The 56990-nt window shown below is 73.8% G+C and carries 50 protein-coding genes (1 of these 50 running past the window's edge); 25 read left to right on the top strand and 25 right to left on the bottom strand.

Annotated elements, in window-relative coordinates:
- Positions 1–55 precede the first annotated feature (55 nt).
- From MQV74_RS36995 to MQV74_RS36975, 5 genes are all read right to left on the bottom strand, one after another.
- Positions 56–2299 carry a glycosyl hydrolase family 95 catalytic domain-containing protein gene (locus MQV74_RS36995; RefSeq protein ID WP_242727854.1) on the bottom strand — a complete coding sequence of 748 codons (2244 nt, stop codon included), beginning with the start codon at positions 2297–2299 and terminating at the stop codon, positions 56–58.
- Between the two features lie 181 nt (positions 2300–2480).
- Positions 2481–3089 (bottom strand): transglutaminase-like domain-containing protein, encoded by a 609-nt coding sequence (locus tag MQV74_RS36990; RefSeq protein WP_242727853.1) that lies wholly within the window; start codon positions 3087–3089, stop codon positions 2481–2483.
- 148 nt (positions 3090–3237) lie between these two features.
- Positions 3238–4308 (bottom strand): threonine aldolase family protein, encoded by a 1071-nt coding sequence (locus tag MQV74_RS36985; RefSeq protein ID WP_242727851.1) that lies wholly within the window; start codon positions 4306–4308, stop codon positions 3238–3240.
- On the bottom strand, positions 4305–5045 hold the full coding sequence (locus MQV74_RS36980) for an SDR family NAD(P)-dependent oxidoreductase (RefSeq protein WP_242727849.1): 741 nt from the start codon (positions 5043–5045) through the stop codon (positions 4305–4307). Before MQV74_RS36980 ends, MQV74_RS36985 begins: the two co-directional genes overlap by 4 nt.
- Positions 5046–5071: 26 nt before the next feature.
- Positions 5072–6475, bottom strand: a complete 1404-nt coding sequence (locus tag MQV74_RS36975) for a DUF6421 family protein (RefSeq protein WP_242727847.1) — start codon at positions 6473–6475, stop codon at positions 5072–5074.
- A 624-nt stretch (positions 6476–7099) separates the two neighbouring features.
- On the opposite strand from MQV74_RS36975, the gene MQV74_RS36970 reads away from it, so the two are divergent.
- Positions 7100–7846, top strand: a complete 747-nt coding sequence (locus MQV74_RS36970; protein ID WP_242727845.1) for a lysophospholipid acyltransferase family protein — start codon at positions 7100–7102, stop codon at positions 7844–7846.
- Positions 7847–8124: 278 nt separating this feature from the next.
- On the top strand, positions 8125–8808 hold the full coding sequence (locus tag MQV74_RS36965; protein ID WP_242729354.1) for a glycerophosphodiester phosphodiesterase: 684 nt from the start codon (positions 8125–8127) through the stop codon (positions 8806–8808).
- 62 nt (positions 8809–8870) lie between these two features.
- On the opposite strand, the gene MQV74_RS36960 is transcribed toward MQV74_RS36965, so the two are convergent.
- Positions 8871–9425 carry a GNAT family N-acetyltransferase gene (locus MQV74_RS36960; protein ID WP_242727842.1) on the bottom strand — a complete coding sequence of 185 codons (555 nt, stop codon included), beginning with the start codon at positions 9423–9425 and terminating at the stop codon, positions 8871–8873.
- A gap of 104 nt (positions 9426–9529) precedes the next feature.
- Between MQV74_RS36960 and MQV74_RS36955 the strand changes: the two genes are divergently transcribed.
- Positions 9530–9916 (top strand): VOC family protein, encoded by a 387-nt coding sequence (locus tag MQV74_RS36955; RefSeq protein ID WP_242727840.1) that lies wholly within the window; start codon positions 9530–9532, stop codon positions 9914–9916.
- A gap of 26 nt (positions 9917–9942) precedes the next feature.
- On the opposite strand, the gene MQV74_RS36950 is transcribed toward MQV74_RS36955, so the two are convergent.
- The gene (locus tag MQV74_RS36950) at positions 9943–10473 is read right to left on the bottom strand and encodes a MarR family winged helix-turn-helix transcriptional regulator (RefSeq protein WP_242727838.1); all 531 of its coding nucleotides are present in this window, start codon (positions 10471–10473) and stop codon (positions 9943–9945) included.
- A 36-nt stretch (positions 10474–10509) separates the two neighbouring features.
- Positions 10510–12189, bottom strand: coding sequence for an FUSC family protein (locus MQV74_RS36945; RefSeq protein WP_242727836.1), 1680 nt, complete (start codon positions 12187–12189; stop codon positions 10510–10512).
- A 319-nt stretch (positions 12190–12508) separates the two neighbouring features.
- Here MQV74_RS36945 and MQV74_RS36940 point away from each other — a divergent pair, with 319 nt between their 5' ends.
- The 4 genes from MQV74_RS36940 (at position 12509) to MQV74_RS36925 (ending at position 15626) form a co-directional block, all read left to right on the top strand.
- Positions 12509–13054, top strand: a complete 546-nt coding sequence (locus tag MQV74_RS36940) for a DUF5134 domain-containing protein (protein WP_242727834.1) — start codon at positions 12509–12511, stop codon at positions 13052–13054.
- A gap of 129 nt (positions 13055–13183) precedes the next feature.
- The gene (locus MQV74_RS36935) at positions 13184–14116 is read left to right on the top strand and encodes a M56 family metallopeptidase (RefSeq protein WP_242727832.1); all 933 of its coding nucleotides are present in this window, start codon (positions 13184–13186) and stop codon (positions 14114–14116) included.
- Positions 14117–14149: 33 nt separating this feature from the next.
- On the top strand, positions 14150–14854 hold the full coding sequence (locus MQV74_RS36930) for a phosphatase PAP2 family protein (protein ID WP_242727830.1): 705 nt from the start codon (positions 14150–14152) through the stop codon (positions 14852–14854).
- 67 nt (positions 14855–14921) lie between these two features.
- Positions 14922–15626: an HAD family hydrolase gene (locus MQV74_RS36925; RefSeq protein WP_242727828.1), complete on the top strand. Its 705-nt coding sequence runs from the start codon at positions 14922–14924 to the stop codon at positions 15624–15626.
- A gap of 22 nt (positions 15627–15648) precedes the next feature.
- Here MQV74_RS36925 and MQV74_RS36920 read toward each other — a convergent pair whose 3' ends face one another.
- Positions 15649–15894 (bottom strand): DUF2630 family protein, encoded by a 246-nt coding sequence (locus MQV74_RS36920; RefSeq protein WP_242727826.1) that lies wholly within the window; start codon positions 15892–15894, stop codon positions 15649–15651.
- 296 nt (positions 15895–16190) lie between these two features.
- On the opposite strand from MQV74_RS36920, the gene MQV74_RS36915 reads away from it, so the two are divergent.
- Positions 16191–16808 carry a TetR/AcrR family transcriptional regulator gene (locus MQV74_RS36915; protein ID WP_242727824.1) on the top strand — a complete coding sequence of 206 codons (618 nt, stop codon included), beginning with the start codon at positions 16191–16193 and terminating at the stop codon, positions 16806–16808.
- A 19-nt stretch (positions 16809–16827) separates the two neighbouring features.
- Here the strand turns inward: MQV74_RS36915 and MQV74_RS36910 are convergent, their stop codons facing one another.
- The gene (locus MQV74_RS36910; RefSeq protein ID WP_242727822.1) at positions 16828–18336 is read right to left on the bottom strand and encodes an LVIVD repeat-containing protein; all 1509 of its coding nucleotides are present in this window, start codon (positions 18334–18336) and stop codon (positions 16828–16830) included.
- Positions 18337–18511: 175 nt separating this feature from the next.
- On the opposite strand from MQV74_RS36910, the gene MQV74_RS36905 reads away from it, so the two are divergent.
- Positions 18512–19207, top strand: coding sequence for a DUF305 domain-containing protein (locus MQV74_RS36905; protein ID WP_242727820.1), 696 nt, complete (start codon positions 18512–18514; stop codon positions 19205–19207).
- Between the two features lie 146 nt (positions 19208–19353).
- Here MQV74_RS36905 and MQV74_RS36900 read toward each other — a convergent pair whose 3' ends face one another.
- Positions 19354–20031: a DUF6214 family protein gene (locus MQV74_RS36900; protein WP_308402353.1), complete on the bottom strand. Its 678-nt coding sequence runs from the start codon at positions 20029–20031 to the stop codon at positions 19354–19356.
- Positions 20032–20203: 172 nt separating this feature from the next.
- Between MQV74_RS36900 and MQV74_RS36895 the strand changes: the two genes are divergently transcribed.
- Positions 20204–21649: an FAD-dependent oxidoreductase gene (locus MQV74_RS36895; protein WP_242727818.1), complete on the top strand. Its 1446-nt coding sequence runs from the start codon at positions 20204–20206 to the stop codon at positions 21647–21649.
- 46 nt (positions 21650–21695) lie between these two features.
- Here MQV74_RS36895 and MQV74_RS36890 read toward each other — a convergent pair whose 3' ends face one another.
- Positions 21696–22052, bottom strand: coding sequence for an ArsR/SmtB family transcription factor (locus MQV74_RS36890; protein WP_242727816.1), 357 nt, complete (start codon positions 22050–22052; stop codon positions 21696–21698).
- Positions 22053–22241: 189 nt separating this feature from the next.
- Here MQV74_RS36890 and MQV74_RS36885 point away from each other — a divergent pair, with 189 nt between their 5' ends.
- Positions 22242–23327, top strand: coding sequence for an NADH:flavin oxidoreductase/NADH oxidase (locus tag MQV74_RS36885; RefSeq protein WP_242727814.1), 1086 nt, complete (start codon positions 22242–22244; stop codon positions 23325–23327).
- Positions 23328–23385: 58 nt separating this feature from the next.
- On the opposite strand, the gene MQV74_RS36880 is transcribed toward MQV74_RS36885, so the two are convergent.
- Positions 23386–24081: a L,D-transpeptidase family protein gene (locus MQV74_RS36880; RefSeq protein WP_242727812.1), complete on the bottom strand. Its 696-nt coding sequence runs from the start codon at positions 24079–24081 to the stop codon at positions 23386–23388.
- Between the two features lie 139 nt (positions 24082–24220).
- Positions 24221–27448 (bottom strand): amidohydrolase family protein, encoded by a 3228-nt coding sequence (locus tag MQV74_RS36875; protein ID WP_374120749.1) that lies wholly within the window; start codon positions 27446–27448, stop codon positions 24221–24223.
- A 246-nt stretch (positions 27449–27694) separates the two neighbouring features.
- Here MQV74_RS36875 and MQV74_RS36870 point away from each other — a divergent pair, with 246 nt between their 5' ends.
- From MQV74_RS36870 to MQV74_RS36855, 4 genes are all read left to right on the top strand, one after another.
- Positions 27695–28552, top strand: a complete 858-nt coding sequence (locus tag MQV74_RS36870) for an aminoglycoside phosphotransferase family protein (protein WP_242727808.1) — start codon at positions 27695–27697, stop codon at positions 28550–28552.
- Positions 28553–28774: 222 nt separating this feature from the next.
- Positions 28775–28972 carry a hypothetical protein gene (locus MQV74_RS36865; protein WP_242727806.1) on the top strand — a complete coding sequence of 66 codons (198 nt, stop codon included), beginning with the start codon at positions 28775–28777 and terminating at the stop codon, positions 28970–28972.
- A 161-nt stretch (positions 28973–29133) separates the two neighbouring features.
- The gene (locus MQV74_RS36860; RefSeq protein WP_242727804.1) at positions 29134–31986 is read left to right on the top strand and encodes a helix-turn-helix transcriptional regulator; all 2853 of its coding nucleotides are present in this window, start codon (positions 29134–29136) and stop codon (positions 31984–31986) included.
- A 131-nt stretch (positions 31987–32117) separates the two neighbouring features.
- Positions 32118–32912: an AfsR/SARP family transcriptional regulator gene (locus MQV74_RS36855; RefSeq protein ID WP_242727802.1), complete on the top strand. Its 795-nt coding sequence runs from the start codon at positions 32118–32120 to the stop codon at positions 32910–32912.
- 392 nt (positions 32913–33304) lie between these two features.
- Here the strand turns inward: MQV74_RS36855 and MQV74_RS36850 are convergent, their stop codons facing one another.
- From MQV74_RS36850 to MQV74_RS36820, 7 genes are all read right to left on the bottom strand, one after another.
- Positions 33305–34657, bottom strand: a complete 1353-nt coding sequence (locus tag MQV74_RS36850; RefSeq protein WP_242727800.1) for a hypothetical protein — start codon at positions 34655–34657, stop codon at positions 33305–33307.
- Positions 34644–35711: a caspase family protein gene (locus MQV74_RS36845; protein WP_242727798.1), complete on the bottom strand. Its 1068-nt coding sequence runs from the start codon at positions 35709–35711 to the stop codon at positions 34644–34646. Before MQV74_RS36845 ends, MQV74_RS36850 begins: the two co-directional genes overlap by 14 nt.
- A gap of 59 nt (positions 35712–35770) precedes the next feature.
- Positions 35771–37279, bottom strand: coding sequence for a hypothetical protein (locus MQV74_RS36840; protein ID WP_242727795.1), 1509 nt, complete (start codon positions 37277–37279; stop codon positions 35771–35773).
- 157 nt (positions 37280–37436) lie between these two features.
- Positions 37437–38453, bottom strand: a complete 1017-nt coding sequence (locus MQV74_RS36835; RefSeq protein WP_242727793.1) for a hypothetical protein — start codon at positions 38451–38453, stop codon at positions 37437–37439.
- Between the two features lie 64 nt (positions 38454–38517).
- Complete coding sequence (locus tag MQV74_RS36830) at positions 38518–39354, bottom strand: transporter substrate-binding domain-containing protein (RefSeq protein WP_242727791.1); 837 nt, start codon at positions 39352–39354, stop codon at positions 38518–38520.
- A gap of 118 nt (positions 39355–39472) precedes the next feature.
- Complete coding sequence (locus tag MQV74_RS36825) at positions 39473–41065, bottom strand: M81 family metallopeptidase (protein ID WP_242727789.1); 1593 nt, start codon at positions 41063–41065, stop codon at positions 39473–39475.
- Entirely contained in the window at positions 41062–42282 is a 1221-nt protein-coding gene (locus MQV74_RS36820) for an ROK family transcriptional regulator (RefSeq protein WP_242727787.1), read from the bottom strand. Before MQV74_RS36820 ends, MQV74_RS36825 begins: the two co-directional genes overlap by 4 nt.
- A 225-nt stretch (positions 42283–42507) precedes the next feature.
- Here MQV74_RS36820 and MQV74_RS36815 point away from each other — a divergent pair, with 225 nt between their 5' ends.
- The 7 genes from MQV74_RS36815 to MQV74_RS36785 all read left to right on the top strand — a co-directional run bounded on the left by MQV74_RS36815 (position 42508) and on the right by MQV74_RS36785 (position 51007).
- A complete protein-coding gene (locus MQV74_RS36815; protein ID WP_242727785.1) occupies positions 42508–44346 on the top strand; it encodes a peptide ABC transporter substrate-binding protein in 1839 nt (612 codons plus the stop codon).
- Positions 44343–45293: an ABC transporter permease gene (locus MQV74_RS36810; protein WP_242727782.1), complete on the top strand. Its 951-nt coding sequence runs from the start codon at positions 44343–44345 to the stop codon at positions 45291–45293. The genes MQV74_RS36815 and MQV74_RS36810 overlap by 4 nt, the downstream gene beginning before the upstream one ends.
- Complete coding sequence (locus MQV74_RS36805) at positions 45290–46207, top strand: ABC transporter permease (protein WP_242727780.1); 918 nt, start codon at positions 45290–45292, stop codon at positions 46205–46207. The genes MQV74_RS36810 and MQV74_RS36805 overlap by 4 nt, the downstream gene beginning before the upstream one ends.
- 12 nt (positions 46208–46219) lie before the next feature.
- Positions 46220–48292: an ABC transporter ATP-binding protein gene (locus MQV74_RS36800; protein WP_242727779.1), complete on the top strand. Its 2073-nt coding sequence runs from the start codon at positions 46220–46222 to the stop codon at positions 48290–48292.
- Positions 48289–49251: a homocysteine S-methyltransferase gene (gene mmuM / locus MQV74_RS36795; protein ID WP_242727777.1), complete on the top strand. Its 963-nt coding sequence runs from the start codon at positions 48289–48291 to the stop codon at positions 49249–49251. The genes MQV74_RS36800 and mmuM overlap by 4 nt, the downstream gene beginning before the upstream one ends.
- Before the next feature lie 137 nt (positions 49252–49388).
- A complete protein-coding gene (locus MQV74_RS36790; RefSeq protein ID WP_242727768.1) occupies positions 49389–50474 on the top strand; it encodes a WD40/YVTN/BNR-like repeat-containing protein in 1086 nt (361 codons plus the stop codon).
- 41 nt (positions 50475–50515) lie between these two features.
- Positions 50516–51007: a methyltransferase family protein gene (locus tag MQV74_RS36785; protein ID WP_242727766.1), complete on the top strand. Its 492-nt coding sequence runs from the start codon at positions 50516–50518 to the stop codon at positions 51005–51007.
- Positions 51008–51069: 62 nt separating this feature from the next.
- Here MQV74_RS36785 and MQV74_RS36780 read toward each other — a convergent pair whose 3' ends face one another.
- From MQV74_RS36780 to MQV74_RS36770, 3 genes are all read right to left on the bottom strand, one after another.
- Positions 51070–51990: a DUF4184 family protein gene (locus tag MQV74_RS36780; RefSeq protein WP_242727764.1), complete on the bottom strand. Its 921-nt coding sequence runs from the start codon at positions 51988–51990 to the stop codon at positions 51070–51072.
- A gap of 248 nt (positions 51991–52238) precedes the next feature.
- The gene (locus MQV74_RS36775; RefSeq protein WP_242727762.1) at positions 52239–53114 is read right to left on the bottom strand and encodes a hypothetical protein; all 876 of its coding nucleotides are present in this window, start codon (positions 53112–53114) and stop codon (positions 52239–52241) included.
- Complete coding sequence (locus MQV74_RS36770) at positions 53111–53449, bottom strand: PadR family transcriptional regulator (RefSeq protein ID WP_242727760.1); 339 nt, start codon at positions 53447–53449, stop codon at positions 53111–53113. Before MQV74_RS36770 ends, MQV74_RS36775 begins: the two co-directional genes overlap by 4 nt.
- Positions 53450–53892: 443 nt before the next feature.
- Here MQV74_RS36770 and MQV74_RS36765 point away from each other — a divergent pair, with 443 nt between their 5' ends.
- The 3 genes from MQV74_RS36765 (at position 53893) to MQV74_RS36755 (ending at position 56753) form a co-directional block, all read left to right on the top strand.
- Positions 53893–54570: a uracil-DNA glycosylase gene (locus MQV74_RS36765; RefSeq protein ID WP_138964004.1), complete on the top strand. Its 678-nt coding sequence runs from the start codon at positions 53893–53895 to the stop codon at positions 54568–54570.
- Complete coding sequence (locus tag MQV74_RS36760; protein ID WP_242727757.1) at positions 54567–55541, top strand: N-acetylglucosamine kinase; 975 nt, start codon at positions 54567–54569, stop codon at positions 55539–55541. Before MQV74_RS36765 ends, MQV74_RS36760 begins: the two co-directional genes overlap by 4 nt.
- A gap of 282 nt (positions 55542–55823) precedes the next feature.
- On the top strand, positions 55824–56753 hold the full coding sequence (locus MQV74_RS36755; protein ID WP_242727755.1) for a sirohydrochlorin chelatase: 930 nt from the start codon (positions 55824–55826) through the stop codon (positions 56751–56753).
- Between the two features lie 89 nt (positions 56754–56842).
- On the opposite strand, the gene MQV74_RS36750 is transcribed toward MQV74_RS36755, so the two are convergent.
- On the bottom strand, positions 56843–56990 hold the end of the coding sequence (locus tag MQV74_RS36750) for a lactonase family protein (protein WP_242727754.1). The gene runs 920 nt beyond the window's last position; the window shows 148 of its 1068 coding nt (coding positions 921–1068); its start codon lies off the right edge, out of view; it ends in the stop codon at positions 56843–56845.

The following is a 56990-nucleotide window of genomic DNA, read 5'->3' as shown; positions in this document are numbered from 1 at the left end:
ACGGCCGGCGCTACGGCGGTGCGCACCGGACGACGGCCGCAGGCCCGCGGCATGTCTACGGCAGCCCCCAGGCCGGTTCCGTCGCGTTGCCCGGCACGTCGCGCGGGCCCGGGGTCGGGCGGGCGCCCTTCGGGGTGACCAGTGCCGTCTGCCCGCGCCGCAGCGGGACACTGATCACGTCGCTCCCCCGGTACGGCAGGCGGCGGTCCCGCTCGTCACGTACGTCGACCTCCCCGGCGATGCCGTGCCGCAGCCGCAGCGGCTCCCCGGCCTCGCTGTGCACCCGGATCCACTCCGTGCGCCCGGCGCGCCGCGAGGCGTCGACGAGGAACGCGCCCTGCGCGCGGATCCGCTGGAGGCTCGCGTCCCGCCAGGTGCCGGAGACGGCGGGGAAGACCTTGACCACTCCCCCGTGGCTCTGCGTCAGCATGTCGAGCAGGGAACGGCCCGCGGCGATGGGGCTCTCCAGGGCGAAGTTGGAGCCTTCGCGGTACATGGTGTTGGGCGTGAGCGCGCAGTTGTCGGTGACGTTGCCGTCCACGAAGAACCGCAGGTGGCGCAGGGCCCGCTCCGCCTCCCCGAACAGCGTCTCCATGGAGGCCGCCGCCGCGTAGCTGTACCCGTGCCAGCGGTCCTGCCGCCCGGCCCAGTGGTCGAAGCTGCGCCGGTCGAGGCCTTCCTGGAGCGGGTGGAGCCACAGCAGGTGGGAGAAGTGGCGGTGGGACTCGGTGAGCGGGACCCCGGCGCCGATCATGACGCCGTTCCGGTCGCGGTGGTACGGGACGAGGCGGTCACGGATGTCGCGCCACCGCTTCTCGTCCGGGTCCCGCAGGCGCAGCCGCCGCACGGAGTCGAGCAGGGCCGTGACGCCCCACCGCAGCAGCGACAGGTCGTAGGTGCAGTCGGCGGCGTTGGCGTACTCGGGCGAGCGGGTCTCGGGCAGGTGCAGACGGCCGTCGGAGCCCTCGGTGAGGTGGCGCGCGTAGTAGCGGACCGCCTTGGCGAGGACCGGGCGGATGACGTGCCGCAGGGCGTCGTCGTCCATGTGGTGGCGGTAGGTGACCCATGCGTTGTGCAGGGCCCAGATGAGGTTGCCCGTGTGGTCGTTGGGGCTCACGCCGGGCACGCCGACGTAGCGCGGGCCGGAGCGCAGCCGCCAGTCGCCGGGGTGGCACAGCGCGTAGGTGTCGCCGTCGCGCAGCTCCGGGCGGATGTTGGTCTCCAGGTTGGCGTGGTCGCGGGCGAACGTCGGCGTGATGGCGTCGAGTTCGCGGTGGTTGGAGACGTCGGCGAGCGGATAGGTCACCTGGACGTTGGTGTTCCACCAGATGCTCGTCCAGTTGTTGCCCGTCTCCGGGAACCACGGACCGAAGACCGGGGTGACGGGCCCCTCGGCGCGGGTCGCGCACGCCAGCTTGTACAGCTGGATCCAGTAGAAGCGCTGCAGCTTCTTGTCGGGCACGGACACGAAGCTGCGCCGGTGGAAGGCGTGCCACCAGGCGCGGTGGCGGGCCACGGCCGCCTCGGCCGAGCCGTCGAGCGCCTTCTCGACCGCGCGGAGCGCCCGTTCCCTGCCGGCGGAGTCCGGGTGTCCGTACGCGATGGTGGCGGCGAGGAGGCGCCCGGTGCCGGAGCGGCGCTCGCGCCAGGCCGTGGTGTAGCCGCCGCCCGCGTGCAGGGGCTGCTCGACGTGGCCGGGGCCGGTGGCGGGGTCCGGGTTGGCGGTGTACTCGGGCGGGACGCGGACGGTGCGGGTGGTGCGCGAGGGCAGCGCGGTGAACCCCCAGGCCGCGGCCTCCTCACCCGCGCTCGGCTCCGTCGAGACCAGCAGGACGTCCTCGTGGCTGAGGATCAGGGCGGAGAAGGCGACGCTCCCCCGGGTGGTGGTGACGGTGCCCGCGAGTTCGGCGTCGTCCAGGTCCAGGCGCCAGTCGACGCCGGTGACCGTCCCGGCGAAGGTGAGCGTCAGGTAGCCGACGCCGAGCCGGGAGTAACCGATCGCGGCCTCCCACTGGCCGCGCTGGTCCTGTACGTGCGCGTGGTTGACCATGAAGCGCAGCACGTTGCCCTCGCCGGGCTGCGCGTACACGTGCGCGGCGAGGAAGCCGTTGCCGAGGAACGGCCCCTCCTGCCAGCTGCGCGGGAGCCGCTTCCACACCATGGCGGCGTCCCGCAGCAGCGCGCCGTGCGCGTCCGCGCGGGGCGCGGCCGCGGACGCGGCCCAGGCGACGGGCGAGCCCGCAGCGACGAGAGCTCCGGAGGCGCCTGCGACGAAGGCGCGCCGTGAGAGGGGAGTCATGGCGTGGGCCTCTCCAACAGCGGTGCGGTCAGGGTGAGTCGGCGTACGCAGCATCGGGGCCACACCGTGCCGCGTCAAGCGATCCGACAGGAATAGGTCGGATGACTTACCGGCTCCTTGCCTCGCACATGCCTCTCGCAGCGTACCGAGGGCAACACGCCTCCTCGCTACATCCGATGTTTCAGTCCCGCGTAGCGGGGAGCTCCTCCGGCAGCCTCTCCCAGAGCCAGGGGCGGTCCGGGGCCGCCTTGAGGATCTCCAGCACCACCGGGTTCGGCTCGGCGTACAGCGTCGGGTAGTCGGCCTCCCCGGCGGCCGCGTCCACCGGGAAGGCCAGCCGCTCGCCCCTGAGGGAGAACCGCGCGTCCACGCCGGGCTTGTTGCCGCGCGGATCCTGGCGGTGCCAGGCCCCGTCGAAGCGCACGGCGACGAGGCCGTGCAGCGCGAAGGCGCTGCCGTCGTCGTGGAGGAGCCTCTGGTAGCACAGGGCCGTGGGGATGTCCTCGGCGCGGAGCAGCGCGGCGAGCGCGTGCGCCTTGGCGTGGCAGATGCCGGTCCGCCGCTCCAGGACGTCGGAGGCGCGCCACGTCACGCGCGGGTCCCCGGCGTCCGCGGAGTGCGGGATGGTGTCGCGGACGAATTCATAGGCCGCCCGCGCGTATGCGTATGAGTTGTCAGCGTCCTCGGCCAGGCGCGCCGCGGTCTCCCGGACCAGGGGGTGCGTGTGGTCGATGGCCTCGTCCGCCGCGAGGTAGGCGGACAGATCTGGGTTCTCCTGGATCAGCTCCATGGGCCGCGAGCATAGGAAAGCGGCCGATCGAAGGTCAATGACTTTTCGATCGACCGCATACCCATGCACAAGCAGGGCCTGCACAGGACGGGCTCGGCCCGCGCGCCCACGACAGGCCCGCGCGCGGACCGGCGCGCTCCGGGCGCGACTAGCGCGCCATCTCCTCCTTCAGCACCGCCACGAAGGCGTCGACGTCGTCCTCCGTGGTGTCGAAGGAGCACATCCAGCGGACGTCGCCCGCGGCCTCGTCCCAGAAGTAGAAGCGGAACCGCTTCTGCAGGCGCTCGATGACGTCGTGCGGCAGCCGCGCGAACACGGCGTTGGCCTGCACGGGATGGAGGATCTCCACGCCGTGCACCGCGCGGACGCCTTCGGCCAGGCGCTGGGCCATCTCGTTGGCTTGCCGGGCGTTGCGCAGCCACAGGTCCTTGGCGAGCAGGGCCTCGAACTGCACCGAGACGAAGCGCATCTTGGAGGCGAGCTGCATGGACAGCTTGCGCAGGTGCTTCATGTGGCGCACCGCGTCGCGGTTGAGGACGACGACGGCCTCACCGAACAACGCGCCGTTCTTCGTGCCGCCCAGCGAGAGGATGTCGACGCCGACGGCGTTGGTGAGCGCCCGCATCGGCACGTCGAGCGTGGCCGCCGCGTTGGCCAAGCGGGCGCCGTCGAGGTGCACCAGCATGCCGAGCCCGTGGGCGTGTTCGACGATCGCGCGTATCTCGTCCACCGTGTACACGGTGCCCAGCTCGGTGTTCTGCGCGAACGAGACCACCTGCGGCATCGCGCGGTGCTCGTCGTCCCAGCCGAACGCCTGCCGGTCGATCAGCTCGGGGGTGAGCTTGCCGTCGGGCGTCGGCACGGTGAGCAGCTTCAGACCGCCCATGCGCTCGGGGGCGCCGCCCTCGTCCACGTTGATGTGCGCGCTCTCCGCACAGATCACCGCGCCCCAGCGGTCGGTGACCGCCTGGAGAGCGACGACGTTGGCCCCGGTGCCGTTGAAGACGGGGAACGCCTCGGCGCTCGCGCCGAAGTGGCCGCGGATGACCTGCTGGAGGTGGTCGGTGTACTCGTCCTCGCCGTAGGAGACCTGGTGGCCGCCGTTGGCGAGGGCGAGCGCGGCCATGATCTCCGGATGCGCGCCCGCGTAGTTGTCGCTCGCGAAACCGCGGACGGCGGGGTCGTGATGCCGCTTGGCATCGGTCTTCGGAGGGTTCACGGCTTCTCGGTCAGCCACAGACGTTTCCCGTTCACTTCCGATGTGGGGCGCTCCCAGACGCCGGTGATGGCCTCGGCCAGCTCCTTGACGTCCGTGAAGCCCGCGAACTTCGCGTTGGGGCGCTCCGCGCGCATCGCGTCGTGCACCAGCGCCTTCACGATCAGGATGGCAGCCGCGGCCTGCGGGCCGTCCTCGCCCCCCTCCTTGCGGAAGGCGTCGGCGAGCGCGAGCGTCCAGGCCTCCGCTGCGGACTTCGCCGCCGAGTACGCCGCGTTCCCGGCGGTCGGGTTGCTGGCGCCCGCGGCGCTGATCAGCAGGTAGCGGCCGTTGCCGCCGCGCTGGAGGCCGCCCTGGAAGGCGAGCGAGGTGTGCTGCACCGTGCGGATCAGGAGGTCTTCGAGGACGTCCCAGTCGCCGAGGTCGGTGTCGGCGAAGGAGGAGCTGCCGCGCCAGCCGCCGACGAGGTGCACCAGGCCGTCGATCCGGCCGTACTCCTTCTCCGTGCGGTCGGCCCAGGCACGGGCGGCGTCCAGGTCGAGCAGGTCGACCGTGTCGCCGGTGACCGTGGCGCCGCCGTGCGCGTAGCGCGCCGCGTCCACGGCCTCCGCCAGGCGCGAGGCGTCGGCGTCGGACGCGACCACGGTCGCCCCCGCCTCCGCCAGGCGGAGCAGGGTGGCCCGTCCCGCGGGCCCTGCGGCCCCCGCCACCGCGATCACGGCTCCGTCGAGTGCGGACATGGCCCTCGCCTCCTTGTTGTGGCCGCTCACGCGGCAACCGTCTCGGCGCCGGACTCCGCAGTGATCCCCTTGGTGGAGGCGATCACGTGCTTGAGCTTCTTGGAGAGCGCCTCATAGAACATGCTGAGTGGAAATTCGTCGGGAAGCACGTCGTCGACCAGTTTGCGCGGCGGCAGCGACGTGTCCAGGGCCTCCGGACCCTTGGCCCAGCGCGAGCCGGGGTGCGGGGCCAGATAGGAGGAAACCAGCTGGTAGCCGGCCAGCCAGTGGACGAGCTTGGGCCGGTCGATGCCGTCGCGGTAGAGCGTCTCGATCTCCGCGCAGAGCTGGTTGGTGATCTGCGGGGCACGATCCCAGTCGATCTTCAGCTTGTTGTCCGTCCAGCGGACGACGTCGTGCTTGTGCAGATACGCGAAGAGCAGCTGGCCGCCGACGCCGTCGTAGTTGCGCACGCGGTCGCCGGTGACCGGGAAGCGGAACATCCGGTCGAACAGCACCGCGTACTGCACGTCACGGGCCTGGGGCACGCCCTCGGCCTCCAGCTTCACGGCCTCCTTGAAGGCGGTGAGGTCACAGCGCAGCTCCTCCAGGCCGTACATCCAGAACGGCTGCCGCTGCTTGATCATGAAGGGGTCGAAGGGCAGGTCGCCGTGGCTGTGGGTGCGGTCGTGGACCATGTCCCACAGGACGAACGCCTCCTGGCAGCGGGCCTGGTCGGCGACCATGGCGCGGATGTCGTCCGGCAGTTCGATGCCGAGGATGTCCACGGCGGCCTCGGTGACCCGGCGGAAGCGGGCGGCCTCGCGGTCGCAGAAGATGCCGCCCCAGGTGAAGCGCTCGGGGGCCTCGCGCACGGCGATCGTCTCGGGGAAGAGCACGGCCGAGTTGGTGTCGTAACCGGCCGTGAAGTCCTCGAAGGTGATGCCGCAGAACAGCGGGTTGTCGTAGCGCGTGCGCTCCAGGTCGGCGAGCCACTCGGGCCACACCATGCGCAGCACGACCGCTTCGAAGTTGCGGTCCGGATTGCCGTTCTGCGTGTACATGGGGAAGAGCACGAGGTGCTGGAGGCCGTCCTCGCGGCGGGCCGCCGGGTGGAAGGCGAGCAGCGAGTCGAGGAAGTCCGGCACCTGGAAGCCGTCTTGGGCCCACTTGCGCAGATCGGCCACCAGGGCCGTGAGGTACGCGGCGTCGTGGGCGAGCAGCGGGGCCAGCTCCTCGACCGAGGCTATGAGGCGGTCGACCGCCTGTCCGGCCACGGCCTTCGACGGCGCGCCCTCGCGCTCGAAGTCGATCGAGCCGTCCTTGGACTGCCAGGGCCTGATCTCCTCGACGGCACCCTTGAGCACCGGCCAGGCCGGGTGGTCCACCACACGCCCGTCACGGGAAGCCCCGGGGCTGTCCGCCGCCGCCTGCACAAGAATTTCCGTCATGTCCCATCCTCCACGGGAGAACCTCGCGTATGAGCAGCGTATGTGTGCGAGCTTCTCCGTCACAAGAGGGGATCCGGGAAATTATCCTGCCCACCCTCCGCTGGGCCGCTGTTTTTCCTGTCGTCCGGCGCCGGGGCGGCCACCTCCCCCACTGTTTCCCGCTCCGGGCGTGCGGACACCCCCCGTCCCGGGGCGACCCGCGCGCCGCGAGGTGCGGCCGCCGCCCGCGCAAGACCGCGGCATCGCCCCGGAGGCAACATCCACGAGTACGGCCACGCGCGAAAGGCCCGCACCCCGGAAAACGCGCCGGGAATGCGAACCGAAAAGCAGAGCCGGGCGGATCGGAACACCGTGAAGAACCTCACCGCGGTGACGCGAAGAGCATCTCGCCGAGCGCCACCCCTCCCTGCATCGTTCCAGCTCAGAGGCCATACTTTCGCTCGTATACGGGCGCTACGACCCCCAACCTTTCACCCCTCCAATTGTTCAGCGCACCATGAACTACGCGCTTTTCGGCCGCATTCCCCGTACCGCTTCCGCTGGCTCGATTCGCCTTCTCCCTTCCGCCGCGAAAGGCCGCTAGCGTGCCCGGGCGCGGGGGAAGTCGAGGAGGGGATCAGCGGAATGTTCTATGCCGTTTTCAGGTGTGTCGTCCTGATACCGCTGCTGCGATGGCTGTTCCGGCCGCGGATCGAGGGGCTGGTCAACGTACCGGCCCGGGGCGCGGCCATCGTGGCGGGGAACCACCAGTCGTTCTGCGACCAGTTCCTGCTCGGCGTGACGCTGCGCCGGCGCATCAACTTCCTCGCCAAGCAGGAGTACTTCACGGGCAAGGGCCTGCGCGGACGCCTCGCCGCCGCGTTCTTCCGGGGCATCGGCGCGATCCCCGTGGACCGGTCGGGCAACGGCGCGGGGCAGGCCGCCGTCGAGGCCGGGCTCGACGTGCTCGACCGGGGCGGCCTGCTCGGCATCTTCCCCGAGGGCACCCGCTCGCACGACGGGCGCCTGTACAAGGGCAGGGTGGGCGTGGCGGCGATGGCACTGCGGTCCGGCGCGCCCGTGATCCCCTGCGCCATGATCGGCACGTTCGAGGCCCAGCCCGCGGGCCGCCGGGTGCCGAGCGTCGTGCCGATCACCCTGCGCTTCGGCAGGCCGCTCGACTTCTCCAAGTACGCGGGCATGGAGGACCAGCGCGCCGCGCTGCGGGCCGCCACGGACGAGATCATGTACGCGATCCTGGAACTCTCGGGCCAGGAGTACGTCGACACGTACGCCGTCGAGGCCAAGGCCGCGGCACAGGCCCAGGAGCTGGCGCGGCGCACCCGCAGGCGCGCGGGTCAACCCCCGGCCGACGCGCCCACCCACGGGTGAGACAGCTCGCGATCACGGTGCCCGCGGCGGTAGGACGGGCCGGGTCAGCCGTCCCCGCCACAGGGAGCGCCGAACCGTTGAGCACCCGCGCCGTTCTGGTCGCCGCCGTCATCACCGGACTCATTCTGGGCATCGTGGGCACGAGACCGGATGATTCCGCTTCGCCCCGCAGGAACGATCCGATCGTGGAGGCGGGCGATTAGGCTGCGGCCGTGCCGCGCGGTCCCCTGCCTCCGCACCGCGCGGAGCCGAGCCGCCGTCGACGGAAGCGAGTGACCTTGAACTTCCTCACCATCGGGCATCGCGGTGTCATGGGCACCGAACCCGAGAACACCCTGCGATCCTTCGTCGCCGCGCAAGCCGCGGGCCTGGACGTCATCGAACTGGACCTGCATCTGAGCAAGGACGGCGCCCTCGTCGTCATGCACGACGCCGACGTGCGCCGCACCACCGACGGCAGCGGTCCCATCGCCGAGAAGACCCTCGCCGAGCTGCGCGAGCTCGACGCGGGCCTGGGCGAGCGCGTCCCGGTCTTCGAGGAGGTCCTGGACGCCGTCCGGGCGCCGCTGCAGGCCGAGATCAAGGACGTGGCGGCGGCGCGCGCCCTCGCCGACGTCATGCACGCGCGGGACCTGGTCGGCCGGGTGGAAGTGCTCTCCTTCCACGACGAGGCGATCGCCGAGATCGCCCGGCTCGTCCCCGGCGTGCGCACCGCGCTCGTCGCCAGCCGCTACGGCGTGGACGTGGTGGAGCGCGCCACCGCGGTCGGCGCCGCCACGCTGGTGCTGAACATCCGCCGGCTGACCCTGGAGGTCGTCGAGCACGCGCGCAAGGCCGACCTGCGGATCATCGGCTGGGTCGTGAACACCCAGGACGATCTGCGCCTGGTGCGCGCGCTCCAGCTCGACGGCGCGACGACGGACTACCCGGACATCAAACGGACGGGACGTTTCACCGCCTGAGGCGACTCGTGAGGCCCCGCGCCGGGGCCTCACGGGGCCGCCGCCGCGCCGAGGCGGGCCGCTCAGCCGATCCGCTTCACCAGGAGCTCGAATTCCAGGTCGTCGCGCTGCGGGACGCCGAAGCGCTCGTCGCCGTACGGGAAGGGGCTCATCTTTCCCGTACGGCGGTAGCCGCGCCGTTCGTACCAGGCGATGAGCTCCTCGCGTACGGAGATCACGGTCATGTGCATCTCCCGGGCGCCCCAGGTGTCCCGCGCGGTCCGCTCCGCCTCCGCCATGATCACCTTGCCCAGCCCCGCGCCCTGGAGCGCCGGGCTGACGGCGAACATCCCGAAGTACACGTGGTCCCCACGGTGTTCGAGCTGGCAGCAGGCCACGATCCGGCCGTCGCGCTCCACCGCGAGCAGCTTGCTGTCGGGCGCGGTGATGACGTCGACGACGCCCTGCGGGTCGGTGCGCCGGCCCTCGAGGATGTCCGCCTCGGTGGTCCAACCGGCACGGCTGTCGTCGCCTCGGTACGCCGACTCGATCAGCCCGACCAGCGCCTCCGCGTCGGCTTCGGTGGCGTCCCTGAAGGTGAGGTCGCCGTGCGTGCTCGGGTGCGGGGCGGTTGCCATGGGGGCGGGTCTCCGATCTGCCGGTGCTGCGGTGCCGTCGCGCGCCGGACTCCTGAGCCCCGGCACGCACCGCCGAGCGTAACCCGGGACTAAGGTGCGGGCGCATGGTGCACGTACTCAGCAGCAGAATCCTCCTGCGCCCCACCGACCCGGAGCGCTCCCGGACCTTCTACGGCACGGACCTCGGCCTCGCCGTCCACCGCGAGTTCGGCACGGGGCCCGAGCGCGGCACGGTGTACTTCCTCGGCGGCGGCTTCCTGGAGGTCTCGGGACGCTCGACACAGCTTCCTTCGCCCGCCGTGCAGTTGTGGCTCCAGGTCGCGGACGCAGCCGCCGCGCACGCGGAGCTGGCCGCGCGCGGCGTGCAGATCCTGCGGCCGCCGGTCAAGGAGCCCTGGGGCCTCGTCGAGATGTGGATCGCCGACCCCGACGGCGTGCGCATCGCGGTGGTGGAGGTGCCGGAGGACCATCCGCTGCGCTACCGGCCCTAGGGCCGACCCGTCGGACAGGTCCCAGGTCAGCCGCGCGGGACGCCGAGGCGGCCCTCCAGCTGGCTGAGGAGCTCGCCCAGGAGGGCCCCGAGGCGCTCCTGGCCGTCGTCCGCCAGGCCCGCGAGCACCGTCGTCTCGTACGCCAGCTGGTCGGGCAGGACCCCGTCGACGAGGTCGCGGCCCGCGTCGGTAAGGCGGACGTGCGTGACGCGGCGGTCACGCGTGTCCGGGCGGCGGTCGATCAGGGCGCGCTCCTGGAGCAGCTTCAGGCGCTTGGTGACCGCCGCGCCCGAGGAGAAGGTCTCGCGGGCCAGCTCGCCGGGGGTCAGCTCGTGGCCGGTGCGGCGCAGGGCGCCGAGCAGGTCGAACTCCGGGCGGGTCAGGCCCGCCCGGCGCAGCGGGGCGTCCTCGGCCTGCTGGAGCAGGGCCGCGCAGCGGTTGATGCGGCCGATGATCTCCATCGGCGCGGTGTCCACGCCCGGATGCACCTGCTGCCACTGGCGGACCACCGCGGCCACCGTGTCGCCCGCACCCGCCCGGCCGTACCCACTCGTCATCCCCGCGCCCCGCTCCTCGTGCTCATGCCGCTGGTGTCACGGCCGCGCGCCCTCCGCGGCCTGCGGTCCACCACGTACCGTAGCCGCGAGCGTACGGTGCCCGGCCCGCTCCGCGTCCGCCACCCGGCGCGCGGGGAGCTCGCGCTGCCACCACTCGCCCGCGGCCGTGTCGTGGGCGGCGCGCAGGGCGACGAGGCTCGCGGTCAGACGGCGCCGGGCCCGGTGCAGGTCGGGGGCGGGTCCCGGCAGGGCGCTTTCGGCGTGGGCGCGGGCGCGGTCCGTGGCGGCGAGGGCGTGCTCGATGTGGTCGGCGGCCCGCCGGTTGGTGACGGCCACGGCGGCGACGAGCCCGAGCAGCGCGCCGAGCAGGGTGTCCACCACGCGGTCGGCGATCAGTGCGCCGGGGTCCTGGAAGCGCCCGAACTCGGTGACGAGCAGCGCCATCGGCGTCACGCACACGCAGCCCAGCCAGTAGTTGCGGGTGATGAGGGCCTCCGCGCCGAAGGCGCAGAGCAGCCCGCACACGGTCAGCGCGGCGTGGTCGTGGTGCGCGAGCGGCACGAGCGCGGCGAAGGCGGCCACGCCCACGACGTTGCCGACGACGCGCTGGACGCCTCGGCTCCAGGTCAGGGTGACGTTGGCCTGGTACAGGGACGCGGCGGTGACCAGGGCCCAGTAGGGGCGCCCGACGCCGAGCGCGAGCGCCGCGTACCCGGCCAGGGCGCAGCCGACGCCGGTGCGCAGCGCGATGGGCAGCAGCGGCGACCCGGGCGCGAGCCGCCGCCACAGCGGCACCGCGGCCTCGGCCGCCTCGGCCCGCTCCAGCGGCGGGTGCGGGGCCGTGGCACCGGTCACCGGGACGGCTCCGGTGCCGCGCAGCCCCTCGGCCAGGGCGCGCAGCCGCGCGGGGTCTCCCGCGGCGGGCACGGCGAGGGCTTCCTCAGCGGTCGCCACGAGGTGGTGCAGCGCGGTCCGGGTCGCGTCGACGCGTATCGCGTGCAGGGCCTGCCAGGCGGCGTGCACCGCGTCGGCAGCGGCGGCGCGGGCCCGCGCGGCGCCGGGCCCGCGCGCGTCGGCCGCCGCGGCGTCGGCGTACGCGGCGGCCGCGCGCAGGGCCCGGCCGGTGGCGCGCCGCTCCGGGCCGTGCGGGCGCAGCAGCGCGGGCGCCATGCCGACGAGCCAGGCCACGGCGCCCGCGCCGAGCGTCAGGGCGAGGTGCCCCGCCACCTGGTCGAGGCGCTGCGGCGCGAACAGGCTCGCGGAGCTGACGAAGGTGAAGATCAGATGGCCGGGCGGGCCGATGCGGGTGGCGTCGCAGAGCGCCTTCTGAGCGGCGGCGAGCAGCGCGCCCACCGCCACGAGCACCGCCGCGCCGGGCGCGAGCGCGGCGGTGGTCAGGGCGACCGCCACGCTCGCGGCCATCCCGGCGACGACCCGGGCGAGGGCGCGGGCCCGTGCGGCGTACGGCAGTTGGTGTGCGTACAGGGCGCAGAGCGACCCGGCCATCGTGTACATCACGAGGTCGAGGCGGCCGAGGGCGAGCAGCGTCAGATGGGGGATCGCCATGGCGACGAAGACGCTCGTCGCGGGCTTGAACCAGATGTCCGACGGCTTGCCGAGGCGCAGCACGCCGACGAGCGGCAGACGGCGGAGGTGCGCGCGCAGCGAAGGCCTGGACGGGGGCGCGGCGTGGGCGGGAGGTGGGGCGCTGCTCATGCCCAGAAGGTTAGCAAGTGTTTTACCTGCAAAATAAATAGCCCCGCGACTGGCTCCGCGTCCGCACTGGCCCCGCGACCGGCCCCGCGTCCGCGCAGGCCCCGTGACCGGCTCCGCGTCCGCGCAGGGACGAGCCCGTGACCGGCCCCGGACGGGCGCTGCCGAGACCCGCCCCACAACGAAGGGGCCCATGACCAGCCGCGCACCCCTTCCGCTCCCCCGTCGCGCTCCCGCCGTACACCCGTGCGCTCCCGTACGCCGCCCCGGCGCCGGGCATCGACTCGTCATCGGCGTCGTCCGTCGGTCGAGGAGGTGCCCGGTGCACGGACCCGGTTCGGCGAGCTGGCTGCTCGTGGCGCTCTGCGCGGCGAGCGGCGCCTACTGCGTGCTGCGGATGCGCAGCCGCGTCGAGGAGCAGCGCCGCACGGCGGGCGGCGAAGCGCTCATGGGCTTCGGCATGGCGGTGATGGCCGTGCCCGCCGCCGCGCTCTCCCCGCCCCGCGGCGCGTGGCTCGCGTACGCGACGGTGTTCACCGCCATCGCCCTGCACGCGGCCTGGACGACGCGGCGCTCCGTCCACCACGTCCACCACCTGGTGGGCGCCGCCGCGATGGTCTACATGTCGGCGGCGATGCTCTCCGCCCCCGGCGGCGGCCACGGCGACACGGGCGTCCCGGTGCTGACCGGCACCCTCCTCGTGTACTTCACCGCGCACGTGCTCGCCTCGGGCGCGCGGCTCGCCCCGGTGGGCGCGGTGGTCACCCCGGAGGCCGGCGTCGTCCGCTGGGCGGACCGGCCGGAGCTGGCCCTGGTGTGCCGCCTCGCGATGAGCATGGCCATGGTCGCGATGCTCCTGACGCTGTGAGCCCCCTCCCCGCGAGCGCCCCCTCCGCCCCGCGCAGAAGCCCCTGAACCCCGGCCCCTGCCGTGGCGTGCGTCACTTCACGGCGAAGGTCCATACCCTCTTGAGGCATGCCCCTCATAGGGTTGACCCATGATGGTCCCCGTCGCGCTGCTGCTCCTTGCCGGGCTGACCGCCGTCCTCGCGCCCCGGATGCTCGCGCGGGCGGACTGGCCGGAGCGCGAACCGGTGGTGGCACTGTGGGCCTGGCAGTGCGTGGTGGCGGGCGTGCTGCTCTGCTGCGCCCTGTCGATGACCTTCAGCGCGGCCGCCGCCTGGCAGGCCGTGCGGGGCCAGCTCTTCGCTCCCGCGCCGCACGGCGTCGTCGAGGCGTACGCCCTCGGCCCGACGCCCTGGGCCACGGTGACGGCGGTGGCCCTCGCCTGCGGCGGCGCCTGGACGGCCGTGATGCTCACGCGTGAGATCGCCCGCGCCCGGACCCGGCGCGCCAGGCGGCGGGCCGAACTGGTCGTGCGCGCCCCGCTGTTGCCCGGCGAGGAGCCCGGCGCCGACCGGCTCGTCGTCCTGGAGGGCGAGCGCCCGGACGCCTGGTGGCTGCCCGGATCCGCACCCCAACTGGTCATCACCACCGCCGCGTTGCGCCGCCTGAAGGGCCGCCAGCTCGATGCGGTGCTCGCCCACGAGCAGGGCCACGCGCAGGCCCGGCACGACTGGCTCCTGCACTGCTCCGGCGCGCTCGCCGCGGGCTTCCCGCAGGTTCCGGTGTTCGCCGCGTTCCGCGACGAGATGCACCGGCTCGTGGAGCTGGCCGCCGACGACGTGGCCTCGCGCCGCTTCGGGCGCCTGACCATCGCGCTCGCCCTCGTCGAACTCAACGAGGACCGGGGCGTGTTCGGGCCCTGCCCGACCCCGCAGGCACACGTTCCGGCCCGGGTGCACCGGCTGCTCGCCGCCCGCCCCCGGCTCACCGCGGGGCGCCGTCTGCGGCTGACCGCCGCGGCCGCGCTCGTGCCGGTCGTCCCGCTCCTGGTCGCGTTCGTCCCGGCGCTGCGCGCCCTCGGTTAGGCGTCGCCGCCGGGCATCGGTGAGGATCGAGGCATGGACTCCGCGCCTCCCCCGACGCCGCCCCCGCCGTCCCGCGCCGCCCGTGCGGCGGTGCTGCTCGCACTCCCCTCGCTGCTGCTGCTCGTCCTGGTCTGCGCCGAGTGGCAGCCGCTGCTCGCGCTGGACGGCGACATCGCGCGGACCACGCACCGCTGGGCGGTGGCCCACCGGGACCTCACCCACGCCGCCCGCGTCCTCACGGACTGGGTGTGGGACCCATGGACGATGCGCGCCCTGTGCACGGTGGTCGTGCTGTGGCTCGTCGCGCAGCGGGCGTGGTGGCTCGCCCTGTGGCTCGCGGCGACCTGCCTGGTGGGCACGCTGGTTCAGCAGGCCATGAAGGCGGCGGTCGGCCGGGAGCGCCCGGTCTGGCCGGACCCGGTGGACTCCGCGCGCTACGCGGCCTTCCCGTCCGGGCACGCGTTGACCGCCACCGTCGTGTGCGGGCTGCTCCTGTGGCTGCTCCGCCGCTACGCCGTGAGGCCTGCCGTGTGGCGCACCGCCGTCGCCGTCGCCGCGGTGTCCGTCGTCGGCGTCGGCCTCACCCGTGTGTGGCTGGGCGTCCACTGGGCCTCGGACGTCGTGGCGGGCTGGCTCATCGGCGCCCTGGCCGTCGCCGTCGCGATCGCCCTGTACGACCGCTACGCACCCGCCGTACGGTCCCCGGCGGCGACGGGACGGGCCCCCAGCCGTCGGTGACCGCGATCCCGTGGGGCGCGTCGGACGGTGCTTGACCCCGCGCCGGGCGGTCCCGGAGGATCGCGGCATGGCGATCAAGGGCGTGCTGTTCGACTTCTCCGGGACGCTGTTCCGCGTCGAGCCCCCCGTGTCCTGGCTGCGGGCCGCGCTCACCGCGCGCGGGCTCGCCCTGCCGCCGGACGAGGAGGCGCGGCTCGCGGCGGCGCTCGACCGCGCGGGCGCGCTGCCCGGCGGCTCGCCGACCCCGAAGGCGCCCGGGCACCTCGCCGGCCTGGTCGCGCGCCGCGACGAGAGCGCGGAGCTGCACCGCGCCGCGTACACCGGCCTCGCCCGGACCGTACCGCTGCCCGACCCGGGCCTGTACGACGCCCTCTACGACCGGCACATGGCGCCGGACGCCTGGCGGCCCTACCCCGACGCGCTCGACGTCCTGCGCGGCCTGCGGGCGCGCGGGGTGCGCGTCGGGGTCGTGAGCAACATCGGCTGGGATCCGCGCCCCGTCTTCCGCGCGCACGGCCTCGACGCGCATGTGGACGCGTACGTGCTGTCGTACGAGCACGGCGTCCAGAAGCCCGATCCCCGCCTCTTCGCGCACGGCTGCGACGCGCTCGCCGTCGCCCCCGCGGACACGCTGATGGTCGGCGACGACCGCCGTGCGGACGGCGGCGCGGCCGCCCTCGGCTGCGCCGTGCACTTCGTGGCCCATCTGCCGGTGCTCCAGCGCCCCGACGCCCTGCGCGCGGTCCTGACCCTGGTGGGCGGCGCGGGCTGACCGTCGTGCCCGCGGACCGCGCCTACGACTCGTAGTTCTCGACCTGCGCGACGGGACGCGCCCGCACCGCTTCCGGGTCGCCGCCGAACTCCTCCTTGGCCCGCCGCCTGCGCAGCAGGTCCCAGCACTGGTCGAGCTCCCGCTCCAGATCTCCCAGGCGGGCCCGCTCCGTGGCCTCGTCGATCGCTCCGGAAGCCAGCGATTCCCGGAGGGTCTTCTCGGCGTCGACCATCTCCGTGATCCGCGCCAGAATCTGCTGTTGGTCCATGTTCACGCGCCTCCTCAGACCCCCGGCCCCACTGTAAGGAGACAGAGCCGGATCGGCGAGGAGAGAGGGGAAGAACGGGGAGAACAGGGTGAACAGGTCGAAGGGGGACAACAAGGGGGATGAGGAAGACATGCGGAGCAGAGGGGCGGCCGCGACGGCCGCACTCCGGACATGCCTGAAGGCAGGCAACACTCCCCCGCGGTGTTGCCTGCCCCGAGCAGCCCCGGCCCATGTCGGCCCGGGCCGGGACGTCCTGAGTATATTGGCTGTGAGCCAGTCAACGCAGGAGTTACAGGATGTCCCCGCGTAGCCCATCGGTCAATGAAGAGTTGCGACGGCGTTCCCGCGAGCGGCTTCTGCAAGCCACGGTGGACCTGGTGGGCGAGCGCGGCTACGAGGCGACGACGCTCGCGGACATCGCCGACCGCGCCGGCTCCGCACGCGGCCTCGTGTCGTACTACTTCCCGGGAAAGCGCCAGCTCCTGCAGTCGGCCGTGCACCGTCTGATGCACCTCACCCTCCAAGAGGGCCTGGAGCGCGAGCCGCGCACCGAGGACGGGGACGAGCTCCTGGCCCGCGCCGTCGACGCGATCCTCGGCCTCGCCCGGGACCGGCCGGTCCTGATGCGCACGCACATGGCCGGGATCCTCCAGGCCGACGGGTTCGTGCAGTGCCCCGAGCAGCAGCGGCTCGCGTTCCTGCTGCGCGACACGATGGTCCGGCACGGCTCGCCGGACGTGGACACGGACTACCCGATGCTGCGCGCCCTGCTGATGGGCGCGGTGTTCGCGCTGCTGATCCCGGGCGCGCCGATGCCCTACGAGCGGCTGCGCGCCGAGCTGTTCCAGCGCTACGGACTCGACTGGAAACTCGGCGTCCCGCCGGGCGACGAACCGCCCGACGGGACGTTCTAGACCTCACCGGGGCACGGGCTCAGTGCCCGTTGAAGTACTCCGGCTGCGTCTGCACGTTGAGCTCGCGCAGCCGCACGCGCTTGGCCGGGTCCGTGCGCTTGTCGTTGAGCTTCAGCACGTCGAAGCCCTTGACCATGTCGTTCGAGTAGATGTGGCCGTTGTAGTAGTACGCCGACCACGAGCCGCCGCCGACGAGCTGGTCCGCGGAGAGCGGGCCGCGCTCGAAGTAGGCGATCTCCTTGGGCTTGGCCGCGTTGGTGAAGTCCCACACGGAGACGCCGCCCTGGTACCAGGCCTGCACCATGAGGTCCTTGCCCTTGACCGGGATCAGCGAGCCGTTGTGGGCCACGCAGTTCTCGGTGTCCGCCTGGTGGCGCGGGATCTTGTAGTAGCTCTTGAAGACGAGCTGGCGCTTGTCGCCCCGGCCCTTGATCTCGTAGATGCCGTCGGCGCCGCGGTTCGGGCCGATCTCGGCGTTGCAGGTGGCGCCGCCGCCACCGCCGAGCTCGTCGGTGAACACGACCTTGTCGGCGTCCTGGTTGAAGGTCGCCGAGTGCCAGAACGCAAAGTTCACGTTGTCCTGGACGCGGTCGATGACCTTCGGACGTTCGGGGTCCTTGATGGAGAACAGGATCCCGTCACCCATGCAGGCGCCCGCAGCGAGGTCCTCCGAGGGCAGCACGGTGATGTCGTGGCAGCCGGTGGTCTTGGAGACGCCCGGGTTGGTGGGCGACCCCGGGTTGCCGCCGCCGTCCGGGCCCTCGCCCGGGAACAGCACGGGGAAGCCGACGACCGCCGCCTTCTGCGGCGCCTTGCGCGGCACCTTGATCACGGAAATGCCGTCGTGCGGCGGCTGGCAGTCGGGGAACGCCGCGCTCGGCGCGTACGAGGAGACGTAGACGTAGACGTTGCGGCGCTCGGGCACCAGCGTGTGGGTGTGCGAACCGCAGGCGGTCTCGACGGCGGCGACGTAGCGCGGGTTGCGCTTGTCGCTGATGTCGAACACCTTCATGCCCTCCCAGGAGGACTTCTCCGTGGCGGGCTGCGTGGTGCTGGCGCAAGAGCTGTCGCTGCGCGAGGAGTCGGTCGACAGGAACAGCAGGTCACCGGAGACCGAGACGTCGTTCTGGGATCCCGGGCAGAGAACCTGCGCGACGGTCTCGGGCTTCTTCGGGTTGCTGATGTCGAAGATGCGGAAGCCGTCGTAGTTCCCGGCGAAGGCGTACTTCCCCTGGAAGGCGAGGTCGGAGTTGGTGCCCGGCAGCGCGTCCTTGGGGATGTTGCCCAGGTGCTCGATGTTGTCGGAGTGGACTATCTCGTCGGGCGCGGGGATCCTTCCGTCCCGTATGGCCCGCTGGGTGTCGGCGGCATCCGACTTCGACACCTTCTTCGGTGCCGCGGGGGTGTCGCCCGGGTCGGGCGTCGCCGCCGCGGGGACGGCGGTGAGCAGCGCGGCGAGGAGCCCGGCCGCGGCCGTGGCTACTCCCAGGCGTCTGCGCCGGGTTCGGGGTTCGTTCAGCAGAGTCACTGCTTCCTCCCTTGTGGCCGTTCGAAGGCGAACGGTGCACGGACACCCGCAGTATCGTGCTCCTCATGTACAAATCAACAGATGGAAACACGGTCGTAATGAACGCTTCCGATCACTGACGCTCATCGGCGTGCTAGGACGGACCCAACTACCCCGCGCGTCCCAGGAGGTTGCCGTGCCCCACCGCCGTACGCCCGCCGCCCGTACGTCCGTTGTCCGCGCCTCCGCCGTGACCGCGCTCGTCGCGGCCGCCACCCTCGCGCTCGGCGCCTGCGACTCCGCGTCGGACGCGGACGCCAGGCCCAAGTCCGGCTCCTCGAAGGGGCCTTCGGTGATCGCTCCGGGCAAGCCCGGGGAGAAGGCGGCGACGCTCTCGGCCGAGGAGGCCGCGCGGCAGAGAACCGACGACGACAGCCCGAACTCGGCGGACTTCGACTACGTCGAGAAGATGATCCCGCACCACGCCCAGGCCCTGGAGATGACCCGGCTCGTACCGAAGCGGGCGAAGTCGACGCGGGTGAAGCGGCTCGCCGACCGCATCACGGCCGCCCAGAAGCCGGAGATCGGCGCCATGGAACGATGGTTGAAGAGCCAGGGCAAGAAGGCGGAGAAGCGCGGGCACGGCGCGCACCACGACCACGCGGGGATGCCGGGGATGGCCACGCCCGCCCAGCTCGAGCAGTTGCGCGCGGCCAAGGGCGAGGCCTTCGACGAGCTGTTCCTGAAGCTGATGATCACGCATCACTCGGGGGCCGTCACCATGGCCACGGACGCCCTGTCGGAGGGCAACAACCTGCTGGTCGAGGAGATGGCCAACGACGTCGTGGCGCAGCAGACGGCCGAGATCAACCGGATGCGCGGGATGGGCTGAGCCCTACCCGGCCACCGCGCCTGAGCGGGCACGATGAAGTCCGCTGCATGGTGGAAGCGCCCCGAAGGGGGGCGGGGAACCGCGCCGCCGGCCACGACGAACCCGCAGGCGGACGACGGCATGGCACGGCGTATCCAGCGGAGCGCTCAGCGGCGGCGGTGCCGGGGCGACAGATGGCCCGCGTCGCGCGCCCCGGCGATCAGGCGCAGGGACTTGCGGCGGCTGTGCCCCGTCGCGCACATCACCGCGAGCACCGGGTCGCGGCCCTCGTCCCGCGCCGCGCGGTACGCCTCGACGGCGGCCTGGCGCACGGTGTCGCCGCGCTGCACGGAGGGCCGGGCCGGGCGCGCCGCGGCCGCCTCGTCCGCGAGCCCGCTGCGGCAGGAGGTGTCGGCCGGGCCGTACTGCTGGGCGACGCCCCGGCAGACGTCCGCCAGCGGGCCCTCGATGCGGTCGGCGAGCGCGACGAGCTCGGGCAGCGGCAGCGGGGGCTCCGCCCGCAGGTCCTCGATGGCGACGCGGCCCTCGCAGACGGCGGCGAGCACGTCGACGTGGGCGCCGTCGAGGTCGAGGCGCACGTGCAGCAGGGACGCGGGCCCGCCGCCCGGCCTGCGGACGTCCAGGTGGCCGTCGGCCCTCGTGAACAGCTGGAGCGTGGCGGCCGAGGGGTCCGCCGCCCAGCGCGGTGACTCGTCGTAGGCCGCGGGGTCCAGTGACTCCTGCGGGGCCGGAGGCCACTCCTCCAGCGGCTCCGCGCCGGGCCACCCCGGGCCGTGGGCCGTCCGTGGGTAATCACTCTCGTCGAAAAATGAGCTTTCCAGCACAGCCGCACGGTAGCCCTACAGTCACACTCCGCCAGGGCGGCACGCACGCGGCAAGCGGCAGGGCACCCTGTCAGCGGCACGCGCGGACGCGTCCGGCGGGCGCCCCGCCAGTGGCCCGCGCCACGGGTCCCGCGACCGGTCCGTCCCCTCCCCCTTTGGGCACACCGGTGCGATGCTGAAGCAGGACAGGCATCAGGGCGTCCCGGGGACACCTCGCGGAAGGAGCTCCGCCGTGCACGTCGCCGTCGTGGGATCGGGTCCGAGTGGGGTCTACACCGCGCAGAGCCTGGTCCAGCAGGACCGGGTGCCCGACGTGCGGGTCGACGTGCTCGACCGGCTGCCGTGCCCGTACGGCCTGGTGCGCTACGGCGTGGCGCCCGACCACGAGAAGATCAAGTCCCTGCAGAAGACGCTGCGCACGATCCTGGAGCACGAGCGCGTGCGGTTCCTCGGCGGCGTGGAGATCGGCCCGGGCGCGCTGCCCCCGGCCCGGCTCCTCGACTGCTACCACGCGGTCGTCTACTGCGTGGGCGCCGCCACCGACCGCAGGCTCGGGGTGCCGGGCGAGGACCTGCCGGGGAGCCACTCGGCGACGGAGTTCGTGTCCTGGTACAGCGCCCACCCGGACGTGGCGGTGAACGGCTCGGGGCCGCAGGACCGCTTCGTACGGGACGTGGACGCGGCCGTCGTCATCGGCGTCGGGAACGTCGCGGTGGACGTGGCGCGGATGCTGGCGCGCGGTGTCGCGGAGCTCGCGCCCACCGACATGCCGCACGAGGCGCTCGACGTCCTCGCCGCCAGCCGGGTGCGCGAGGTCCACATGGTGGGGCGGCGCGGCCCTTCGCAGGCGCGCTTCACCACGAAGGAGCTACGGGAGCTCGGCTCGCTTCCGGACACCGAAGTGCTCGTGGATCCGGAGGAGTTGGCCCTCGACCCCGGCTACGCCGACCCTTCGGGCCTGCCCGCGGCGAGCCGCCGCAACGTGGAGGTCCTGCGCGGCTGGGCCGAGCGGCCCGAGCGCGGGCTCGCGCGCCGGATCCGGCTGCGGTTCTTCCTGCGGCCGGTGGAGCTGACCGAGGCGGCGGGCCGGGTGGGCGGCGTGCGGTTCGAGCGGACGCTGCCGGACGGGCACGGCGGCGTGACCGGCTCCGGCACGTACGAGGAGATCGGGGCGCAGCTCGTGCTGCGGTCGGTGGGCTACCGCGGGGTGCCGATCGAGGGGCTGCCGTTCGACGGGGCGAGCGGCACGGTGCCGCACTCGGCGGGCCGGGTGCTGCGCGACGGCGCGGTGTCGCCGGGCGAGTACGTCGCGGGCTGGATCAAGCGCGGGCCCACGGGCGTGATCGGCACGAACCGGCCGTGCGCGAAGGAGACGGCGCTCTCCCTGCTGGACGACGCGCCCGCCCTCGCGCGCCGGGCGGTGGCGGACGAGCCGCTCGCCGCGCTGCGGGCGGCGGGCGCCGACCCCGTGGAGTGGCCCGGGTGGCTCGCGATCGAGCGGGCCGAGGCGCAGCGAGGGCGGCTGCTCGGGCGCGGCGGGCCGGTGAAGATCCCGGACTGGGCGGGCCTTCGCGAAGCGGCGGCCCGCAGCGGCGAACGCCCGCAGCCGCGACCCTGATCGGCCCACGGCCCCGCCCTCGGCCGCCGGACGGGCCCCCGACAGGTCAGTCTTCGTCCGCCAATCGGTCGGCCTGGTGTGCGGCCGCGGCCAGGACGCTGTCCAGGAGGCCGGGGAACAGGTCGTCCAGATCGGCGCGGCGCAGGGCGTTGAGCTTGGCGGTGCCGCGGTAGATCTGCTGGATCACGCCCGCCTCGCGCAGCACGCGGAAGTGGTGCGTGCTGGTGGACTTGGTGACCGGCAGCGCGAAGTCCGAGCACGTGAGGCCCGCGTCGTCCCGGGCCAGTTCGCGCACGACCAGCAGGCGCAGCGGGTCGGAGAGGGCGTGCAGCACGCCTTCGAGGCGGATCTCGGCACGCGCCGGGTGCGCGAGCACGCGCGAGCTCGGGGCGGCGGTCGTCATGGCGGCTCCACTGGGACGAGGGCGTGCGCGGCACCGGTATGTGTACGGAACGTTTCCATTGTACGAGAGCCATCGTAGTTTGACAGTCTCCGTACTACGGTGCCTATCGTACGAGCGGCAGGGGGCGTCCGGAGCGGCCTGTGGCGCCCCCTGCCCCGTTCCACTCGCCGCCCCCGAAGGGAGCACGCCGTGAGCGCGCTGTTCGAGCCCTACACCCTGCGGAACCTGACCATCCCCAACCGCGTCTGGATGGCGCCGATGTGCCAGTACTCCGCCGAGGCCACCGGGCCGGACGCGGGTGTCGCCACGGACTGGCACCTGGCCCACTACGCGGCGCGGGCCACGGGCGGCACCGGCCTGGTCCTCACCGAGGCCACCGCCGTCAGCGCCGAGGGCCGCATCAGCCCCTGGGACCTCGGCATCTGGAACGACACCCAGGTCGCAGCGGCGCGCAGGATCACCGACTTCGTCAAGGGCCAGGGCTCGGTGCCCGGGATCCAGCTCGCGCACGCGGGCCGCAAGGCCTCCACGGACGCCACCTGGCGCGGCGGCGCGCCGCTCGCCCCGGACGCGGGCGGCTGGCAGCCCCTCGGCCCGAGCGCGGTGTCCTTCGCCGACGGCCACCCCGTCCCCACCGAGCTGACGGCGGCCGGCATCCGGCGGATCGTCGGCGAGTTCGCGGACGCGGCGCGGCGCGCCCTGGACGCGGGCTTCGACGTCGCCGAGATCCACGGCGCCCACGGCTATCTGATCGGCGAGTTCCTGTCCCCGCACAGCAACCGGCGCACGGACTCCTACGGCGGCGACTTCGCGGGCCGCACCCGCTTCGCCCTGGAGGTCGTCGACGCCGTGCGCGCGGTGTGGCCCGAGGACAAGCCGCTGTTCTTCCGCATCTCGGCCACCGACTGGCTTCAGGACGGCGCGCCGGGCTGGACCGCCGACGACACCGTGCGGCTCGCGCCGCTGCTCAAGGAGCACGGCGTGGACCTCCTCGACGTCTCCACCGGCGGCAACGCCGCGGGCGTGCGCATCCCCGCCGCACCCAACTACCAGGTCCCCTTCGCCGCCCGGGTGAAGGCGGAGACGGAGCTGCCCGTGGCGGCCGTCGGTCTGATCACCGAGGCCGCGCAGGCCGAGAAGATCCTCGCCAACGGCGAGGCCGACGCCGTCCTGCTGGGGCGGGAGCTGCTGCGCGACCCGTCGTTCGCCCGCCGGGCCGCCCGGGAGCTGGGCGCCGACGTGCACGTGCCGAACCAGTACCTGCGCTCCGTCTGAACGGGCGAGCGCCGCCGGGAGGAGTCCTCCCGGCGGCGCTCTGCGGTGACCGGACCGGTCAGGTGCCCGGCTTGCGGCCGTAGACGAACACGTCGTCGCCCTTGCGCAGCATGCTCCAGTACTTCACGGCGTCCTTCTTCGTCATGTTGACGCAGCCGTGCGAGCCCGGCGGGGCCCAGACGCTGATGCCCACCGAGTGGAAGGCCTGGCCGCCGTCGAAGAACTGGCTGTACGGCATCGGCACGTGGTACAGGCTCGACACGTGGTCGATGTCCCGCCAGTAGACCTTCTTCAGGCCGGTGCGGGTCTCGTGGCCGTTGCGGCCGGTGCGCACCGGGACCGGGCCGTACTTCAGCTGCTTGCCGTCCTGGATCCAGCTGAGCTGGAGCGTCAGGTCGACGCAGGCGATGCGGCCCTTGTTGGTCGGGCACTTGCCCGCCTTGTTCGGGTTGTTCCCCACCTTCTTCTGCTTGTTCATCAGGTCCATCACGCCCCAGGTGACGGCGCCCGCGTACCCCGCGTTCGGGGTGATCTGGTGCTTGGTCTGGAAGGCCTTGATGGCCTTGCAGTCGGCGGCCGACTGCTTGCCGTCGACCGGACGGCCGAGGAACTTCTCGACCTGCTTCTGGTACGGCCCGGTCTGCGTCGAGCACGACGCGGCCTGTGCGGTGCCGGTCCCCATCGCGATCGCGAGCGGGGCCACCAGTCCGGCTATCCCCAGTGCGACGGCTCCTCGTCTGACTGTCTCCCCCACGGCTGCGCGCTCCTTCTTCGTACGTACGGCGAATTCCCCCTGGTAGACAGCGCGCGAGCCAGGTTCGTTGTAGGGGGAATTGACACAGGTCTGTAACAGCGGCGGGCCCGGCCGTACGGGCCTGGCCCGCCGCCCCGCCTCACACCCCCGGGTCGCAGCAGCCGTCCCTGCGCATGAGCCGCCCCACATCGAGCCAGTCCGTGTCGCGCGGGGTGCGCCGGGCCGCCGACGCGAACGCGCCCACCAGCTCCTCGGTCTCGTAGGGGGTGCCGCCGCGCAGCACCCCGACCGTGCGCACCAGCGTGGCGAAGTCGGTGAACGGGTCGCCGTCGACGATCGTCAGATCGGCGATCCGGTCCCGCTCGACGGTGCCGAGGTCCTTCTCCACGCCGAACACGCGGGCGGGCAGGACCGTCGCGGTGCGCAGGGCCTCGGCCGGGGAGAGCCCGCCCCGGTGCAGCGCGCGCAGGCCCATGTGCAGGGCCAGGCCCACGGGCACGAGCGGCTGGTCCGTGCCGAGGGCCACGAGGCCGCCCGCGGCCAGGATCCGCCGGTAGATGTCGGTCTCCGTGCGCAGCGTGGCGAGCTGGGCGGCGGTCGGCGGCGTCGCGGCCTGTTTGCGGACGGACTCCACGTCCCACGGCGGCATGACGGCCGTGACCCGGGGGTCGTCAGCCAGCGCGGGATCGGCGCCGATGAGCGGCACGGACGTGAACGGCGTCGCGACGAGCGCGAAGCGGGCGCCGCGCGCGGTGTAGATCTCGGTGACGTCGGCGTAGGAGCGCCCCGACGCGGTGATGGCGTGCCCGAACTCGGCCCGCTGGGTGGCCTGGAGATGCGTCGTCAGGTCCTGGCCCGTCTGGATGCCCGGGGACAGGAAGTGGCTGCCGCTGCGCACGCCGAGCCGCTCGTGGGCGAAGCGCGCCGCCTCCTCCATGACCCAGCTCGGCGCCCGTACGTACGTCTTGACGAAGTCCCAGTCGAGGTGCTCGGCCCGCTCCAGGGAGCGTCTGAGCCCGGCCCGGGTGCGGTGGGCGCGGCCCATGCTGTAGGCGACCCGGCCGCCGTCGAGGAGCTCGCCCGTGGTCAGCAGGCGCGGCCCGGCGAGCTGGCCGGTGGCCACCGCCTCGCGGATGCGGGCCTGCTCGTGGGCGAAGCCGCCGAGGGACACCGCGGTGGTGATGCCGTACGTGAGCTGACCCACCGTCTGGCGGCCGCCGTACGTGCTCTGCCAGGGGTGGGTGTGCGTGTCCCACAGGCCGGGGAGCACCGTGCGGTCGGAGGCGTCGATCCTGCGCCGGGCGGTCCGCGCGCCGCGGTGCGGCGCGACCTCCGCGATGCGCCCCCGGCGTACGACGATGTCGACGTCCTCGCGCACGGCGGTGCCGGTGCCGTCCCACAGCCGCCCGGCGTGCACCACGGTGTCGGGCGGGGTGGGGCGGCGCTGGTCGAGCGGCACGCGGACGGTGCGGGCGCGCCCGCCGTCGACGCCGATCAGGCGCAGGCGGGTGCCCGACAGATAGAGCAGGGTCGCGGAGTCGCCGGACCAGGTGGGGTGGTCGGCGGGCTCGGTGGTGAGGGTGCGGAGCCTGCCGCGCGGGGTGCCGTCGGCCGCGACGGGCAGCAGGCACAGGGCGGACTCGACGATCACGGCGAGCCAGCGCCCGTCCGGCGACCAGACGGGCCCGGAGTCGTAGCGGTCGGCGATGGAGGTGTGCGGCGCGACGGGGTGGAGGCGGTCGGTGCCGGTGGTGGTGTCCACGACGCGGACGAGGTTGTAGCCCTCGCGGAAGCGCAGGTTGAGCCGGTTGCGGTCGCAGAACGCGAGGTGGCGGCCGTCCGGCGACCAGCTGGGGCGGCCGGGAAGTCCGCCGCCGCCCAACGGCTCCGCGAGGGTCCGCTCGGTACCCGCGTCGAGGTCGCGCACGACGAGCCGCCCGGTCATGTCGAGGCAGGCCAGGCGCTTGCCGTCGGGCGAGAGCGCCGGGTGCACCCGGCCGCCGGTGGCGAGCGTGGTCTCGGCGCCACTGTCCAGGTCGTGGCGGTGGACGCCGAGCAGTCCGTCACGGTCGTCCGCGTACACCAGGGAGCGGCCGTCGCGCGCCCACGACGGGCCGAGCAGATAGCCGGTGGGTTTCGCCCGGCGCAGCCTCCGCGGCGCCTTGCCGCCCGACGTGCCCGCGAGCCACAGCGAGTTCAGGGCCGCGAACGCGATGTGCCGGCCGTCCGGAGAGAGGGCGGGCAGATGGATGCCCCGCACGGGGCGCACCCGGTCCTCGCCCAGGTCGTACTCCTTGACCCGGTAGCGGGGCCGGTCCACGGGAAGGACGCCCTCGAAGGGGAGGGTCCGCGGGGTGCCGGGGGCTTCGGGGCGCACGAGGGTGAAGCGGCCGTCGACGGTGAGGAGCAGTTCCCCGTCCTTCGTCCAGCGCGGCGGCACGGGCGCGATGTCGCCGGTGACGTCGACGGGCTTGCCGTCGACGACGAGCACGCAGGAGCCGTTCGGGGCCGCCGTGGTCCGCAGATGGGCGAGGCGGCGGCCGTCCGGTGCCGGGGCCGGGGTCATCACCTGGGCGTTCGCGGTCTCGGTGTGCTCGACGGTCACGGGGCCCGTGCCCCGGGCGGGGACGGCCGCGACCGTGCGCGCTTCGAGCGTGACGCCCGTGGGGCCGGTGACGCCCTTGGCCCGGACGAAGAGGATGCGGGTGCCGTCCGGGGTCCACGCGGGGTCGAAGTCCTCCCAGCGGCCGTCCTGGAGGGGGCCGTCCTGGCCCGGTACACCCGTGACCCGGGTCAGCTCCCCGGTGCGCAGGTCGAGGACGTGGATGCGGTACGCGCTGCCCGCCACCGGGTCGCCGCCCCGCTCGGAGGCGAAGGCGATCCTGGTGCCGTCGGGCGACCAGGCCGGGCCCCGGTCGTCCCACGGTCCGTCGGTGCGGCGGCGCAGGTCGGTGCCGTCGGCCCGCAGGGTCCAGAGGTGGAAGCCGCCGTCGCGGTAGGCGCAGAACGCGATGTGCTCGCCGTCCGGCGCGTACACCGGCCGGTTGGGTTCGAGCCCGGCCGGGGTGAGCCGCACGGCCTTGCCGCCGGCGCGCGGGGCGGACCACAGGACGTGCTGCACCTCGGCGATCAGCCGGTCACCGGCGGGCGAGAGGGTCGCCGAGCCGTTGGTGGCGCGGGTGAAGGACAGGGGCACCCCGGTGGCGGGGCGGGCCGCGGCGGGCGCGGGGGCCACGACACCCGCCGCGCCCGTGGCGGCGACGCCCGCGGCGCCTGCGACGACAAGGAGTTGACGGCGTGTCAGGGAGACCGGGAGGAAGGGGGTGGAAGACGAAGACAACGAGTCAGTGTTGCTGTCACGGTCCATGACACAGCACACTCGCGCACCCCAGAGGGCCGGGCAACACCGCCTTGCGCACCGTCACCCGACTCGGCGCATGGGCGTCACCCCCACCCGGCGCGCGGACGACGGCAACTCGGTGCGCAGGCGTCACCCGGACGCATTCCACGGCGGCTCGGCGCGTCCGCGCGACCGCGGGCGCCGCGCGCACGTGGCGCCCGCGCGCCGATATTCGATTCACCCGGACGAGTCGCCCCTGACATGATCGGCGGCATGCACCCCGGCGCCATCCCCCGTCAGCCCGCGCCTGCCGGCGTCCGCGCCCTTGTCCGAGAGGCGTTGCCCGAGGGCCACGACCTGTCCGTCGCGCCCGTGGGCGAAGGGGGTGAGCACTCCACCTGGTGGGTGGGCGACCGGTACGTGCTGCGCATCGCGCTGGACGCGGACACGACGGTCCGGCAGCGGCGCGAACTGGCCCTGCGGGACGCGCTGCGGCCCGTGCTGCCGGTGGCCGTGCCCGCGAGCGTCGCGTCCGGCACGTGGGCACCGGGGCTCGCCTACACCGTCGACGGACGGCTGCCGGGAGTCTCCGCCGAGCGCCGTCCGGTCGGAGCGGAAGGCGAGCAGGACCTGGCGCGGCTGCTCGGAGCGCTGCGCACGGCGGCCGCTCCCCCGCTGCCCGCGCGGCGGCCGCGCTCCCTCGACGCGCTCGGTGCGGCGGCCGGACCCGCCCTGGCCCGGCTCGCCGCCGACGGCGAGGTCCCCGGCGGCCTCGCCGTCGACGCCGCGGCCCACCCCGCACCCGCCGCCACTCCCGTGGTCCTGCACAACGACCTCAAGGGCGAGCACCTGCTGGTGAGTTCCTCGGGCCGGGTCAGCGGCGTGCTCGACTGGGCGGACGCCGTGGTGGGCGACCCCGCCGAGGACGTCGCCGGGCTCGCCCTGTCCGTCGGCGCCCCGGCGGCCGGGCGGGTGGCCGCCACGGCCGGGCACGCTCCGGCGGTGGCCGAGCGCGGGCTGCTCCTGGCCCGTTACGACACGGCCCTGCGGCTCGCCGACCGCCTGTACGGGGACGACGACAGCCCCGTGCCGCTGCTGCGGGCCCAACTGGCGCGCGCCTGGGAGCGCTGAGCCCGGCCCGGCACCCCTGGAAGGCACACCACGCGACACACCCGCCGCGGACACAACTCCCTTGCCACCCTAGGGACTTCCCTAGGTGCCGCACCGACGCGGCGGCCGCGCGCGGACTCCTATCCTGGTCGCCCTTGCCATGCGTCACGGCTGTCACGCGTCGCGTCCTTCGCCGTCGTCACGCGTCACGGCTCACGCCCCGCAGCGGCCCCGGGAGGCGTTGTGCGCTACGTCATCGAGGTGTACCGGTCGCATGAGGGGGTGTGCGGGAACGTCGTGTGCGAGAACACGGAGAACTCCGAGCACCCCGAGAGCCCGCCGCGGCCGTTCCACGGCTGGCTGGAACTGCTCTCGCTCCTCGAACCGCCGCTGCCGGAGGCCTTCGCCCTGGGGGACGCGACCCCCGACGACACGCCGTAGTCCACCGCCCCTCCGGGCACCCCACATGACCACGGATCCGGGCAATTGGCTTGTGCACCGGGTGTGTTGGCCACCATCGTGGGGTCCATGGCCATGTGTTCGGCACGGGTCGCCCACTCCCACAGGCCCCCCGTGGCCGCTGCCGGTGCGCGGGGGCGGCGATGACACTCGAGGACGCGGCGCACGACCTGCACCACCCCTGCGTACCCGACGACGCCTTCTGCGGGCGCGCGCCCGAACTCGCCGCGCTGCGCTCCGACTTCGAGGCCGCCGTCGCGGGCACACCGCGCCTCGTCCTGCTCGAGGGCCCCGGCGGCATCGGCAAGACGGCCCTCGTGCGCCGCTTCCTCGACACGGTGGACGACGACACGTGCGTGCTGCACGCGAGCGGCGAGGAGAACGAGAGCGCGCTGCCGTGCGGCGTCCTCGCCCAGCTCGTCGGGCAGAGCCCGCTGCCGGTGCCGGAGACCCTGGCGGGACTCGTGCGCACCCCGCAGTCGCTGCACGCGAACCTCCCGGCGCTCTCCGCCGGCTTCGGGCTCATCGACCTGCTCAGCGAGGTGCAGGGCAAGGGGCCCGTCGTCCTCGTCGTCGACGACGCGCACTGGGCGGACCCCGAGTCCCTGAACGCGCTCACGTTCGCGCTGCGCCGTCTGCGTCACGACCGGGTCCTCGCCGTCGTCGCGCTGCGCGACCCTCACGTCCCCGAGCTGCCCGAGGGGCTGCGCAGGCTGCTCACCGACGCGCGCACGCGACGGCTCGCCCTCGACGGCCTCAGCCCGGACGAACTGGCCGCGCTCAGCGATCAGTTGGGCGTGGCCCGGCTGCCGCACTCGGCCTCCTTGAGGCTGCACACCCACACCCACGGCAATCCGCTGCACGCCCGCGCGCTGCTCGACCAGGTGCCGTCCGCCGTGCTGCTCGACGTCACGACACCGCTGCCCGCGCCGCGCTCGTACGCCATGCTGGTGCTCGCCAACCTCGCCGGGTGCGGGACGCAGGCCCAGCGCCTGGTGCAGGCGGTCAGCGTGCTCGGGCTCTCCTGCCGATTACAGGTCGCCGCCCGGCTCGCCAAGGTCGCACAGCCGCTGCCCGCCCTGGAGCGGGCCGTCAAGGCCGGGCTGCTTCGCGAGGCGCACGGCGGGCCCGGCGCGCCGGAGATCTCCTTCCCGCACCCCCTGGTGCACGCGGCGGTCTACCAGGACATCGGCCCCGCCCAGCGCGCGGCCCTGCACACCCGGGCCGCCGCCCTGGTCGCCGACGAGTACTCGACGCTGCGCCACCGGGTCCTCGCCGCCACCGGGCCCGACGAGCAGCTCGCCGCCGCGCTCGCCGCCTGCGCGCGCCGTGAGGCGGCCACCGGCCAGTGGGCCGTCGCCGGAACCCATCTGCGGCACGCCTCGCGGGTGGCGACGAGCCCCCGGGAGCGGGACCGGCTCGCCGTGGAGTCCGTCGAGGCGCTGCTGCTCGACGGCCGGGTCCAGGAGGCCGCGGAGCTGGCCGCCGGCCTGTCCGAGTGCGCCGACCCGGCCCTGCGCGGCTACGTCCGCGGCTATGTGGCCCGCGTCCAGGGCCGCACCCAGGCGGCGTGGACGCTGCTCGTCGACGCCTGGGAGCAGTGCGACCAGGAGCGCGAGCCCGCGCTCGCGGCGCGCGCGGCCGAACAGCTCAGCTACGCCGCCGTCATGTGCGGCCAGGCCGCGTCCGCCGCGCGCTGGGCCGAGCGCGCCCAGCGCCTGTCCACCGCGCAGGGGCCGAGCCGGATGCTGCGCTTCAACCACCTCATCGCGCTCGGCCTCAGCGGCCGCGCGAAGGAGGGCATCGCGCTCGCCGCGGACCTGCCGGACCCGATGATCGTGCCGCTCAAGAGCATCGACCTGCTGCTCGCGCGAGGCGAGCTGCGGCTGTGGTCGGACGATCTGCACGGGGCGTGCCACGACCTGCGCGGCGCCGTCGCCAACTGCCGTGCGACGACGGTCCCGCTGCGGCTGCTCTCCACCTCGGCGCTCGCCCAGACCCTGCACCGGCTCGGCGAGTGGGACGAGGCCCTGATCCACGCCGAGTCCGCGGCGTCCATCGCCGACGACGCCGACCAGTGGTGGCTCAAGCCGGTCACGCACGGCGTCGCCGCGCAGATCCTCGCCGCCCGCGGCGCCTTCGACCGGGCGGCGGAGCACCTGCGCACGGCGGGCGAGGGGCCCGACGGCGCGGAGACACCCGTGGCGTACGCGTACGGGGTGTGCGCCCAGGGGCACTGCGCGGACGCGCGCGGCGAACCCCGAGCCGTCGTGGCGGCCCTGCGCCCGCTGCTCGGCTTCGCCGAGCAGGACGGCGTCAACGAACCCGGCGTCGTGGACTGGCAGCCGCTGCTCGTCGACGCCCTCGTCCAGCTCGGGGAGCTCGACGAGGCGGAGGCGGTCCTCGGCCCCTACGAAGAGCTCGCGCGGGCGCGCGGGCGCCACTCGGCGCTCGCCTCGGCCGCGCGGATCCGCGGCAATCTGCTGGCCGCCCGCCGCGAGCCCCAGCGCGCCCAGGCGGCGTACGCCCGGGCGCAGGACCACGCGGCGCAGGCCCCGCTGCCGTATCTGCGGGCCCGGGTGGCGCTCGACCACGGCGCGTTCCTGCGCCGCATCGGCCGCAGGTCCCTGGCCATCGCCCAGCTCCAGGCGGCGTACACGGCGATGACGGGGCTCGGGGCGCTGCCCTACCGGGCCCGGTGCGTGCGCGAGCTCAGCGCCTGCGGGCGGGCGGCACCGCCGCTCGCGGCCGACGAGCGCGGACAGGACGGCGTCGGCGACGACCTCGACGGGGCGCTCACCCCGCAGGAGCTCGCGGTGGCGCGGCTCGCCGCGCAGGGCCTCACCAACCGGCAGATCGCCACCGCCCTCGCGCTGAGCGTGAAGACCATCGAGTACCACCTGGGCCATACGTATGCCAAGCTCGGCATCACCTCGCGGATCGGCCTGGTCCAGCGGCTCGGCCCCCAGGAGCGGTCGTCGCCCTCGGCGGGCTGACGGGCGCGCCACGGCCCGCTCAGGGGCACACCGGGGTAAACCCCGGCACGCTCCCGGAGGCGCACGGCCGCCCCGGCCCGTACGTTCGTGCCGGACGGCAGGGCGTCGGCGGGACCCCTGGAGGTGGCTCGATGGCTTCGTTCACGTGCGCGGCGGCCGGTGACGAACGGCCCGCGCTGCGACTGCGACTGCTCGGCGGTTTTCTCCTCACCCGTGAGGGCACCGCGAGCGGTGAGGTCCGCGGGACCGACAGCGACCGCGCGTGTTGTTGCGGCTGGGGCGGTGACCCGGTGGAGGTGCCCGCCAGCGGGCAGCAGGTCCTCGCCCGGCTCGCGCTGTGCGGCACGGCCACGCGCTCGGCGCTCGCGGGCATGCTGTGGCCGGACGCCACCGAGGCGCGGGCCCGCGCCAGTCTGCGGACCGCCATGTGGCGCCTGAACGGGGCGGGTTCGGCCCTCTCGGACGCGCGCGGCGGCGCCCTGGCGCTCAGTCGCAGGGTGCGCGTCGACGTCCAGGACTTCACGGCGGCCGCGCGCCAGGTCCTCGCGGGGGCGCCGGTGCGGCTGCGTTCGGCGTACGACGTCCTGCTCTGCGGCGGCGAGTTGCTGCCCGGCTGGCAGCAGGACTGGGTGACCTTCGAGCGGGAGCGGCTGCACCAGCTGCGGCTGCACGCCCTGGAGGCCGTGTCGGCGCGGCTCGTGGCGATGCGCGCCTACGGACCCGCCCTGGAGGCGGCCCTGGAGAGCACCCGCATCGACCCGCTGCGGGAGAGCGCCCATCGCGCGGTGGTCTCCGTACATCTCGCGGAGCACAACCTGACCGAGGCCGTACGGCAGTACGAGAGGTTCCGTGGGCTGCTGCGCGGGGAGCTCGGCGTCGAACCGTCCGGGCAGTTCTCGGAAATGCTGCGGCACGCGACGGTGTGACGCGGCGGTGACGCCCGCGCGTCAGGATGGACCTGCCTCGTCCAGGATGCGGGGAGAAGGGGGAACTCCCCTGGTTGAGCGACGCGTCGGCCGACAGGCCGCCGCTTTGGTCCGCTCACGCCCTGGACGGGGCTTTCCCCCGCCCGGGCACCCCTCGGGCACGGGCCGGGCAGGTGTCGGGCACGGGCCGATCCGGGCCGAGCACCCGCCGGGCATCCATCGGGCATCCTTCGGACATGCGGAAGGACTTCGGACCCGCGGGGGGGGGCACACGGAGGGCACACGGAAGGCGCGCGGAGGGCACACGGAAGGCGCGCGAAGGGGCTGAACCACCCCCCGCGTGGCTCAGCCCCCGCTTCCCCCGGCGCCCGCCGCATCGGCGGGCACGTCCCTCATTCGGCCCCGGTCTCCCGCAGCCCCTCGATCGCCCGCTCCACGGGCCGGTGCGGCAGGCCCGTCCTGCGGCACAGCTCGTCCCGGGACACGGTGTGCAGCACGTCGGCCACGGCCCGGCCCTCCAGGTCCGCGATCTCCTGGACGTAGGCCTGGACGCGGCTGACGGCGTCGGACGCCAGCGGCCGGGCGCCGCCCACGCCGCGCGGCACGGGTCCGCCGCGGGCCGCGAAGGCGCCGGGCCAGCGCTCCTGTTCCAGCCAGGTCGTCCACACCCCGCGCCCCACCAGGCGCTCGGCGACGCCCTCCGCCACGGAGCCGTCCTCGATCACTCCGGGGTCGGCCGCGTCCGCCTCGATGAGCAGGCGGCAGGAGGCCGCCAGCATCGGCGGCGACGTGATCCGCGCGGACGGCCCGTCGATCAGGGTGCGCAGGGCCGCGACGTCCGGGTGTCCCGGCAGGTGCGGGGTGAGCCGCCGCACCACCTCGTCGAGCCGCCGCAGATCGGGCCTGTGGTCGAGCAGCATCGCGTGCGCGCCCACGACGCCGAGGAACGGGTCGGCGCGCCGCGAGTCCAGCATCGGCAGGAGCTGCTGGTCCGAGATGAGGTCGATGCCCTGGCGCAGCCCGGAGAGCGCCGCCTCGCGGGCGAGGCTCAGCTCCTCGTCGACGGGGCTCCAGCCGCCGCCGAGCGGCGCCATCTCCACGGAGGCATGCTGGGGCTGGGCGCCGCGCGGGCCGTTGCTGACGAAGACGAGCGTGGTCCAGCCCTCGGACACCCACAGCGCCTGGGCCAGCGGCAGGCCCTCGCCGGACGGCCTGCGCAGCCGGAGCCGGTAGCCGCCGGGCGCCAGCGGGCCGCTCCACGCCGACCAACCCTGCTGCTCGTCGACGCGCCAGCCGACCTCTCCGCCGTCCACGGCCGCGCCGCCCTCCGCGGCGATCTGCAGGGCGTACGGGTCGAGTCGCCAGCCGCGGCGCAGATTGCGCAGCAGCACCATCAGGCTGGGCGCCCCCGTCCCGTGCGTGGACTCCCGGCTCCAGCGCATCGCGGCGGCCCGGTGCTCGTCGTGGGTGGTGGCGGTCCGCCGCACGGGCGCCGGGGCCGGGACCCGGGGCAGCGGCAGGCGCTCCGTGAACGCCTCCTCGCCGACCTCGACGAACCGGGTGGCAACGGCGCCCGCGAAGCGCTGCTCGATGCGGTAGATGCCGGGCGTCACGGTCGTCTCGATGGTGCCGATGCCGGAGGCGACCTCGCGCAGCGTCTCGTCGGTGACGGTGACGAGCACGGACGGGGTGTCGGGGATGACGACGAACGGCACCTCGGGACGGGCCTCTTCAGAACTGGACACCGTGGCCACCTCCGGTGACGACCTCGAAGAATCCGCCGTCCCTGAAGTCCGGCGCGACCGGGCTCTCCGGCACGACCTTGTACAGGCCCGGTACGAGCGGCTCGACGTGGTCGGTGCCACCGGCCCCGTCGACGTACAGCCTGCGCGGCGGCGTGACGTCACGGCCGCGCAGCTCCACCCAGCCGTGGAAGCCCGCGGGGAAGCGCAGCGTCACCGGGTAGGAGCCGACGCCCCGCAGGCCTTCCGCGAAGACGATGGGCGTGCTGGTCTCGCGCAGGAACCGGGCCTCCTGCGGGACGAGCTGCTGCGCGGTGCGGTCCCGCACGTGGCGGCGCACGTAGTCGCTGAGGCTGTCGGAGGTGACCTTGCCCTCGGAGGTGACCGTGCCGCCGCCCGCCCCGCGAAGGCCCTCGATCAGGGCGCTGGTGAAGTGCCCGCGGGCCTGGTTCGGGTCGGGCGCCTGCTGTTCGTAGGCCGGGTCGCCGAGCGACGTCGCGTAGCCGACGAGGCACTCCACCTTGTCGGGCGCCTCGGTGGTGTCCGTGAACGGCGGGCCGAAGGCGGCGACGCCGCCGAAGCGGGTGCGGCAGCAGTCGGCGAAGAAGACGATCTCGTGGAACGGCGACGCCGACTCGTACCAGGACAGGTAGGGGCGCACGGCGATGTGGTTGCCGAGCAGGTCGATCGCGGCGTTGGCCATGAGCAGCGCGGCGTCGCCCCCGAACGGGGCGATGCCGTGCCCGGCGAGGAACAGGTACAGCCGCGTGTCGGCCCAGTTGCCGCCCTCGTCGACGGCCTGCCGGACCGCGCGGTGGGCCAGGTACAGGGCCCGGTTGACGCTCTCGCGGGTCGGCACCGCGGTCATCACGTCGGCCTCGCGCTCGTCGCGCTCGGTGGCCGTGACCAGGGCGACGTTGTCCTGCGGTACGTTGCCGCCGGCCGGGTCCACGAGCCAGTCGTGGAACCGGCCCGCGTCGCCGCGGGCCCCGCGCAGGTCGCTGATCGCCGGATAGCGGTTGATTCCGACGACCACGGCGTAGTGCAGGTCGTTCATCGAGTTTTCCCCCTGATGGAACTCCTGGTGGAGCCCCTGATGGAGCCGTCCCCCGGCCGTCAGTCGGCGAGCATCCGGGCCAGGCTGGCCAGGACTTCCGGGTCGTCGTCGAATCCGGCGTGGCTGCGGGCGCCGGAGGTGAGTCCCGGGCCGCCGTCCACCGGCGACCACACGGTGCGGGTGGCGTCCGCGCGCAGGAAGGCCCGCAGGTCCCGCGCGTCCGCGCCACCGGTGTCGCCCTCGGCCGTGAACCAGCGCTGGAGGCCCGCGAGCGGCGACACGGCGCTCTCCCCCTCGGGCCCGCGTTCCAGGACGCCGGAGACGAAGTACAGCAGGGAGCGCGGATACAGGAAGGGCACCAGCTGATCGGCGCGTTCGGCCGCGTCGGTCAGGGTGAACATCCGCAGCCGGTCGAAGAGTTCGGCCCGGCGGCGCACCACGGCGGCCAGGTGGCCGACGGTGCAGGCGGGCGCGAGGAGGACCACGTCGTGGACGCGGAAGTCCTCGGGCAGCGGGTCGTCGGCGTCGGCGCGCCTGCGGGCGAGCTCAGCGAGGAGGTTGCCGATGAAGACGGCGCCCGCGCTGTGCCCGACCAGGGTCACCCGGGGCCTGCTCCCGGAGGCGAGCAGCTGGCCGAAGCGGTCGAGGAAGCAGCGTCCGGCGCGGGTGTCGCCCGGGGCGTCGGCCGCGAAGGTGTCCGCGGTCTGCCGCTTCATCGCGTCCCAGACGGCCGCGCCGACGTTGGCGAGGTAGAACTCGCGGAGTATCTCCTCGACGACGGTCGGGTACAGGCCGTGGTCGGTGTGGTGCCGGAAGCGGGCGACGACGGCGGAGACGACGCGCACCGTCTTGCGCACCAGGAGCGCGGAGGTGACCACGGCCCTGCGGTTCTCCGCGTCGGCGGTCTCCGCGGCGAGCTCGGCCACGGTGTCCGGGGACATGAGGGTGGCGACCGCCGCGCGCCCCCCGTCGATGTCGCGCGCGGCGGTCGTCGCGGGAGCCGAGCGCAGGACGGAGCCCACGATCTCCCTGTTGCGCTCGGCGAGTTCGGTGTCCGCCGCGAGGTCGGCGGTGATGCGCACGCGCTCGGCCTCGCTGAGCGCGCGGACCTCGGCGGGCGGCGTGAGGCGTGCGTACGGCTCCTGTCCCGTGCGCAGCAGCGCGAGTTCACGGGCCACGGCCCGGGTCGACGGGACGGTGAAGCCGCCGAGCGCGCGGCTGCCCGGCTGCTGGAAGACGATGCCGGAGGCGAAGCGCACGACCCGGTTCAGGAGGGTCTGGAAGACGCCTTCGCTGAGGATCTGCGGCAGGTTGCCGCGCAGCACCTCCAGGAGGCCGCTGCTCCACACGAAGAACACCGGCTCCGCGCCCGCGGCCTCGTACACCGGGGCGAGCCGTTCGGCCGTCACGAAGCCCAGCGTGTCGTCGACGAGTCCGCCGTGGAAGTGCAGGACGACGCGCCGGCGGTCCTTCAGGCGGGCGACGAGCGCGTCGATGTCGTCGGTCGTGGTCGAGGCGAGCCGCCCGCTCGTCCCGCTGTGGACGCAGTTCCTGCGGGATGGGTGCATCGCGCTGACCTCCGGCCCGCCCGAAGCTCACCGCAGCCGTCTGCGGCGCCCCTCAGCTTCCGGCGGCTGCCACCGTAGGCCGCCGCGGGGCTGCCCGGCATCGGGGACGGGCCCAGGGATTACCCCGGGGTGTGCGGCGGCGTCCGGTGCCGGGCCCTCAGAGTCCGGCCCGTGCGGTGGGTTCCCGCCCGTCCTGGGCCTGTTGGGCGCGGTCCACGATCATCCGGGCGAGGGCGGTGAGGGTCCCGGGGTCCAGGGCGTCGTCGCCGGTGCGGTAGGTGGTCCAGGTGACGACCGTGCCGACGCGCACGCCCGCCTCGGCGCTCTCGGAGTTCACGATCACCTTGCGGTACGCGGCGCTCTCGTCGCCCAGCTGCTGGATCGCCAGGGGGTCGAGCGCATCGCTGTTCCGGTCCTTGTCCGCACGCAGGTCCTTGAAGCGCGCGGCCGCGTGGTCCGCGGTGTCGTACGCCTCGACGTGGAAGAAGACCCCTGTGAGCGGGTTCTCCTTCTCGTGCCGCACGGTGGCGGTGTACAGGGCGCCCTCGCAGCCGCTGTCGCACTCCGGGGCGCCCTTGCGGACGTCGGCGGCCTGGGTGGTCTGCCAGCCCTGTGCGACGCTGGCGGAGTCGGGCAGGACCGCCCGGACGTCGGGCTCCTGCCGCAGCGCGGTCACCCGGCCGCTCCCGGAGCCGCCCCCGTCGTCGTCCGTGAGACTGTTCAGCACGCTGCGGAAGCCGAGGACGAGCAGCACGGCCAGGACGACGCCGATGCTGGTCAGAGCGATCAACACGCTGCGCGTGCGCGGCAGTTCGACGGGGCCGATGACGACCGTGCTGCGGTTCGCGTTGCCGCCGATGGTGATCTGCTGGTGGACGGTCGGCGGGGCCGCGGGCGGGGGCGGCACGTCCGGCGCGAGGGCGGCCCGGAGCCTGCGCGCGAGCTCCGGGTCCTCCTGGAGGAGTGCGGTCAGCCGGGCGGTCACGTCGTCGGCCGCACCGTCGGGCGCCGGTTCGGCGTCGAGCCTGCGCAGGGCGCCGCGCCCCTCCTCGGACCGCTCGAGGCGGCCCCGGACCAACTCTCTGACCTCGTCGACCACTGCGGTTCCCGCACCGGAGGCGACCCCCGTCGTCATGGCGGTGACGGCCATGCTCGCCAGCTCTGCTAAGGACATGCGCACAGTTTGGCGCGTGCATGCAGACACTGTCAGGCTCAGGGACCGGGCCGGTCCCCGACCGTTACTTCATCCACTCCGCCTCGTACGCCGCGTACGTCCCGTCGTGGGTCTTCAGGTGCACGAACTGGTCGACGTACTCCTTGAACTCCTCGTCCCCGCGCGGGAGCGCGTAGGCCTTCTCGGCGAAGGTGAAGGGCTTGTCCGGGTGGAGCGAGCACAGTTCGGGGTGGAGCTTCGCCTGGTAGCGGGTCTCGCTCGCGTCCGTCATCATCACGTCCGCGCGGCCGTCGACGATCTCCTGGAAGATCGTGGTGTTGTCCGGGTGGACGGTGAGGGCGGCCCGCTTGATGTGGGCGCGGGCGAACTGCTCGTTCGTACCGCCGGGGTTGACGACGACCCGGGTGCCGGGCCGGTCGATCCGGTCGAGCGTGGCGTACTTGTCCTTGTCCGCGCAGCGCGCGATCGGGGTCTTGCCGTCCTCGCGGGTCGGCTCGCTGAAGTACGCCTTGCGGGCGCGCGGCAGGGTGAGGGAGATGCCGCCCACGGCGATGTCGCAGCGGCGTCCGGCCACGTCGTCGACGATCTCCTTCCAGGTGGTGGCGGTGAACCTGGGCTTCGCGTCGAGGGACGCGGCCAGGTCGCGGGCCATGTCGATGTCGATGCCCCGGTAGCCGCCGTCGCTCTCGCGGTGCGTGAAGGGGCGGTAGTCGCCGGTCGTGCACACGCGCAGCACGCCCCGCTTCGGCACGGAGTCGAGGAGGCTCCCCTTCCCCCGGCCCTTGTCCCGGCCCTGGCCGTGCCCGGCGTCGTGGCCGCCGGGCGCGGCGGGCGCGGCGGGCGCGGCCGCCGTCACGGCGAGCAGACAGACCAGGGCGGACAGGGTGGCGGCACGCTTCATGGCGGACGGTTCCTCTCGTGCGGGGCGGCTCGTGCGGGAGGGGCGGGGCGACTCTCGTGCGGGGCGGCTCGTGCGGGAAGGGCGGGGCGACGCTCGCCGGGCCGGTGCGGGCAGGGTCTCAGGGGGCGAGCGGCGTCAGGGCGGTCGCCCTCAGGTCGGGGCCCGTGCCGTCCTCGTACGCGTCCTCGTCGAAGGGGTACAGGGGCCGCTCCACCCGGTGGTGGCCGAGCCGTTCGAGGTCCTGGTCGACGCCGCCGGGGGTGAGGGCGAGGAGCCAGTCGGCGGCCATGTCGTACAGCTCCGGCTCCAGGTAGCCGATCTTCACGACGACCAGGTCGTAGGTCCTCGGATCGATCCCGAGGCCGCCTTCGGCGGGGCCGAGGAAGTCGGCGAGGGTGTGGAAGGGCTTGCGGCGCGCGACGAGGATCAGCGTGAGCCCGCCGACGCGGACCGCCGCCATGTCGACGCCCCGGTCGTAGGCGCCGCCCTCGGCCCGGTCCTTCTGGTCGGTCGCGCGCTGCAACGCCTCGACGGTGCCGGTGAGTTCGTACGGTCCGCCGTGGCCCGTGTCGACCTTGCCGCCCACGGACAGCGTCACCTCGGCGCCGACGCCCGCCGCGAAGCACTCGGCGACGGCGACGGGGTCGGTGATGCCGGGGTGCACGGCGGTGACGCGCCCGGAGCGGATCGCGTCGTTCGCCAGGAGCCGGGCCAGCATGTACGCGAGGTCGCCCGCGCCGCCCGCAGTGGGGTTGTCGCCGGAGTCGCTGATGAAGAAGGGCCGCCTGTCGGAGGCCACCGCCTTCCCGACGCACTCGTCGGCGCTGCCGGTCGGCCCGACGAAGACGAAGTCGCGGCGCGCCGCCCAGTAGCGGCGTGCGAGCCCCTCGGCCTCGGCGGCGGCCCGCCCCGCGTCGTCGCCGGTGACCACGACGGCGGCCCGGCAGCGCGGCTCGTCGGCCCAGGCGTAGCCCACCCACAGCGCCGCGTCGAGGATGCCGGGCAGCTTCTCGATCCCGGCGAGCGAGGCGTACAGGGACGTGGCGGGCTCCAGGCGCGTGCTGGTCTTCTCGCCCGGAAGGAGCACCGGCACCTGCACCCAGGCCCGGTGCGGCCGCCTGCCCTCGCGCAGACAGCGCACCAGGTTGCGGGCGGCGCGCTCGCGGGTCTCCCAGGCGTCCTCGTGCGGGGCCAGGCGGTGCGCGGTGAGCAGGTCGACGGGCTCGGCGAAGCGCCGCGAGACGTTGCCGTGCAGGTCCATGGCCGCGGAGATCATGGGGCGGCCTTCGCCGTCCGGGGTGCCGACGGAGTCCAGGGCCGCGCGCACCGTCTCCGTGAGGTCGGCCTCGGCGTCGGTGAGGCCGACGACGCTCATGGCGCCGTGGATGTCGTACACGAGCCCGTCGAGCGGGCCCGCCCGCCGGACGCGGGTGACGAGTTCGTCCTTGAGGGTCAGATACGACTCGGCTTCCACGGGGCCGCCGGGCAGGGACGTGGCATGCAGGAGCGGCACCCACTCGACGGGGCCGCCGAGGCAGGTGAGGTCGCTGTCCGGGCGGGTCCAGGCGTAGCGGTCGAGCAGCTCCTGGCCACGGGTCTGGCGGAAGTCGTCGGTGGTGGAACGGTGCGGACAGAACGTGGAGGACTCGATGCCGATGCCGCCGATGCCGATGCGCAGCGGGCGGCCGGTGACGGGCTCGGTGCTGGTCATGTGCGGGCGCTCTCTTCCTGACGGGGGGCGGACTGCTCGCGCGGGGCCGCGCCCGGCTCCTGGGCGGGCGCGGTCGGCAGCTCCGTGCTCAGGGCGGTGAGGCCCGCGCCGAGCAGCCCCGCGTCCGGTCCTGTCACCGTGGTGGTGATCTCCAGATCCGCCGTGGTGAGCGGCAGACAGCGTTCGTAGAGGACCCCGCGCACGGCGGCGACCAGCGGCTCGGCGGTGGCGAGCACGCCGCCGAGGGCCACGGCCTGCGGGTTGAAGAAGTTCACGACGACGGACAGGACCGTGCCGATGTGGCGGCCCGCCGTGCGCACCAGGGTGGTGGCCCGGGGGTCGCCGTCGGCGACGAGTCTCAGGAGTTCGCTCGTGGACGCCACCTCGACGCCCTGCGCGGCGAGTTCGCGGATCAGCGCGGCGCCGCTGGCGACGGTCTCCAGGCAGCCGATGTTGCCGCAGCTGCACGGGCGCTCCCCCGCCGCCTCGATGCGGACGTGGCTGATGTCCCCGGCCGCGCCGTTGGCGCCGTCGTGCGGGCGGCCCGCCGCGATGACGCCGCTGCCGATGCCGCGGCCCGCCTTGACCACGACGAGGTGGTCGAGCGCGGGCCGGGCCACGCGGTGCTCGCCGACGGCCATCATCGTGGCGTCGTTCTCGACGGTCACGGGCAGGCCGAGGCGTTCGGCGAGCACCTCGCGCAGCGGGAAGCGGTGCCAGCCGGGCATCCGCGAGGGGCTGAGCACACAGCCCTCGCCCGGTCGGACGGGGCCGGGGAAGGCGACGCCGAGGGCGCGCACGGCACGGCCCGCCGTACGCTCGCGGGCGGCGAGGTCGGCGACGCGCTCGCACAGCCAGTCGACGACCGGCTCGGGCCCGGCCGTGATGTCGTGCGGCAGGTCCAGGGGGCCGAGGACGCGGCCGCCGAGGTCGACGGCGCCGAGCCGGGCGTGGTGGCTGCCGAGGTCGGCGGCGAGCGCGACCCCGCCCTGGGGGCGCACCCGCAGGAGTCTCGGGCGGCGCCCGCCCCGGGAGGCCCCCTCGCCCGACTCCGTGAGCACGCCGGCGGTCACCAGCTCCTGCACGCGCAGCGAGACCGTGGACGGCGCGAGGCCCAGCTCCCGTACGAGAGCGGCCCGTGACGTGGCCGCGCCCGACGACACCAGATGCACGATGTGCTGCGCCGATCCGGGCTCGCCGTGTGCGCCGCTTGCCATATCGCCCCCGTACGTTCGACGAGTTGTTTCGCATGCCGACTGAACACTAGGGCGTGACAAAGGAAGTTGACCAGCTCTTCGAAGAAATGGCCGTTCCCGTCCGGCTTTTCGCAGTCTTTGCCGAACGAAGCTCTTGACTTGCTTTTCGCCGCAGGCCTAGCGTGCGGCCCTCCCACCGCTCAAACGTGCGGATCCGGTCCCGGCAGCTCCTGGAGGCCCCGAACCATGCGTGCACTCAAGGCGGCCGTGGCCGCGGGCCTCGTGCTCGCGGCCCTCACCGGCTGCACCCGCGACGGCGCCCGCGTCGACATGGGCCCGACCGGCGGCACCCCGGTCGAGGGCGGCACCGCGACGATGGCCCTGCCCCCGGCCGCGACGCCCAACTGGATCTTCCCGATCGGCGCGCCCGGCTACGGCGCCTCGTACAACTACGGCATCCAGAGCCTGCTCTTCATGCCGGTGTACGACGCCGTGCAGGACCGGCGGAAGGGCGAGCTGACCACCCACGGGCCGAGCACCCTGGGCCTGGAACCGACGTACAGCGACGGCAACAGGACCGTCACCGTGCCGCTGCGCAAGGGCGTGAAGTGGTCCGACGGCACGCCGGTGACGGCTCGCGACCTGGAGTTCTGGTTCAACCTCGTCAAGGCCAACAAGGCCTCCTGGGGCAACTACTCGGTCGGCACGATGCCCGACAACGTCAAGCGGTTCGAGACGCTCGACCAGCACACCGTGCGGCTGCGCCTGAGCCGCGCCTACAACCCGGACTGGTTCACCGCCAACCAGCTCACGCTGATGCGCGCGCTGCCCCAGCACGCCTGGAGCGCCACCACCGACGGCGGCGAGGTCGGCGACTTCGACCGGACGGCCAAGGGCGCCAAGGCGGTCTTCGCCCGGCTCACCCGGCACGCCAAGAGCCTCGGCTCCTACGGCAGCGACCCGCTGTGGAAGACCGTCAACGGGCCCTGGCGGCTCGCGGGCTGGCGCGACAACGGCCAGGTCACCATCGTTCCCAACGAGAAGTTCACCGGCCCGCGGTCCCAGCGCCCGCACCTGGACAAAGTCGTCTTCAAGCCCTTCACCACCGCCGACTCCGAGTACAACGTGCTGCGCTCCGGAGGCGTCGACTACGGCTACATCCCGCCCTCGGTGATGGCGCAGAAGGACAAGTTCGAGGACCGGGGCTACCGCGTCGACCCCTGGGAGGGCTGGGCGGCCACGTACATCGTCTACAACTTCAACTCCACGCACGCCGGGCCGCTCCTGCGCCGGCTCTACGTGCGCCAGGCCATGCAGCACCTGGTCGATCAGAAGGCGATGAGCGAGGTCATCTGGCAGGGCAGCGCCACGCCGACGCTCGGCCCGGTGCCGGTCACGCCGAAGAGCCAGTACCTGTCACCCGCGATGGAGCGCGACCGCTACCCGTTCTCGGTGGCCAAGGCGGTCTCGCTCCTGAAGGCCCACGGCTGGCGCACCGACGGCGGCACCGCGCGCTGCGTGCGCCCCGGCACGGGCCCCGACGAGTGCGGCGCGGGCATCGCGAAGGACGCACCCCTGAAGCTGACCCTCCTGTCCCAGTCCGGCTCCACCGAGACGACGAACACGATGCAGGAGCTCAAGTCGTCCCTGTCCAAGGCGGGCATCGAGCTGACGGTGCGCCAGCAGCCGCTCAACTCCGTCCTCGGCAACTCCGTGCCGTGCACGGCGAAGGACCCCGGCTGCGACTGGGACATGTCCTTCTTCGGCACGGCGGGCAGCTGGTACTACCCGCTCAACCCCAGCGGCGAGCAGCTGTTCTCCACGGGGGCCTCCGCCAACTTCGGCAACTACAGCAACGAGCGGGCCGACCGCGTCATCCGCGCCGTGCAGTACGCGCCGGACATGAAGGCCGTGCACGCCTACGGCGAGTACCTCGCCGAGCAGCTCCCCGTCATGTGGATGCCCAACCCCGCGTACCAGGTGTCGGTGATCCGCAACGACCTGCGGGGCGTCGAGCAGAACCCGACGGTCACCTTCGCCCCGCAGGACTGGTACTACGTCAAGAAGAAGGGAGCCGACAAGTGACCGGCTTTCTGGTCAAGCGCCTCCTCCAGGCGCTCGTCGTGCTCTTCCTGGTGTCGATCATCGTGTTCGTGCTGCTTCACCAGCTGCCCGGCGGCCCCGCACGCGCCATCCTCGGCCCCAAGGGCACGCCCCAGCAGATCCAGGACTTCAACCACCAGCAGGGCTACGACCGTTCGCTGCCCACGCAGTACGGCATGTACCTCAAACGCCTGCTCACCGGTGACCTGGGCGACTCCTACAAGCTCAACTCGCCCGTCCTCGACCTGCTGAAGCAGCGGCTGCCCAAGACGCTGCTCCTGACGGTCCTCTCCACCGCGCTCGCCGTGGTCATCGCGATCCCGCTGGGCCTGCTCCAGGCGGTGCGGCGCGGCAAGGCGTCCGACTACGCGCTCACCGGTCTGGCGTTCCTGCTGTACGCCACGCCCGTGTTCTTCCTCGGCCTCGTCATGATCATCGTGTTCGCGCAGGTCCTGCCGGTCCTCCCGGCGGAGGCGCCACAGGGCGAGTCGGTCGGCGACCTGCTCGGGGACGTCACCGGACTCGTGCTCCCGGTGGTGACGATGGCGTTCGGCATCGTGGCGATGTTCAGCCGCTACATGCGCTCGGCGGTCCTCGACAACCTCACCGAGGACTACGTCCGCACGGCCATGGCCAAGGGACAGTCGAGCCGCCGCGTGCTCGTCCGGCACGTCCTGCGCAACGCGCTGATCCCGTTGGCCACCCTCCTCGGCCTGTACCTGCCGACGCTGTTCAGCGGCGCCCTCGTCGTCGAGTCGATGTTCAACTACCCGGGCATGGGGCTGCTGTTCTGGAACGCCGCCCAGGGCTCGGACTTCCCCGTGCTGCTCGGCGTGACGCTCGTCGTCGGCATCGCCACCGTCGTCGGCTCCCTGCTCACCGACGTCCTGTACGCCGTCCTCGACCCCCGGATTCGGAGCGTGGCATGACCACCACGACGTCCCCGGTCCCGGCTCCCGGGACCGCTCCGGGCAACGAGGAGGCCGCGCTCGCGACACCCTCGCTCGCCCGCCGCACCCTGCGCGTCTTCACCGGCAACAAGCTCGCCCTGACGGGCGTGGTCCTCCTGGCCCTGCTCCTCGCGTTCAGCTACCTCGGCCCGCTCCTGTACGACACCGAGCAGGTCCACACCGACCTGTCACAGGCCAACCTCTCCCCCGGCACCGAAGGACACCTGCTCGGCACCACCGACCTGGGCTACGACATGGTGGGCCGGCTGATGGTGGCCGGGCAGACCTCGCTGGAGATCGGCCTCGCGGCGGGGCTCCTCGCGACGCTCTTCGGGACCGTGTACGGCGCGGTGTCCGGCTACTTCGGCGGCTGGGTGGACGCCGCCCTGATGCGGATCACGGACGCGGCGCTCGCCATTCCCGCGATGTTCCTGCTCGTCGTGGTCGCCGCGATCATCACGCCGAGCAAGGGCGTGCTGGTCCTGATCATCGCCGCCGTCGCCTGGCTGTCCCCGGCCCGCCTGGTGCGCGGCGAGGCGCTGTCGCTGCGCGACCGGGAGTACGTCCAGGCCATGCGGATGATGGGCGGCGGTGGCGCGCGGGCGGTCTTCAAGCACATCGTGCCGAACGCGATCGGCACCGTCATCGTCAACTGCACCTTCCAGATCGCCGACGCCATCCTCTACGTCAGTTATCTGGCGTTCCTCGGTCTGAGCATCCCGCCGCCGTCGGCCGACTGGGGCTCGATGCTGTCCGCCGGGATCACGTACACGCAGAACGGCTACTGGTGGCTGATCTTCCCGCCGGGCATCGCCATCGTGCTCGTCGTCGCCGCGTTCAACTTCATCGGTGACGGACTGCGGGACGCCTTCGACGTACGGCTGCGGAAGTAGGGACGAAGCGACATGGCTCACGACACCTCCGCGCCTCGGTCCACGGCCGAGCCGCTGCTGCGCATCGAGGACCTGTGCGTCGACATCGAGGCGCGCGACCGCACCGTGCACGCCCTCGACGGCGTCTCGCTCGACCTCGCGCCCGGCGAATCCCTGGGCATCGTCGGGGAGTCGGGCTGCGGGAAGACCATGACCGCGCTGAGCGTCCTCGGGCTGCTGCCGCCCGGCGGCCGCATCACCGGCGGGCGCGTCCTGTTCGCGGGCCGGGACCTGGCCGCCGCGCCCGCGCCGGTTCTCCAGGACGTACGCGGCAACAGCATCGGGATGATCTTCCAGGACCCGCTGACCTCGCTCAACCCCACGATGACGATCGGCGCGCAGGTCGCCGAGCCGCTGCTCCTGCACCGCCCCGGCACCGGCCGCAAGGAGGCGTGGGCGCGCGCCGAGGAGATGCTGCGCCTCGTCGGCATGCCCCAGCCGTCGGAGCGCATGAAGGCCTATCCCCACCAGCTGTCCGGCGGCATGCGCCAGCGCGTGGCGATCGCCATGGCCCTGGTGTGCGAGCCCCGGCTGCTGATCGCCGACGAGCCGACGACGGCGCTCGACGTGACCACACAGGCCCAGATCCTGGAGCTGGTGGACGACCTGCGGCGCACGCTCGGCATGGCGATGATCCTCGTCACCCACGACCTGGGCGTCATCGCGAGCCGCGTGGACCGCGTCGCGGTGATGTACGCGGGCAAGGTCGCCGAACAGTCCGACGTACGGGGCCTGTTCGCGCGTCCACGCCACCGCTACACCGAGGCGCTGTTCGCGGCCCTGCCCGAGCGGGCCGCGGGCAGCGGCACGGAACTGCACACCATCCCCGGCCTGCCGCCGAGCCTGACGACCCGGCCGCAGGGCTGCCGGTTCGCGCCGCGCTGCGCCTTCGCGACGGACCTGTGCCACACCCGCGCACCGGAGCCGGCGAACGACGAACTCCAGGGACCTGAGCACCGGTTCGCCTGCTTCCACCCCGTACCGTACGACGAGGAAGCGCCCGCGGAGGAACTCCTCGCACCGCCCCCGGCCGTGTCCGTGGAGCCGGGTGACGTCCTCCTCGAACTCGACGCGCTCACCAAGGAATTCCCCCTGCCCGGCGGCCCGTTCGCCCGGCGCCGGGGCACCGTCAGCGCGGTCGGCGGCGTCTCCCTGACCGTCCGCAGGGGCGAGACGTACGGCGTGGTCGGCGAGTCCGGGTGCGGCAAGACGACGCTCGGCCGGATCGTCGCGGGACTGGAGGAGCCGACGGCGGGCACGGTCCGCTTCGACGGCCGGGACCTCGCCGCCCTGTCCCGCGCCGAGCGGCGCGCGCACCGGCGCCGGGTCCAGCTGATGTTCCAGGACTCCACGGCCGCGATGGACCCGCGCATGCGCGTCGGCGAGATCCTGCGCGAGCCGCTCGTCATCCAGCGCGTCGGCGGCCGCGCCGACCAGGAGGAGCTGGTGGGCGCGCTCCTCGACGCGGTCGGCCTGCCGCGCGGCGCCGTGCACCGCTACCCGCACGAATTCTCCGGCGGCCAGCGCCAGCGCCTCGGCCTCGCCCGGGCGCTCACGCTCTCCCCCGACCTGGTCGTCGCCGACGAGCCGGTCTCGGCCCTCGACGTCTCCGTGCAGGCGCAGATCCTCAACCTGATGCGGGACCTGCAGCGCGAGCGCGGCCTCACGTACCTGTTCATCTCCCACGACCTGGCGGTGATCCGCCACCTCGCCGACACCGTCGGCGTCATGTACCTGGGCAAGCTGGTGGAGTCGGGACCCGCGGAGCGCGTGTACGCACATCCCTTGCACCCCTACACCCGCGGCCTGCTCGACACCGTCGACGTCCCCGATCCGCGGGCCGCCACGGCGGCGCGCTCCCCGCTGACCGGCGAGACCCCGTCGGCGGCGAAGCCCCCGTCCGGCTGCCGCTTCCGCACCCGCTGCCCGCTCGCCCAGGACGTGTGCGCCACCGTGGAGCCACCGGTCACCACGCCGAACGGCGCGGGCCATCAGGTCGCCTGTCACTTCCCTCTTACCGCTCCTCGGCTAGCGTCGACCGTATGAACGAGGCAGTGAGTACGGGGGCGGGTGCCGGGGGCGGTCCGACGAGCCTGGCGGCGGCCCTCGCGCGCGGCCCGCTGGTGCTCGACGGCGGCCTGTCCAACCAGCTGGCCGCCGCCGGGCACGACCTGTCCGACGACCTGTGGTCGGCGCGGCTGCTCGCCGAGCGCCCGGACGCGGTGCGGGCGGCGCACCGCGCGTACTACGAGGCGGGCGCGGACGTCGTGATCACGGCGAGCTACCAGGCCACCTTCGAGGGCTTCGCGCGGCACGGCATCGACGCCGTCAGCACGGCCGAGCTGCTCCGCCTGAGCGTGACGCTGGCCCGCGAGGCCGCGGCCCGCACCGGCGCGGGCCGCCCGCTGTGGGTCGCCGCGTCGGCGGGGCCCTACGGCGCGATGCTCGCCGACGGCTCGGAGTACCGCGGCGGCTACGGCCTGAGCGTGGCCGACCTGGAGCGCTTCCACCGGCCCCGTCTGGAGGTGCTCTCCGACGCCGCGCCGGACGTCCTGGCCCTGGAGACGGTCCCGGACACCGACGAGGCCCGCGCGCTGCTCCGCGCGGCCCGTGGCCTCGGCGTGCCCGCCTGGCTCTCGTACAGCGTCTCCGGCACCCGCACGCGCGCGGGCCAGCCCCTGGCCGAGGCCTTCGCCCTGGCCGCGGACGCCGACGAGGTCCTGGCCGTGGGCGTCAACTGCTGCGACCCGCGCGACGCGGACGCGGCCGTGGCCCTGGCCGCCCGCGTCACCGGCAAGCCGGTGGTGGTCTACCCCAACTCCGGCGAGACCTGGGACGCCCGCACCCGCTCCTGGCAGGGCCCCTCCCGCTTCACCGCCGCCCAGGTGTCACGGTGGCGGGAGGCGGGGGCGCGGCTGATCGGCGGCTGCTGCCGGGTGGGCCCGGAGGCGATCGCGGAGGTGGCCGAGAGGCTGCGCGGGCCCGTCGGCGGAACCGGCGCCTGAAGCCGGGTGCACGACGCGGCGCACCACCGGGAAGAATCGCCCTGACCTGCGAGGACATGCCGTCCAGGGGAGATTGTCAGTGCCCGGGTGCAGACTGAGCCGTACCTGAGACAACGACGTCCGGAAAGGTGCGAGGCATGGCTGACGTCCTGCTCACCATCGGCACCCGCAAAGGCCTCTTCATCGCCCGTCGCTCCGCCGGCGCGTGGCGGTTCGACGAGGCGCCGTACTTCAACGCCCAGGCGATCTATTCGATCGCCATCGACACCCGCACCTCCTCGCCCCGCCTCCTGGTCGGCGGCGACAGCTCCCACTGGGGCCCGTCGGTGTTCCACTCCGACGACCTGGGCCGCACCTGGACCGAGCCGTCACGGCCCGCGGTGAAGTTCCCCCAGGACACCGGTGCCTCCCTGGAGCGGGTGTGGCAGCTGCACCCCGCCGCCGCGGAGCCCGACGTGGTGTACGCGGGCACGGAGCCCGCCGCGCTGTACCGCTCGGAGGACCGCGGCGAGAGCTTCTCCCTGGTCCGCCCGCTGTGGGAGCATCCGACGCGCTCGCAGTGGCAGCCGGGTGGCGGCGGCGAGGGCCTGCACACCATCCTGACGGACGCCCGCGACAAGGACGCGGTGACGGTCGCGGTATCCACGGCGGGAGTCTTCCGCACCCGGGACGGCGGCGCGAGCTGGGACCCGGCGAACTCGGGCGTCTCCGCGGTCTTCCTGCCGGACCCGCACCCGGAGTTCGGCCAGTGCGTCCACAAGGTGACGAAGGACGCCGTCGACCCCGACCGGCTCTACCTGCAGAACCACTGGGGGGTGTACCGCAGCGACGACGCGGGCACCCACTGGACCGACATCGGCGAGGGCCTGCCGTCGGACTTCGGCTTCGCGGTGGTCGCGCACCCGCACCGCGCCGACACCGCGTACGTCTTCCCGATCACCGCCGACGCGGACCGGGTCCCGGCGGACCACCGCTGTCGCGTCTACCGCACCCAGGACGCGGGCAAGAGCTGGGAGCCGCTGAGCGAGGGCCTGCCCCGGGGCGACCACTACGGCACGGTGCTGCGCGACGCCCTGTGCACCGACGGCGCGGACCCGGCGGGCCTGTACTTCGGCAACCGCAACGGCGAGGTGTACGCGTCGGCGGACGACGGCGACACCTGGCAGGAACTCATCACCCACCTGCCGGACGTGCTCTGTGTGCGTGCCGCCGTGCTCGCGTGACGGGGGCTCCCCGCGGCCGGTGAGGCGCGCATACTGGCGCCATGCGCAAGTCCGCCGCGGTGATGGGCAGTTCGGTGTTCATGGCGCTCGCCCCGGGCACGGTGGCCGTCCTCGTGCCGTGGTGGCTGACGCGGTGGCAGGCCGGTCACTGGTGGCTGCCCGCTCGGGTGCTCGGCGGGGTCGCGCTCGCGGCCGGGGCGGTGGTGCTCGTCCACGCCTTCGCACGGTTCGTGACCGAGGGCCTCGGCACCCCGGCACCGGTGGCACCCACCGAGCACCTGGTCGTGGGCGGCCTGTACCGGCACGTGCGCAACCCCATGTACGTCGCGGTGGTGACCACCATCGCCGGGCAGGGCCTCCTCCTCGCCCGGCCGGTCCTGCTGGGCTACTCGCTGGTCGCGGGCGCGGTCATGGCCGCCTTCGCCCGGTGGTACGAGGAGCCCGCCCTGCTGCGCGCCCACGGCGCGGAGTACGCGCGCTACCGCGGGGCCGTCCCCGGCTGGCTGCCCCGGCTCCGACCCTGGCGCGGCTGACGGCCGGGCCCCGGCGGGGAGGGCGGGCCGTCGGGTGAACGGGCCCGTGTGTACGGCAGCCGTCACGGTGCCTGTTGCCCGGATCGGCCGCGGTGCCGCCGGGCGTGCCAGGCGGCACCGTACAGCAGCAGGGCGACGGCGAAGGAGGCGCCTGCCGTCTTGGCCGCGGGTGTCAGTACTTCCTCGGCGAGCGTGCCCCACGGGGCCTTGACGGTCTTGCTGGGATAGGAGGTCTCGGTCGCACCGCCGCCGAGGTCGCGCGTGAGGGGGCGGCTGTAGTCGTACACGGTCTCGTAGCGGTGGGTGTCGAAGTCCTCGCGGGCCTGTGCGGCGCCGCCCAGCGCTGCGGCTGTTGCCAGCGCGGCGACCACGCTCCAGCGCAGGGCCGGGCGCAGGCGGGCGGTGGTGTCGGCCCGGGTCTCGGTGCGCGCCCGGCTGCGGTGGCGCCAGAGATGCACGCCGAGGGCCACCAGGCCGACGACGGTGCTCACGTACTGAAGCAGCCGGGCGAGCGACAGGCCTCCCAGGACGGGCTCGCGCAGCAGTGTCACATGCGTGACCCCGTACCCGTCGCCGTGGGTGAAGGAGTCCCACACCTGATGGGAGGCGATGCCGATGAGCGCCGACAGCAGGAGCCACAGCGCGTGGCGCGACCTGCTCCGCGCACCGTCCGCCGGCCCGGGGCCGGGCAGGGTGCGGCCGGCGGGGAGCAGGGCGGTGATCGGTCGGCGCAGCAGCCCGTAGGCGGCCAGCAGGCACAGGGTGAAGAACAGGTCGATGCCCAGGCCCCAGCCGGGCGAGTGCGTGGTCGTGGCGTTGAGGAGGGGCTCGTGCCAGTCCGTGGAGCGGGTCGCGGTCAGACCGAGGGCGCCCAAGAGGTAGGGGACGTCGGGGGCCATGGCACCCGCGAGCAGAGCCGAGGGGACGAACGGGTGGCGCAGCAGGGGAAGGACGGCGGCAGGGTGGGACAAGGTGAACGGCAAAGTGAGCTCTCTTTGCTCTGCGGGAGGGGCGCGGTCCCGTCCGCGTGGCGCTGGGGCTGTCGTGGAGCGAGGGCGCGCGGCCGTCACGGCCAGACGGTCCGTCGGCAGTAGTACGCCAGAAAGAGTATTCACTTGAACGGACTATGGCAAAGGTGCTCACACGCTGCTCGTCGGCCAGAGCCTGCCGGTACACATCAAGCCGCCCTCCCGTCAGTCGACAAGAGGGCGGCCGAGAAGGAAGGGAGCAGTCAGCTCCTGCGGCGTGCCGCTATGGCACACGTGCCGAGCGCGGCTGTGAGCGGCAGCACGAGGAGCACGCCGACCACGAGCCAGAGGTCGGGCCCGGCCCCGATGAGGGCGGCGACGGCCAACGGCGCCGACGCCACGGCCACCGCACCGATCTCCCGCGCTCCGGAGGCCTGCCGCCGCAGCGCGAGAGCGGCTCCCGCGACGGCCAGGACCAGCACCGGCCAGACGCCGTAATCCGTGCTCACGCCGAAAGCCCCGGTGTCCGCGACGACGACCGGGAACCATCCCACGCCCGCCACCGCCGCGGCCGCCGCCGACAGCCCCTTGCCGGGCCGCCGGTCCACAGGGCAGGCGAGCACCACGGCAACCGTCAGCAGAGCCGTCGCGGACGTCGTCCACCCTCCTTGGACCAGCGGCGCATCGACAACCCCCTGCACCGCCGTGCCCAGCAGGCCGCACACGGCCGCCGCCACCCCGAGCGCCCACCGTCCGGCCAGGGCAACGATCGCGCCCACACACACCGCCAGTGAGAACAGCAGGTGCAGTGCGTCAGCAGGATCCGTGTGCGAGAGCTGTATCCATGCCGGTGCCGGAGAGATGACGAGCCCGGCGTACCAGCGGGTGAGGACAAGGCCGTTGTCCACCGCGGCGGCCGCCAGGGCGAACGGGGCGGCCACGGCGAGGAAACGCCCGCCGCGCGACGCCGAGTCGAGCCGCAGGCGTACCCGCAGGGCGTGGGCGGCCAGATCGGCATCCGCACGCATCCGGGCCGCGCGCGGCATGTCCGCGGTCATCTCCCGGTGGACGTCGACGATCTCCTGCCCGTACGCGGACCGGTAGTCGGCCGGATACAGGCGCAGCACGCGGTCGATCACGCGGGCACCGCCCCGCCACCGGCCGCCAGCCGCCGCCTGACCTCCTGGGCGGTCGCGGCCAGCCGTTCCGCCTCGGCCGCGAGCCGCTCCCGGCCGCGGTCCGTGAGGGCGAACGTGCGCCGGGCCCGGCCGCCCACCACCTCTTCGCGCTCCACCTCGATCAGCCCCTCGTTCAGCAGCCTGTCCAGCGCCCCGTAGAGCGCCCCGGTGCGCGGCACCACCCGGCCGTCGGTGATGGCCTTGACCTCCTGGGCGATGGCGTAACCGTGCCGGGGCGCGTTCGCCAGCGCGGTCAACAGCAGCAGTGCCAGTTCCTGCATCCCTCGCTCACTCATGACACCAGACTATTCCGCCCTGCGGAGCATGTGCCGGTCCGGGCAGCAGACGAACAGCCCGGTACGACGCGTTGGGTCTCCGCACGTCAGCTGTGGTGATGCCCGCGTTGCCGACGCCGGTGTTGACGGCTGTGGCGAGTGCGGGTGCCGAGGAGCCGCGGCAGGAGGTCAGCACGGCGATCGCCCCGTTGGGCAGCAAGCTGCCGGATCTCGAGGCGCTGCGGGGGCCCGGCGCTCGACGGGTACTTCTTCGCGGCTGATCAGCTCGGGCATTCGATCCGCCCCGCGTCTGCACCGCCTGCGACCGTCGCGGCAGCCGCCGGTCGCTCGATCGGCTCGATGTCCGTGACGAGGAGCGGGACCAGCGCCGAGATGCGCCCCCGTAGGCGGGGAGGGTTGGTCCGCGTACGCACTGTCAGTGCGGGCCACTAGAGTGACTCGGCGTGGCACCACGACCCTTGCATGAAATCGTCGAAGCCGGCTGGGCCAAGGCCCTGGAGCCGGTGGCCGAACAGATCGCCTCCATGGGTGACTTCCTGCGCGCCGAGATCGGCGCGGGACGCACCTATCTGCCCTCCGGGGCGAACGTGCTGCGCGCCTTCCAGCAGCCGTTCGACGAGGTGCGCGTCCTGATCGTCGGCCAGGATCCCTATCCCACCCCTGGGCACGCGGTGGGCCTGTCCTTCTCGGTGGCGCCCGACGTCAGACCGCTGCCCGGCAGTCTGATCAACATCTATCGGGAGCTGAACACCGACCTGGGTCTGCCCCAGCCCTCCAACGGCGATCTGACGCCGTGGACCCAGCAGGGCGTGCTGCTGCTCAACAGGGCCCTCACGACGGCCCCGCGCAAGCCGGGCGCGCACCGCGGAAAGGGCTGGGAGGACGTCACCGAGCAGGCCATCCGGGCCCTCGCGGCGCGCGGCCGTCCGCTGGTGTCGATCCTGTGGGGCCGGGACGCCCGCAATCTGCGGCCGCTGCTCGGCCAGCTGCCGTCGGTGGAGTCCTCGCACCCGTCGCCGATGTCGGCGGACCGGGGCTTCTTCGGCTCGCGCCCGTTCAGCAGGGCCAACGACCTGCTGGTGCGGCAGGGCGCGCAGCCGGTCGACTGGCGGCTGCCGTGACGGTCGTCCTCGGTGTGGACTCGGGCGGCTCCGGCCTGCGCGCGGCGCTCGGCGTCGCGGACGGGGCCCGCCGCCCGGCGCCCAGGAGCTCCAGGGAGCCGGTGCGGACGGGGCCGCGCGGGATCGACGCCGCGCACCTCGTCGCACAACTGGAGCCGATGGCCCGGGAGTTGCTGGCCGAGGCGGGCGACGGGGCGCGCCTGACAGCCGTCGCGGTGGGGGCAGCCGGGATGGCGTCGCTCGGCGACGAGTTGCGCGACCGGCTGCCGGCCGCGCTCGCGGAGCTGTTCGGGGTGCGCCGGGTGGCGCTCGCCGCGGACGCCGTCACCGCGTACGCGGGTGCGCTGGGCCAGCGGCCCGGCGCGGTCGTCGCCGCGGGCACCGGCCTGATCGCGACGGGCACGGACCTGACGGCGTGGCGGCGCGCGGACGGCTGGGGCCATCTGCTCGGCGACTGCGGCGGCGGGGCGTGGATCGGGCGGGCGGGCCTGGAGGCGGCCCTCCGGTCCTTCGACGGGCGGCGCGGTGGTTCGGCCGCGCTGCGGGCGCGCGCCGAGGCGCGGTTCGGCGCGCCCCTCTCCGGGCTGCCGGGGCTGCTGTATCCGCGGCCGGACCGGCCCGCGGTGCTCGCCTCGTTCGCCCCCGAGGTGGGCCGGTGCGCGGCGGAGGGAGATCCGGTGGCCCTCGGCGTGCTGCACGCGGCGGCCGGGCACATCGCCGACGCCGCGGCCGCCGCGTGCCCGGCCTCCGGAGACTGCGAACTCGCCCTCACGGGCGGCCTGCTGAAGCTCGGCGACGTCCTCCTGGTCCCTCTGGAGGCAGAACTGACGGAGCGTCTTCCGCACGCCCGTCGCGTCCCCGCCGCGGGCGACCCGCTCGACGGCGCCGTCCGCATCGCCACCGACCTCGCCCAGGACACCCTCAAGCTGCCGCACGATCCTCAGCTGTTGCGGGTGACCACGCTTACGTAAACGGCGTGTACGTACACGACGCTTACGTGACGGCGGAGATGCGTGCAACGACACGTACAAGGCCACGAGCCCGTCTTGTACGCGCCCGGCAACGTGCCTCGCGCGCGGCCCGCCGACCGCGGCCGCGCACCGGACGCGCGTCAACCGGAAGGGTGACTTCCGAACTACCGGAAGGGCGACGTCCGCACTCCCCGACAAATCGGCGCGACAAAGCGGACTAATGCCTCTGACCTGCACCCTCCCCGAACAGGGAAGCCCCACAAGCCAGTAGCATGCGGCGCCATGAGCTCCCCCACTGGGCCCGCATCCGGCCTGCCTGTACGAATGCCGCGCCCCCGCCAGCCGGGCCGGCACCGACGCCCGGAGCCCGTCGCGGCTCCCGAGGGCGCGCCCGCGCTCGTCCTCGCCGTCCCCGGCGTCCCCAGCACCACCGCGCGCGGCCTCGCCGAAGAGGTCGCCAGCATCGCGCGCTCCGAGCTGCCCGGCCTGGACGTGCGGATCGGCTACGTCGACGGGGAGGACACCGGCTCGGCCGAGTTCCCCACCCTCCGGGCCGTCCTCGCGCACACCGCCGCCCAGCGCGTCGCCCGGTACGAGCAGGCGCTGGCCGCCGGGGTCGAGGCCAAGGAGCCCGAGGGCGCCGACGCCGTCGTCGTACCGCTGCTCGCGGGCCCCGACGGCGCACTGATGCACCGCGTCCGGCAGGCCGTGGCGGACAGCCGCGCCGCCGCCGAGCTCACCGATGTGCTCGGCCCGCACCCGCTGCTCGCCGAGGCCCTGCACGTGCGCCTGTCCGAGGCCGGTCTGGCCCGCGCCGACCGCGCCCGGCTCTTCACGGTGGCCACCGCGGCGGACGGCATCGTCCTGGCCACGGTCGGCGGCGAGGAGGCCGTGCAGGCCGCCGGGATCACCGGCATGCTGCTCGCGGCGCGCCTGGCGGTGCCGGTGATGGCCGCGGCCCTGGACGTGGAGGGCTCCGTGGCGGCCACCGCCCAGCAGCTGCGCGGCGCGGGTTCGGCTCAGCTCGCGCTCGCCCCGTACCTGATCGGCCCCGAGGTCGACACGCGCCTGCTCGACGCGGCGGCGCAGGACGCGGGCTGCGCCGTGGCCGGGGCGCTCGGCGCCTACCCGGCGATCGGCAAGCTGGCCCTGTCGCAGTACACCACGGCACTGGGCATCGCCCCGCGGCCGTCCGGCGCGCCGGTGCGCTGACCGGCCACGCTCCGTGATGCCGATGGGCCCGCACCCCGGGACTGGGGTGGCGGGCCCATCGGCGTCGTGCGGCGGGGCCGCGGGCGGCCTCAGCCGAAGACCACGCAGGAGGCGGCGGAGACGGCCACCGCGCCCGCGCGCCGCGGCAGCCCGGTGTCCGGGTCGACGGTGAACCAGGTGACGTCGCCGGAGCGCTCGTTGGCCGCGTACAGGAAGCGCCCGGAGGGGTCGAGGGCC

The organism is Streptomyces sp. AN091965 (genome assembly GCF_022698285.1).
Classification (GTDB): Bacteria; Actinomycetota; Actinomycetes; order Streptomycetales; family Streptomycetaceae; genus Streptomyces.
Note: the sequence above shows the minus strand (reverse complement) of the source record. Positions and strands in the feature narration are given on the sequence as shown.

Excerpts from the sequence above, each read along its gene's own strand:
- MQV74_RS36995 (WP_242727854.1), bottom strand. The coding sequence starts at position 2,299 with ATGACTCCCCTCTCACGGCGCGCCTTCGTCGCAGGCGCCTCCGGAGCT.
- MQV74_RS36990 (WP_242727853.1), bottom strand. The coding sequence starts at position 3,089 with ATGGAGCTGATCCAGGAGAACCCAGATCTGTCCGCCTACCTCGCGGCG.
- MQV74_RS36980 (WP_242727849.1), bottom strand. The coding sequence starts at position 5,045 with ATGTCCGCACTCGACGGAGCCGTGATCGCGGTGGCGGGGGCCGCAGGG.
- MQV74_RS36975 (WP_242727847.1), bottom strand. The coding sequence starts at position 6,475 with ATGACGGAAATTCTTGTGCAGGCGGCGGCGGACAGCCCCGGGGCTTCC.
- MQV74_RS36970 (WP_242727845.1), top strand. The coding sequence starts at position 7,100 with ATGTTCTATGCCGTTTTCAGGTGTGTCGTCCTGATACCGCTGCTGCGA.
- MQV74_RS36960 (WP_242727842.1), bottom strand. The coding sequence starts at position 9,425 with ATGGCAACCGCCCCGCACCCGAGCACGCACGGCGACCTCACCTTCAGG.
- MQV74_RS36955 (WP_242727840.1), top strand. The coding sequence starts at position 9,530 with ATGGTGCACGTACTCAGCAGCAGAATCCTCCTGCGCCCCACCGACCCG.
- MQV74_RS36950 (WP_242727838.1), bottom strand. The coding sequence starts at position 10,473 with ATGACGAGTGGGTACGGCCGGGCGGGTGCGGGCGACACGGTGGCCGCG.
- MQV74_RS36945 (WP_242727836.1), bottom strand. The coding sequence starts at position 12,189 with ATGAGCAGCGCCCCACCTCCCGCCCACGCCGCGCCCCCGTCCAGGCCT.
- MQV74_RS36935 (WP_242727832.1), top strand. The coding sequence starts at position 13,184 with ATGATGGTCCCCGTCGCGCTGCTGCTCCTTGCCGGGCTGACCGCCGTC.
- MQV74_RS36930 (WP_242727830.1), top strand. The coding sequence starts at position 14,150 with ATGGACTCCGCGCCTCCCCCGACGCCGCCCCCGCCGTCCCGCGCCGCC.
- MQV74_RS36925 (WP_242727828.1), top strand. The coding sequence starts at position 14,922 with ATGGCGATCAAGGGCGTGCTGTTCGACTTCTCCGGGACGCTGTTCCGC.
- MQV74_RS36920 (WP_242727826.1), bottom strand. The coding sequence starts at position 15,894 with ATGGACCAACAGCAGATTCTGGCGCGGATCACGGAGATGGTCGACGCC.
- MQV74_RS36915 (WP_242727824.1), top strand. The coding sequence starts at position 16,191 with ATGTCCCCGCGTAGCCCATCGGTCAATGAAGAGTTGCGACGGCGTTCC.
- MQV74_RS36895 (WP_242727818.1), top strand. The coding sequence starts at position 20,204 with ATGCTGAAGCAGGACAGGCATCAGGGCGTCCCGGGGACACCTCGCGGA.
- MQV74_RS36890 (WP_242727816.1), bottom strand. The coding sequence starts at position 22,052 with ATGACGACCGCCGCCCCGAGCTCGCGCGTGCTCGCGCACCCGGCGCGT.
- MQV74_RS36875 (WP_374120749.1), bottom strand. The coding sequence starts at position 27,448 with ATGGACCGTGACAGCAACACTGACTCGTTGTCTTCGTCTTCCACCCCC.
- MQV74_RS36870 (WP_242727808.1), top strand. The coding sequence starts at position 27,695 with ATGCACCCCGGCGCCATCCCCCGTCAGCCCGCGCCTGCCGGCGTCCGC.
- MQV74_RS36860 (WP_242727804.1), top strand. The coding sequence starts at position 29,134 with ATGACACTCGAGGACGCGGCGCACGACCTGCACCACCCCTGCGTACCC.
- MQV74_RS36855 (WP_242727802.1), top strand. The coding sequence starts at position 32,118 with ATGGCTTCGTTCACGTGCGCGGCGGCCGGTGACGAACGGCCCGCGCTG.
- MQV74_RS36845 (WP_242727798.1), bottom strand. The coding sequence starts at position 35,711 with ATGAACGACCTGCACTACGCCGTGGTCGTCGGAATCAACCGCTATCCG.
- MQV74_RS36840 (WP_242727795.1), bottom strand. The coding sequence starts at position 37,279 with ATGCACCCATCCCGCAGGAACTGCGTCCACAGCGGGACGAGCGGGCGG.
- MQV74_RS36835 (WP_242727793.1), bottom strand. The coding sequence starts at position 38,453 with ATGTCCTTAGCAGAGCTGGCGAGCATGGCCGTCACCGCCATGACGACG.
- MQV74_RS36830 (WP_242727791.1), bottom strand. The coding sequence starts at position 39,354 with ATGAAGCGTGCCGCCACCCTGTCCGCCCTGGTCTGTCTGCTCGCCGTG.
- MQV74_RS36825 (WP_242727789.1), bottom strand. The coding sequence starts at position 41,065 with ATGACCAGCACCGAGCCCGTCACCGGCCGCCCGCTGCGCATCGGCATC.
- MQV74_RS36820 (WP_242727787.1), bottom strand. The coding sequence starts at position 42,282 with ATGGCAAGCGGCGCACACGGCGAGCCCGGATCGGCGCAGCACATCGTG.
- MQV74_RS36815 (WP_242727785.1), top strand. The coding sequence starts at position 42,508 with ATGCGTGCACTCAAGGCGGCCGTGGCCGCGGGCCTCGTGCTCGCGGCC.
- MQV74_RS36805 (WP_242727780.1), top strand. The coding sequence starts at position 45,290 with ATGACCACCACGACGTCCCCGGTCCCGGCTCCCGGGACCGCTCCGGGC.
- MQV74_RS36800 (WP_242727779.1), top strand. The coding sequence starts at position 46,220 with ATGGCTCACGACACCTCCGCGCCTCGGTCCACGGCCGAGCCGCTGCTG.
- mmuM (WP_242727777.1), top strand. The coding sequence starts at position 48,289 with ATGAACGAGGCAGTGAGTACGGGGGCGGGTGCCGGGGGCGGTCCGACG.
- MQV74_RS36790 (WP_242727768.1), top strand. The coding sequence starts at position 49,389 with ATGGCTGACGTCCTGCTCACCATCGGCACCCGCAAAGGCCTCTTCATC.
- MQV74_RS36785 (WP_242727766.1), top strand. The coding sequence starts at position 50,516 with ATGCGCAAGTCCGCCGCGGTGATGGGCAGTTCGGTGTTCATGGCGCTC.
- MQV74_RS36770 (WP_242727760.1), bottom strand. The coding sequence starts at position 53,449 with ATGAGTGAGCGAGGGATGCAGGAACTGGCACTGCTGCTGTTGACCGCG.
- MQV74_RS36755 (WP_242727755.1), top strand. The coding sequence starts at position 55,824 with ATGAGCTCCCCCACTGGGCCCGCATCCGGCCTGCCTGTACGAATGCCG.